Here is a 57,671-nt window from a genome sequence, read left to right as displayed (position 1 = left end):
GATCAGCGAGTTGGTCCAGAACGGCACAATCAGTAGAAACAGCATGACCGGACGGATGCGCGCCGGCAGCTTTGTCAGGCACCAGGCGAAAGGATAGCCGAGCAGCAAACAGCAAAACGTGGCGATCAGCGCCATATTCAGCGAATGCAGCAGCACCGCGCCATACAGCGGATCGAGCAGTCGGGTATAGTTATCGAAGGTCAGCGCCAGGCGGACAAACCTGGCGTCATCACGCGTCAGAAAGCTGGTCGCGATAATCATCAGGTTTGGCAAAAAGACAAACAGTACCAGCCAGCCGACAATCAGCGTGATAATCGTTTTCTGGAAACGGTTACGCATTATTTTCATCGGGCAGCACCACCTCCCAGCTTTCAACCCAGGTAATCGCCAACTTTTGATTCAGCGAGTGGTCAAAATCGGGATCGTCCTCGTTAAAGAACTCGCTGACGGTGACCAGCTTGCCGTTTTCCAACTCAACGGTGGATTCCAGCGTCATGCCTTTATAGTTGCGCTCGCGCACAAAGCCCACCAGGCCTTCCGCGCCTTCACCGTCGTTAATTTCTTCAACGCGCAGATCTTCCGGGCGCAGCAGCACATGCAGATGTTGACCAACGGTCACCGGAAAGGGCACCAGAATATCGCATTCGCGCCCTTCAACGCGGGCGCGGACGCGCTGATCTTCCAGCGGGGCGATAACCACCGCGTCGAACACATTGATCTCGCCGATAAAGCGCGCCACAAACAGGTTGGCCGGCTCTTCATAAATTTCGCGCGGCGAGCCGTCCTGCTCAATGCGTCCGTCGCGCAGCACCACGATGCGATCCGACATGCTGAGCGCCTCTTCCTGATCGTGCGTGACGAACACAAACGTGATCCCCAGCTTGCGTTGCAGCGCTTTTAGTTCGTTCTGCATCTGCTTGCGCAGCTTGTAATCCAGCGCCGACAGCGATTCATCCAACAGCAGGACTTTGGGGCGATTCACCACCGCGCGCGCAATGGCGACGCGCTGCTGCTGACCGCCGCTGAGCTGGTGCGGACGCCGATCGGCAAAACTGTCCAGCTGCACCATCGCCAGCGCGTCGTTAACGCGCGCGGTGATGTCGGCCGCCGGCGTTTTCTGCATGCGCAGGCCAAAAGCGACGTTTTCAAACACCGACATATGCGGAAACAGGGCATAGCTCTGGAAAACGGTATTAACGTGGCGGTGTTCGGCGGGCGTGGCGGTAATCGTTTCACCGTCGAGAACGATCTCGCCGCTGTCGGCTTCTTCAAGGCCTGCGATCAGGCGCAGGATAGTGGTTTTGCCGCAGCCAGAGGGACCCAGCAAAGTAATAAACTCGCCGTGCTGTATGGTCAGGTTAAAATCGGCAATAATTTCTTTGCTGTCAAAAGCTTTACTGATGCCAGAAAGCGTAACCAGCGCCGTTTGCGCGCGTGTTTGCGTCATTTTAGTCACTCAGCCCGAAGTTATCGGCAGTCAGGCTGCCTGTAGGTGTGTAGAGCCAGCCGCTACGGTCGACCAGCCAACAAAGTCAGGGGCGCGATGATACCTGAAAACCACGCTAATTCCATGCTCACAGGTCAATAACCGCTATTTCCCCGGATAAAAAAGCGATTTGTCTTTTTGCACACTACGCTTTAACACTATGACCTGACGCAATATGTTGGCAACGCAGGCTTCCCATAATAGCTCACTGCCATTGAGAGAGAAGAAAGATGACGACGCTACTCGACCGGTTTTTACACTATGTTTCGTTTGATACACAGTCGCGCGCGCATGCGCGTCAGGTTCCCAGCACGGAAGGGCAGTGGCAGCTGGCCAGGGAGTTACAGAAAGAATTAACTGCGCTGGGGCTGAAGGAGGTGACCCTCAGCGAACACTGCTGCGTAATGGCGACCCTACCGGCAAATGTGGATTATCCTACGCCGGTTATCGGCTTTATTTCTCACGTTGATACCTCTCCCGATTTCAGCGGCAAACATGTTAATCCACAAATTGTTGAGAACTATCGCGGCGGGGATATTGCGCTCGGCATCGGTGAAGAGGTGCTGTCGCCGGTGATGTTTCCGATACTGCATCAGCTGAGCGGCCATACGCTGATCACCACTGACGGTAAAACCCTGCTCGGTGCGGACGATAAGGCTGGCGTGGCGGAAATTATGACCGCGATGGCGCAGCTGGCGCAGGGCGATATTCCGCACGGAGAAATTCGCATCGCCTTTACGCCTGATGAGGAAGTCGGACGCGGCACCGAGCATTTTGATGTCGCCGCCTTTGGCGCGGACTGGGCCTACACCGTGGATGGCAGCGGACTGGGAGAGTTCCAGTTTGAAAACTTTAATGCCGCCTCGGTAACGGTAAAAATCGTCGGCAATAATGTTCATCCCGGCACGGCGAAGGGCGTCATGGTTAACGCGCTTGATTTGGCGATGCGCTTTCATGCCGAAGTGCCCGCGACCGAAAAACCACAGTTTACCAGCGGCTATGAGGGTTTTTATCATCTGCATGGCGTTAAAGGTTCGGTGGAGCGCGCGGAGCTAAGCTATATCGTGCGTGATTTCGATCGCGACAGTTTTGAAACGCGTAAGCAGAAGCTGATTGATATTGCCCGACGCGTGGGTAAAGGGCTGAATCCTGACTGCTATATCGATGTGACGGTAGAAGACAGCTATTACAATATGCGGGAAATCGTCGAGGCGCATCCGCACAGCATTGAGCTGGCGCTGCAGGCGATGCGCAACTGCGGCGTGGAGCCGGATGTGAAGCCGATTCGCGGCGGCACCGACGGCGCCTGGCTCTCTTTTAAAGGCTTGCCCTGTCCAAATATTTTTACCGGCGGCTATAACTATCACGGCAAACACGAGTTTGCCTCGTTAGATATTATGCAAAAAACGGTCGAGGTGATTATCGGTATTGCCCGGCTGGCGGCAGAGAAAAAATAATAAAAAGGCGGCTGGTATCACTCCAGCCGCCACAGGCGTTGCCCTCGCTCAGTCACCGGCTGTCACCGGCATCTGACTTCGTAAGGCCATCTTACCCTTCGTTGAAATACCAGTAGCCGCTGTTGACCAGCCCGGCCAGCTGCGCCAGAAACGCGGGATCGTCCAGCGCGTCGGCAAAATCATCCAGGCTCAGCGTTTGTTTAGCCGCCAAAGCGTTTAACGCCGCTGGCCAGGCTGATTCCAGCTGCTCACCGTTAATAAACACCGCGTCGCCGATTTTCAGCACCCGTAGCCCGCCAAGGCGCGTCAGCTTATCGCCCTGCTGCAGCGCATCATAAATTTCATCGGGCTGATAGGGCGGCTCCGGCGGCGCAATATCCAGCTCATGACGCGACTGCGAAATAAACTCGCCGAACCACTGACGGAACTGTTCCGGCTGATCGATAACCTCCAGCATCAGCTGGCGGATGCCGTCGATTTCCGGCGGCAGAATCTCTGCCGGGCAGTCGCGCGACTTAATCTCCGGATCGCTGTAGCGACGGCTGCCCAGCTCGCGCGCCAGCACAAAATCGGCGAAGCCGCTGATCAGCTCGCGCCCGCTTGGCGCACGGAAACCCACTGAATAGTTCAGCGCGTTCTCCAGCGAATAGCCCTCATGCGGGAAGCCCGGCGGAATATAGAGAATATCGCCCGGCTCCATCTCTTCATCGATAATGGCGATAAACGGCTCGACCTGCAGCAGATCGGGATGCGGGCAGTGCTGCTTAAGCGCCACCTTCTCGCCTACGCGCCAGCGACGGCGGCCGGTGCCCTGAATAATAAAGACGTCATACTGATCCAGATGCGGGCCAACGCCGCCGCCGGGCACCGAAAAGGAGATCATCAGATCGTCGATGCGCCAGTCTGGTAAAAAACGGAACGGACGCATCAGCGCGGCGCAGGGTTCATGCCAGTGATTAACCGCCTGGACCAGCAGCGACCAGTTATGTTCACCCAGATGATCGTAGCTTTCGAACGGGCCGTGGCTAACCTGCCATTTACCGTCCTGCTGGCTAACCAGTCGGCTGTCTACTTCGTTCTCCATCGCCAGTCCCGCCAGCTCATCCGGAGAGATAGGATCGAGGAAGTTTTTAAAGCCGCGTTTCAGGATGACCGGGCGTTTCTGCCAATAATTTTGTAAAAAGTCGGTCCAGTTAAGATCGAGCTGATAGTCCATAAGGTTTTCCAGTACAGGCGAGAAATTGCAGCAAGTATAACAGCGGCGGCGCGGTTCTACTCAAGGTTATGTTCGACTTCCTGCCGCTGGAAAATCACTTTCATATGCGCGCCGCCAAGCGGGCTGGTTCCGGCTTCAATATCGCCCGCGTACTGCTCCAGAATATCACGCGCCACCGCCAGCCCCAGCCCCTGACCTGGGCGCAGCGTATCCGCCCGCTGGCCGCGCAGAAAGATCATTTCACGTTTGCTTTCGGGAATGCCGGGTCCGTCATCTTCCACAATCAGCTGGAGGCTGGAATCGGTCTGTCGCGCGCTGATTTCTACAAACTCCAGACAATATTTACAGGCGTTGTCCAGCACGTTGCCCATCACCTCCATAAAATCGTTCTGATCGCCCACAAACGTAATCTCCGGGGAAATATCCAGCGACAGCGAGACGCCTTTGCGCTGATAGACCTTATTCAGCGCCGAACAGAGACCGTCCAGCAGGGCGGAAACCGGATGCAGTTCGCGTTTTAACGGATTGTGATCCGCCTGCATACTGGCGCGATGCAGATAGTAGCCGATCTGCTGCGAGATGCGGCTGATCTGCTCCAGCATGATCGGTTCCGCCTGTTCAACCGAAAGATTTTTACCGCCGCGCAGCGAGCGCAGCGTGCTTTGCAGCACCGCCAGCGGCGTTTTCAGGCTATGGGTCAAATCAGAAAGGGTGGTGCGGTAGCGCGTATAGCGCTGGCGTTCATTTTCCAGCAACAGATTCAGGTTGCGCACCAGGCTGCGCAGCTCCTGCGGCGGATTGGGATCCAGCGCTTCACGCTGACTGCTTTCCAGCTCGCGGATTTGGCTGGCCAGCGTGCCGATAGGACGCAGGCTCCAGTGCGCCGCCAGCCACAGCAGCGGGATCACCAGCAGCAGGTTAACCAGAAGCACATAGCTGAACCATGACCAGACCACATCGGAATGCTGTAGCTCCTGGGGAATAGAGTCAACCACCACAATAGTCAGCGCGGGCAGGCTGGTGGTGGCGTCATAGCGATTCACCGCCACCGAGTGGGTAAAGGTGCCGTTGCCGTTATCATCGTAGTCGTGCAGCTTGCTTTTGGCCGCCTGGTCATTACCCAGCGCTTCACGGCTGGTTTGATTACTGGTATCGATTTCGTAAAAGTCGGGCTTTTTCAGCCAGTCAGGATGGATTTTATGGCGAATTTCCGGCACGTCACGCTGTTGCCACAGCAGCCTGCCGCGTTCGTCATAAATAAAAACCAGCGTGGGCGAATTCAGCGTTAACTGCTTCGGCTGGGCAATGGTTAGCTGGTTGTTATTCCACTGGGCAAGGGTATAAAACAGGTTGCTTTCGCCGCGCATAATGCGATAGGTGTTTTTGTCAAAGCTGACGATATAGCCGACAACCGCAACCATGCCATAGGAGAGAGAAAGGATCAGCACCACGGCGGCCGTTGCTAACAGAAAACGGGCACGGAGCGAAAAAGGGCGTTTACCTTGCAGAATCTTCATCGGCGGTTAAATATCGAAGCGGTAGCCCTGACCGCGCACCGTAGTAATCACTTCTTGCGGATAAGCCGCCTGAATTTTTTTGCGCAGTCTGCCCATCAGCACATCAATAGTGTGGCTTTCGCGCAGCTCCGCGTCGGGATACAGCTGCAGCATCAGCGAATCTTTACTGACGACTTTGCCCACGTTACGAATTAGCGTTTCGATGATGGTGTATTCAAAGGCGGTCAGCTTGATCGACTGGTCGCTCACCGTCAGTTCACGGCGTGACAGATCGATATGAAAAGGGGCAAGGTTAATGATTTGCGAGGCCAGCCCGCTGTTGCGCCGCATCAGCGCCTGCATACGCGCCACCACTTCCTCAATATGAAAAGGCTTGGTGACATAATCATCCGCACCGGCCTCCAGCGCTTCCACTTTGGCCTGCCAGCCTTCGCGGGCGGTCAGCACCAGAATCGGCTGCTTAACCTCCTGACCGCGCCAGCGACGAATTAGCGTCATGCCATCTTCATCGGGCAGGCCCAAATCGACCAGCGTAATATCGGGAGAGTGCTCAGCCAGAAAATAATCCGCTTCTTTCGCATCTTCAGCCGCATCGACCTGATGCCCCATTTCACGTAGCTGTACAGACAAATGATGACGCAGCAAAGCGTTATCCTCTACAACCAAGACGCGCATATGACTTTCCTTTACCGATAATTTTGAGCTGAGTATAGGGGAGAGCGAATAAACCGGGGGTTAACGCAGGAATAATCCCGGACGCATGGCATCCGGGACAGAAAGTTACTTCAGATCGTTAACCATCTGCACAGCGCGGCCCAGGTAGTTAGCCGGAGTCATCTGCTTCAGGCGGGTTTTCTCTTCTTCCGGCAGCGCCAGGCTATCAATAAACGCCTGCATTCCGGCCGCGTCCACGCGTTTACCGCGCGTCAACTCTTTCAGTTTTTCATACGGCTTTTCAATGCCGTAACGACGCATAACGGTCTGAATCGGCTCCGCCAGCACTTCCCAGTTCTGATCCAGCTCCGCCAGCAGACGATCGCGGTTAACTTCCAGTTTAGAAATGCCCTTCAGCGTCGCCTGATAAGCGATAAGCGCATACCCAACGCCAACGCCCAGGTTGCGCAGCACGGTGGAATCGGTCAGATCGCGCTGCCAGCGCGAAACCGGCAGCTTGGCCGCCAGATGCTGCATAACCGCATTCGCCAGGCCGAGGTTGCCTTCCGAGTTTTCAAAATCGATCGGGTTCACCTTGTGCGGCATGGTGGAGGAGCCGATTTCGCCAGCGATGGTTTTTTGTTTGAAGTGATTCAGCGCGATATAGCCCCAAATATCACGATCGAAATCGATCAGGATGGTGTTGAAGCGCGCGATACAGTCAAACAGTTCGGCGATATAGTCGTGCGGCTCGATCTGCGTGGTGTAGGGGTTCCAGCTAATGCCCAGCGAAGTGACAAAAGATTCGCTCAGCTGATGCCAGTCAACTTCCGGATAGGCCGCCAGATGGGCATTATAGTTACCGACCGCGCCGTTAATTTTGCCCAGAATCTCTACCTGTTCCAGCTGACGCAGCTGACGCGCCATACGGTAAGCGACGTTGGCCATCTCTTTACCCAGAGTGGACGGCGTTGCAGGCTGGCCGTGGGTACGCGACAGCAGCGGAATATCGCGATACTGCTGCGCCAGATCTTTCACCGCCTCAATCAGCTGCGTCCAGTAGGGCAGGATCACCTCGCGACGAGCGGTTTCCAGCATCAGCGCGTGGGAAAGGTTATTAATATCTTCGGAGGTGCAGGCAAAGTGGATAAACTCTGAGACGGCATGCAGCGCCGGCACCTCGGCCACTTTTTCCTTCAGGAAATACTCAACCGCTTTTACGTCGTGGTTAGTGGTGCGTTCGATGGTTTTGATGCGCGCAGCGTCATTTTCACTGAAATTCGCCACAATCGCATCAAGGTAAGCGTTTGCGTCGGCGTCAAAAGCAGGAACTTCCTTGATCTCTGCGGTCGCGGCCAGTTTTTGTAACCAGCGAACTTCAACCTCAACGCGGAATTTCAGCAGGCCGTACTCGCTGAAAATGCCACGCAGTGGGCTGACTTTTTCGCCGTAACGACCATCGACAGGTGAGACGGCGGTCAGAGAGGATAATTCCATCAGAGCAACTCCTGGATCGTTAACTAAAGGTTTGGTGCATTCGGCCCGATCAGGCCGAGGGCATACCGGCTAAAATACGTTTTGCCTCATGGATCAGGCTATTTCGGTTAAACATTAGCTGCAGACGGCCACCGCCAGTCTGGCGCCAGAGCACGGCGGAACGGATACCCGCCAGCAGGGCGGCGCGCACTTTATTCTGCACCTGAGAATTTTGCAGCACCGCAGGCGACCCTGTTACCTGAATGCGCGGACCAAGCGGGCTAATAACATCCACATAAATCCCGGCCATAGCGGCGATAATCGTCTCGGATTCAATATCATAATGGCTTAGCTGACGATCGAGCTGAGCAATGCGCTGGGCCAGCGTATTAAGGGCGGATTTGTTGGCGCTTAGCTTACGTTCCAGCGCCATTATGCTTAGGGTATAGCGCGTCAGTTCCGCGCTCAGTCCCTGACGGGCTGGATTACTCAGCACCGCCAGCAGCGTTTCAAGACCAAAACGCAACCGGGCCTCATCGTTGCCGTAAACCGCCAGAGTGGAAGAGGGGTTAAGATCGAGCAGGCTGCTCAATGAGGTTTGCAACGCCTGCGCATCGCACTGGCCCTGATGGGCCAGCTGCTGTGCCAGGTGCGCGGACTGGCAGATCCCTGCCAGCGCCAGCGTGATGTCATAATAATTTTTAGCCACGGTTACTCCTGTATACACATCGCAAGCCGCACGCGATGTTATGCCGGCACCAGCGGTAAACGCTGCTCGATAATACCGCCGCCAAGGCAGATTTCGCCCAGGTAAAACACGGCGGACTGGCCTGGCGTTACGGCGGCGACCGGCTGTTCAAAACGCACTTCGATGCGATCATCATGCAGCGGGGTGATTACGCAGGGAATATCTTCCTGACGGTAGCGGGTTTTCACTACGCACTGTAGCGGCTCGCTCAGCGCCTGACGATCGACCCAGTGCAGCTGCTGCGCAATCAATCCTGTTGACATCAGACGCGGATGGTCGGCGCCCTGCGCGACGATCAGGCGATTACTGGCGACATCTTTGTCCACTACATACCAGGGATCGTCATTGCTCTCTTTCATCCCGCCGATACCCAGCCCTTTACGCTGCCCAAGCGTATGGTACATCAGGCCCTGATGTTCGCCCACCGTCTGGCCGTCAACGGTGACGATGGCGCCCGGCTGCGCAGGCAGATAGCGGCCGAGGAAGTCGCGGAATTTGCGCTCACCGATAAAGCAGATGCCGGTGGAATCTTTTTTCTTCGCGGTCACCAGCTCCAGCTGTTCGGCAATGCGGCGCACTTCCGGCTTCGACAGTTCACCGACCGGAAACAGGCTTTGCGCGATTTGCTGATGGCTGAGCGTATAGAGGAAGTAGCTTTGATCTTTATTGCCATCGAGGCCGCGCAGCAGTCGGCTTTTGCCGTTGCTGTCCTGGCGGCGCACGTAGTGGCCGGTAGCAATGTAGTCTGCGCCGAGATCTTCCGCTGCGAACTCCAGGAAAGCTTTAAATTTGATCTCTTTATTGCACAGAATATCGGGGTTTGGCGTACGGCCAGCCTTGTATTCTGCCAGGAAATGTTCGAAGACGTTATCCCAGTATTCGGCGGCAAAGTTAACCTTATGCAGCTTCATCCCAAGTTTGTCGCAAACGGCCTGGGCGTCGGCCAGATCATCCGCGGCGGTACAATATTCTTCGCCGTCGTCCTCTTCCCAGTTTTTCATAAATAACCCTTCCACCTGATAGCCCTGCTGCTGCAGTAACCAGGCGGAAACGGAAGAATCGACGCCGCCGGACATCCCGACGATCACTTTTTTCTGGCTGTTGTCAGACATGACACACTCACGACAAGGAACAAAAACAGGCGGCGTATTCTAGCACGCGTCCGCCACAGACGCATCCCCGGCGCGGACGTTGCCTGACCGGAAAGCCATTATCGATAAAACCGCACCAGCGACAGCGGATAACGTACGCCGCTCTGCCAGATGCGCACGCTTTCCGCCACCAGCGGCGAACGCAGATGCGTTGCCGCTAAAATCTGCGGCGGCGGCAGCCACCAGCAGCGGTCAATATCGCTGTCTTGCGGACGGGTTTCCAGGCGCTCCGGCAGATCCAGGGCGAACAAAAAGCGGATAAAAGGCGTGTTATCCGGCGCGGTCCACTGCTGTACGCCGAGGAAACTGGTCATCTCCGCCTGTATCCCGGTTTCCTCATACAGTTCGCGGCTGGCGGCCTGCAGCAGACTTTCATCCGCTTCCAGATGCCCGGCAGGCTGATTCCAGGTCGCTTTGCCGTTAATGGTTTCTTCCACCACCAGCAGTTCGCCTTCCGCCTGCACAATGCAGGCTACGGTAACGTGCGGTTTATACATAGGCTGCTCCGGTTAAAAACTAGCGGTAACGTCGCGCCATTCGCCCGGCGCAAGATTATCCAGCGTTAACGACGCCATACCATAGCGAATCAGACGCAAAACAGGAAAGCCAACGTGCGCGGTCATGCGCCGCACCTGGCGGTTACGTCCTTCATACAGGGTGATTTTAAGCCAGCTGACGGGAATCGATTTACGTTCGCGAATCGGCGGCTGACGCGGCCACAGCCAGGCGGGCTCATCGACTCTTTCCACTTCGGCGGGCAGGGTGGGGCCATCTTTCAGATTAATGCCACGCCGCAGCGCCAGCAGCGCACTGTCATCCGGCTCGCCTTCTACCTGAACATAGTAAATTTTTCCGGTACGCTTGCCAGGCTGGGTCAGCTTTGCCTGCAGCGCGCCATCGTTGGTCAGCACCATCAGACCTTCGCTGTCGCGGTCCAGACGGCCTGCCGCATAAACGCCGCCGATCGGAATAAAATCTTTCAGCGTGGAGCGTCCCGCCTCATCGGTAAACTGCGGCAGAACATCATAGGGTTTGTTAAAAACGATCACACGCCGCGGGCCTTTATGCTGCGGCTGCGAAGCGGAAGGGCGGTTGAATCGTTTAACACGGTGATTATTAACAACTGTTTTACGCATAAGCTTTGCACTTGACCTGAATGGGCGCATTATAACGCGAAATTGAGATGATTGGCGTGACGGCAATATTCAAGTAGTATTGACGCGCATCTTACAAATCATTAACAAAAAAGCGCTCGAAGGAGAGGTTAATGGAAAGCAAAGTAGTTGTTCCGGCGGAAGGTCAGAAAATCACTCTTGACGATCAGGGAAAGCTGGTTGTTCCCGCTAATCCGATCATCCCTTACATTGAGGGTGATGGCATTGGCGTAGACGTTTCTCCCGTCATGATCAAAGTGGTTGATGCCGCTGTGAAAAAAGCCTACAACGGCGAGCGAAAAATTTCCTGGATGGAAATTTACACCGGTGAGAAATCGACTCAGGTGTATGGTCAGGATGTCTGGCTGCCGCAGGAAACCCTTGACCTGATTAAGGATTACCGCGTTGCCATCAAAGGCCCGTTAACCACGCCGGTTGGCGGCGGTATCCGCTCTCTTAACGTTGCGCTGCGTCAGCAGCTGGACCTGTACATCTGTCTGCGTCCGGTTCGCTACTATCAGGGCACGCCAAGCCCGGTTAAGCGTCCGCAGGATACCGATATGGTGATCTTCCGTGAAAACAGCGAAGACATCTATGCCGGTATTGAGTGGAAAGCGGGTACGCCGGAAGCGGATAAAGTGATTAAGTTCCTGCAGGAAGAGATGGGCGTGACTAAAATTCGCTTCCCGCAGCAGTGCGGTATCGGCGTGAAGCCTTGCTCTGAAGAAGGCACCAAACGTCTGGTACGTGCGGCGATTGAATATGCCATTACCAACGATCGCGATTCCGTGACGCTGGTACATAAAGGCAACATCATGAAATTCACCGAAGGTGCCTTTAAAGATTGGGGCTACCAGCTGGCGCGTGAAGAGTTCGGCGGTGAGCTGATTGACGGCGGCCCGTGGGTGAAAATCAAGAACCCGAACAGCGGCAAAGAGATCGTGATTAAAGACGTGATCGCTGATGCCTTCCTGCAGCAGATCCTGCTGCGTCCGGCTGAATATGACGTTATCGCCTGTATGAACCTGAACGGTGACTACATTTCTGACGCCCTGGCGGCGCAGGTTGGCGGTATCGGTATTGCTCCGGGCGCGAACATCGGTGACGAGTGCGCGCTGTTCGAAGCGACCCACGGCACCGCGCCGAAATATGCCGGTCAGGACAAGGTGAACCCAGGTTCAGTGATCCTTTCCGCTGAGATGATGCTGCGTCATATGCAGTGGTTCGAAGCCGCAGACCTGATTGTTAAGGGCATGGAAGGCGCGATCGCCAACAAAACCGTGACCTATGACTTCGAACGTCTGATGGAAGGCGCTAAGCTGCTGAAATGTTCAGAGTTTGGCGACGCGATGATCAGCAATATGTAATCGCTGATTAGTCACATATAGCCAACATAATATGTTAAATTTATGTTGGCTTTTTTGTTCATGCTTCTTTCTTCAAAACGTACAGGCTAAACCGTTATTACCTTTCGCGTACATCTTTAATGTACGCAGACTGGAGGCATCATCTCCAAATTCATCTTTAGCCCAATCTTCTAAGCTCACCATTCTGGCCATTCGATACCACACATGAGCGGCTCGCATTTTAAAAGCAGAGCTGGCTTAAAACTGAACTATAATAATTATTTAAACTGATACGGTACTAAGGCCGCGGTGCGCATACGGCGCGCCAGTTTTGCAATTGCAATCATTCGCTTAATCCTTCAAAAATAAAAGCCAGTGTGTTTTGTCGCTTTTTAGGCTTTCTCATTTTCAGTTCCATCAGCACACCTGCAGCGTCTGCGTGCCGTCCTTATAAATGCGCGTCGGGAATGAGCTAGCCCTCTCTCTGAGCGCAGGCCACGTTAGCTGGCATTTTAATATCGAACTCGATCGCATTTTCCTGTTTGTACTCGGCCTGGTTATAGAAGCCCAGCCAGACATCAGCAGAGAAGCCAGGGAGGGACAGCGCTTTTTGATTGCGCCAATAAGTGATTTTTTCTGCGCTTCTCCGTCACAGGCCCGAAAGACTCATAATAAGTGCTGCCGTGATATAAACAAAAAAGTTTACCCTTCTTCTTGATGCTATAAACAAAAATGTTTATAGTTATCTCAGTTTAAACAGACAGGAGGAGGTAGTGAAGCAAAGCGAGTTCCAGCGTTGGCTGGCCGCTCAAGGGGCAGAATTTAAGAACGGTACGAACCACCTTAAAATCTACCTCAACGGCAAGCAAACGATAATGCCGAGGCATCCGGGAAAGGAAATCTCGGAACCGCTGAGGAAAGCAATCCTCAAGCAGTTAGGCATTAAATAAATACCAGCCCTTCGGGGCTGGTTACTCGCAGTGGTTCACTTATTCACTATGCGATATCCAATAACTTTCGAGCATGACGAAACCGGATGGGCAGTATTCTTCCCAGATATCCCTGAAGCAATGACGGGCGGGGAAACCAAAGAGGAAGCGCTGGCAATGGCACAAGATGCTTTGGTGACGGCGTTTGATTTTTACTTTGAAGATCGCCGCAAGGTTCCCCAGCCATCGCTGACCGGTGAGGATTTTGTGGAGGTTCCCGCAAGCGTGGCGGCTAAAGTGCTGCTGCTTAATGCTGTTGTGCAGCAGCAAGTAACTAACGCTGAGCTGGCGCGCCTTATCGGTACTCGCCCGCAGGAGATAACGCGCGTTCTCGACCTGCATCATTCGACAAAAATCGATACCATTCAAAAGGCGCTGGCAGCCTTGGGCAAACGGCTCGAACTGGCCTGCGCCTGACCGAGACGTCATAACTCAAAGGCTCGCTACGGCGGGCCTTTTTCACTCTTATCAGAATGCCACCTCCTATGGAGGTGGTCAGCAAGAAGTTGGCTCTGCCTTATTGTCTTTGGATTTAAATCTAACAGAACTGGCAGAGACTTCTTTTTAGGGCATTTAGTACGCCCCTCAGGGGCGCAATCAATGCCACCTGCTATGCAGGTGATTTTTTCATGCATCTTTCTTCAAAACGTACAGGTTAAACCGCTATTTCGCTTTTTCAAGCCACTTTGAGAAATCAGGAATGCCGCGTACATTTATCCGGCCATAGGCCATCAACCCATTTCCGCCTGGCACACGAACTTTCTTCCGGTTTAGTAGTGACCTTCTTAGTACCTGGAACTCAGAGGCCCTGTAAAAAGTTATGTAGCCCCATGAGACGCCAGAGCCGTCAGTATTTAGGGAGTGAAGCCTGAAACTACCACGCCGTATACCATTGACATGATCGCTCATGGTTTAGGGGTTGTAGAGACCAAACCATTCGGAATGATGGTTTTTTATAGAGGTGAGCCATAATAATTTAACTTCAGCGCAGCCTGGCTGCTGTGGTGCTATTCAGAGGATGTGAGCTATGCGCATTATCGAGAATACGATTGCAACAAAAGGCAGCGAATTTTGCATGAAGTTTTGCAAAACCGAACTAAATAGCATAATTTTTAGCTTAATTTGATATGTCGGCAAATTATATCAACTCGCCATTGAGCGGTTTTTTTCGTTTTCGCATACCCGCCTGGTCTATTAACGATGCCCAAATCGGTGGGTTTTTTACCATGGTTAATTGCGTTAGTATATGGCCGTAATTTTAGCTTTTAGGATGCACTCTGGGGATGCACTCATGGATGGAGCGAAAGAGTTAGCAAAAAGAATGGCCGACGCTATCAACGTAGACAGTAATTATCTGCGAGGCTTGTTTCAGGGTTTTATCAACCTGCCTGTAGATTTTTGCTATCTCGGCTATGATTTTCTGGATACAGAGCACAGAAGCGAAAATTTTGACGATCGCGCGCGGTTTATGTGCCTGGTTAAAACTGGCGCACTGAATCGACGCACAATGGAAAAAATTATCCATGTGTTTGTCGATCAGTTTGTTCAAAAGATTGATTTCGACGAGTTAAAAAAATAATCACCCATATTTGCTTTATTTTTTGGTTGAGGACAAAGTGCGCCCGTTTGAAGATGCGTGCAGTTTGTCGATGCGCGATAGAAATAAATTTAACCAAGTATGCAAATACTTTTTTGAGTCAGTATGAATATAAAAAAAACCTCATTAATTATAGCTTCACGTATCTTGCAGGGTTTGGGTATGGGAGTGAGCGTTTCATCGGCTGCGCTGGCGATCGGGCTACTGTATTTCATGAATGAAAGCATAAAGTATATATGGGCTGGATGCTGCATTTTAGGAATGGTTGGTGGTTACTATATTTATAAATTTGCTGTGCTAAAAATATATGATGATGCTTATAACAGAAATTAGCACCTGTATAATTCCACATTGTATTAGGTTCTAATACTGTCATCAAAAAGTCTGTTCGTTCTGCACCACAGGAAAATTCCCCCGTATGGGGGCTGGCTTAAATGCACCCGTTGTTTTCCCGTTGTGGAAAATCCGCAGCAAAGATGGCGGACCTTGCATATGAAATCCTCCAAAATAGACATAGCTGAGCGGGCAGCGGCTTTGCCTGGTTCCATACCATAAGGATTTTTTCGCCGGAGAAATAAAATGCGCGGCTGCACATGGGATAGAGTCGCCGGGAGGAAGGGCTTCGCGGCGGAGCAGCGTGCTAAGCCAGTCTGCTGCGTAAAATCGTAATGCGTCGGCTGCGAAAGTGAAAACAGCGCCTATAATAGGTGCGCAGATAACAAGATACTCAGGCGCATCAGAAGGGGAGCCATGAAAAAAGTATTAATGCTGGTGGTCTGTTTATATCTTACGGGTTGCTCATGGGGTGTGGCGTCACTGATCCCCGCCTCGGATATTTGTCCCAACGGGCGAGATGGTATAACCGGCCAGTGTCACTAGCAGGCAGAGGCAGCCCGGGGACTGGCCGCCATCGTTCTGTACGATGGCGGCCAGTCAGACTCCGCTATTTTACGCGTTTTCCCGTCGCATCAATGATGATTTCCCCATCCTCTTTACTGAACATTCCCTGCTGCGGATTTGGCAGAATATCCAGGACTTTTTCCGCAGGGCGACAGAGCCGGGTACCCAACGGCGTAACCACAATCGGGCGATTAATCAGCAACGGATAGCGCACCATAAACCCGATAAGCTGCTCATCGCTAAAACGATCTTCTTCCAGCCCCAGCGTGGCATAAGGCTCGACATTGTTCCGTAATAAATCGCGCACGCCGATGCCCATATTTTTAAGCAGCGTCGCCAGTTCTGCCGGCGAAGGGGGCGTTTCAAGATAATAAATAATGCGTGGTTCCTCGCCGCTGTTGCGAATCAGCGCCAGCGTGTTGCGTGAGGTCCCGCATTTCGGGTTGTGATAGATAGTAATAGTCATTAAAGCCTCTCAAAAGTCGCCACGGACAGATTATAACGACAGCCACAGCGCCAGCGCGATAAGCGTTATCAGTAAAACCGGCAGCGTCATGACTAAACCCACGCGGAAGTAGTAGCCCCAGCTGATACGAATATCCTTTTGCGCCAGTACGTGCAGCCACAACAGTGTTGCCAGGCTGCCGATCGGGGTAATTTTGGGGCCGAGATCGCAGCCGATAATATTGGTGTAAATCATCGCTTCTTTAACTACCCCCTGCGCATCACTGGCATCAATAGATAGCGCACCGATTAATACCGTTGGCAAATTGTTCATTACCGAAGAAAGCGCCGCGGTAAGCAAGCCCGTGCCAGACGTGGCTATTCAAATACCCTGTTCAGCCAGCTGATTGAGGAGGGCGGTCAGAAATCCGGTCAGGCCCGCGTTACGCAGGCCGTAAACTACCAGATACATGCCGAGGGAAAAAATCACAATTTGTCACGGCGCGCCGCGCAAGACTTTGCCGGTATCAATAATTTTTCCCTGACGGGCAACCAGCCAGAGGATTAACGCGGCCACCGCTGCGACCAGGCTTACCGGCACGCCGAGCGGCTCCAGCACAAAAAAGCCGATAAGCAGTATCGCCAGCACCATCCAGCCAGCTTTAAACGTGCGCCGATCGCGAATGGCCTCCTGAGGCGTCTTAAGCCGTTCGGTACTATAGACGGCGGGAATATCACGGCGGAAGAACAGATGCAGCATTGCCAGGCTGGCCGCAATGGCGACAAGATCGACCGTCACCATGACCCGTGCGTAATCATTAAAGCCCAGTTGGAAATAGTCCGCCGTCACGATGTTCACCAGGTTTGAAACCACCAGCGGCAGGCTGGCGGTATCGGCAATAAATCCGGCGGCCATCACGAAGGCCAGCGTTGAGGCCCGGCTAAAGCCTTATCCAGCAGCAGGCTAATAATCATGATGGCGATAAAGGTGGCCGTGGCGTTCCAGACTATCTGCCAGACGGTGGCAATATCGCTGACGCTGACCGCGCCGGTAAGCAGGGCCAGCACAGCACCCATAGAGGCGCTCCAGCCAATCTGCAGGCCGCGCGGCTGCCAGATAACCAAAACAAGAGTAAAAATAAAAATTGCACCGGCCAAAAACATGACGTCTACGCTGTAAAAATAAAATGTTAATAATAAATACAGCAGTTAACGACAAAAAACAGCCCCGTTTAAGTAAACCGCACCTTAATCAGCGTGAGAAGCGGAACAGAAACGGGGGGCCGGCCAGTCGATATGCCATGACGCGTAAAAGCTAATCGCGAGAGACAAAAATAATATGCGAGGGCGTTTCGTTAATCAGCAACATCTCTTCCGCCTCACCGCTGGCGGAAACGAAAGTTACGCTATCGCCCTGGGTTAGCTCTTCAAAGGCCTCGGCGGGCTGCGTCGCCTTTAAGATTTCAAAATGACTGCGTGGGGATGCATTTTCTCCTTCAGGCTGCTCTGTAAAATAATTACCGGTGAATGCATATTCCGGATGGTCTTTGATATGCAGTTGAACAGAGGGCATAACGCCTCCTGATTACCGTGGACAGAATTATCAGCCTAAACGCATATATTCAGTTTGCCATTTGCCGACCGTGAAAGGGATGATGATTAAGATTAATCCTAAGCGATTGCGGCGGCAACGTAACGCTAAGCCTGACGGGGCTGCTTTATCTGACAAGGCTAGCTAAAGCGATGCAATTTTAACCGATGTGGAAGCGGATTAAAGCGGCGGCCTCGCTATCCCTTTTTCTGATAAAATCCCCGGCGCAGACATATCTCTATCCTGGCTGGTTCCAGCTGCTGTTGCGGTGTTGCTTGCCTTCATCCAACGACGCCTTAATGAAGCGCTCAAACCAGAGACGCAGCGTCTGTAAATTTTATTCGGTTCGTGATTGTTTATTTTGTAGGTTTTTTATGAAACAGCAGGGTTGGAAGCTCCAGGATACTATCTGGACGTTAGGTTTGTATGGCACCACGGTTGGCGCGGGCACGCTTTTTTTGCCGATTGAGATTGGTACGCGTGGGCCGGTTATTTTTATTATTATGCTGCTGCTGGGATTACCGCTCTCATTACTACCGCACCTGGTGCTGTGCCGGGTTTATATGAGCGAAACGACCCCGCAGCGTTTGCCTGCGCTGAGTAGCTGGTTTGGACCGCGTGGCGACTGGCTGATGACGCTACTTTACTGCGTCGCTTTTTATCCGGTGATGCTGGTTTACGGTATTTCGCTGGTCAACGCGCTGGATAACTTCCTGGTAGGGCATCTCCATTTCGCCCGTATAAACAAAGGGATACTTACCCTGTTATGTATGGTTATCCTGTTCGGGATCCTGAGCAAAGGCCGTAGTAAGGTGGTCGGCACGTTAGGCACCCTGGCGTTGCCTTTTGCCGTTGCCATTATTGCGATTGCCGCCGTACAGATCCCGGAGTGGCGCTGGAGTAACGTTACCGATGCCCTGAACGCGCTGCCCGATGCTGCTGCCGGAACAACGTTTAAAAATATCTGGCTAACGCTGCCGCTGATTACTTTCTCTTTTTGCTGTGCGCCGATTATTTCCCCGCTGACGGCGCACTATCAGGGTTCGCCCGATAAACTGCGGGTATATCGGGTGATAAAAGTCGCCTATCTGGCGATATTTATCAGCATTATCTTTTTTGTTTTCAGCTGTATATTGAGTATTCCTCATGCGACATTTGTAGAGGCGAAAGAGAAAAATCTGAACGTGCTGTCGGTTATTTCTGCACCGGGTAGCGCTGGCGTTCTGTTTTATATCGCGCCGTTTATCGCCATTATCGGCATGACGAAATCCTTCCTCGGCGTTTCGCTATCGGTCACGGAAACCTTTAGTGATTTTACCGTCAGGCTGTTTAACTGCCGCAGTGATAAAAGCCGGAAAATCAGCCAGGCGGCGGCCATGCTGGTAATGTATGGCGTTACCTCGTTAATCGTTTACGCTAATCCAAACGTGATTACGTTGATTGAAGCGTTTTGCGGCCCGCTGATCGCGATTATTCTGTTCCTGATCCCCGCCTGGCTGATTTATAACCAGCCGTCTCTCGCTTTTCTGCGCGGCGGGAAAGCGCTGATGATTGTAACCGGCGGTATTGCCACGCTTTCGGCGCTGCTCTACTCAATGATGTAACCCGGCATCGCGGGACGTGGAGCAAAGCGTCCCGCAACGGCAGACGCCTTAACGGCGTGACGAATTATTGCCTCAGGCGGGCGGCTAACCCGCCTCGTTGACCACCGCCCGGTTGCGGCCGTTATGCTTAGCCTGATACAGCGCATGGTCGGCGCCTTCCTTAATCAGCTGCGCATCCTGTCCGGTATCGCTGCCCACCAGGACAAAACAGCCCGCGCTCAGCGTCACTACCTCATCTTTTAACGCTGTGCTTTTATGAGGAATAGCCGCTTCCCGCACCGCTTCTACCGCGCTTTGTGCAATGCGCAACGCCGCGTCAGGCGTGGCATCCGGCAGCACAATGGCAAATTCCTCACCGCCGTAGCGTGCAATCAAATCCGTTTGCCGAAGCGGCAGATTTTTCAACGCTTCTCCTACGCGCCGCAGGCAGTTATCGCCCGCCACGTGACCGTAGGTATCGTTGTAGCGTTTGAAAAAATCAACATCCATCATGATTAACCCTACCGGCCTGCCGCTGATTGCCGAGCGTTTCAGGTTTTGCGCCAGAAAAATATCAAACTGGCGGCGGTTCGCCAGGCCGGTCAGGCCATCCAGCAGCGCCAGCGCCTGCAGGCTTTGGTTGATGGTGGTTAGCTCATCGCGCAGCGTGGTCAGCTCTATCTGGTTTTCCACATTGGTGCGCACCTGCCGTAAAACCACGGTGCCTATCATAACAATGACGATCAGCAGCATACCGTTTAGCACCAGATCCGGCATGCTGTCATGTAGCCATTGTGACCAGAGCGCGGATTTATCGAAGCCGGCGGCCACTATCAGCGGATACTGGCCGGAACGCGCATAGCCAAAAATGCGGACTTTATTATCCAGCGCGGAATTCCAGGTGCCTGTCCCCCGATCCGCACGCACCAGCTGCGTGGTAAACAGCGGACTGGATGAAAGGCTACGATTGATAAAAGAATCCGGGAAAGGGCGCACGTACAGCGCCGTTCCGTCATCCAGCAGCAGCGCCAGCAGGTCACCATCGCCCATTTCAAAATAGCTGTAAAAGCGTCGAAAAGAGTCAATCCGCACCGTTGCCAGCGCCACGCCGACGAAGCCGCCGCCACTATCATTCAGGCGTATTGAGACCGGGATCACCAGCTCGCCGGTTGAACGGCTGCGGATCACATGACCGATATGGGAACCGCCGTGCCGATTTTTACGGTGATAAAGAAAGTATTCCCGATCGGCATTATTCATGCCGGTTGGTGTCTGAGCGGCGGTGGCAACCCAGTTTCCCTGAGCGTCATACACAAACAGGCCGTTCAGCTGCGGCAGGCCCCTTTTCATTTCCGCCAGCACCGCGCTCAGCGCCGCTTTATTCGCATACGTTGGACCGTTATTCGGAATATCGCGCTGGATAGCGCGCAGCGTGATTTCCGTTTGCAAAAAAGTATCTTCCGCCTGACGCGCCTGCGAAACAGAAAGGTTAACCGCGTTGCTCCTGATATCCTGAAGTTTATGCGCCCAGGAGCGATTAAGCGTCCATGCGCTGACCATCAGAACTGCCGTCAGCAACAGCAGCATAAATATCGTCATTGTTCTGCCGAGCGAAGAGTGCAGAACAAACATGCCGGAAAGTTTTTCGCTAATTTTCATGGTTCTTTTCTTCGCCGGGACATTCCGTTAAGTAAAGCACAGCTTATATTTTTGGAGCGGGAAAGGTATCAGCGCCAGATTGTAGCGCCGCGATGGCCCGTAAACAGCAGTGGACAAGTCGGTTTTTTAACCCAGTAAAAAAGCCCGCACGAAGCGGGCTGGACATTTCCGAAGGGCCGGTAGCGATACCGGCAAGCAGCTTACAAGATTGCGTCAGTGATGAGTCACCTTACGAGCAGTGCAGAACCTGAAGGCACGGCAATATCTCGTCAGGCTTGATGACTATCGGCGCGTCGGGGCGGAACTTTAGCGCACCGATAAAAACGTCACTATTCCTGGTCTGCCATTTGGGCGATCTGCTGGTCAATCAGGCTATCGGATACGTGAATCGCCGCGGTAAAGCCTGCGGCTATTGCCAGCAGCCACATCAATTTTTTCAGCGTCATGACTTTCTCCATAGCGTTATTAGTCTATTAATTGCTGCTATCGTGGCGCGTTGAAGGCTCCGGTTGGAACACGCAAAATATCCTACAGTTAAGGGCTTTTTTTGTACAGAATGTTAATAATTTCAACAGCGCGGGCGGCAACGGCTACCGCTTTGATGAGGGGAAAACCTCAACTACCGAAGCGTGTGCCTGGCGGTAGCCGGTAGATGCCGACATGGCGATGCCAGGCTGCTATTGATGCGCGTCTTTTTCGCCCAGGAAGTAAAACGCCAGCGGCAGAGAACAGATAAGGGTAATGACCGTGGTATAAACCACCACCATCGCACCCTGCAGGATATACATTTGCATTGTCCATTCGGACAGCGGCAGATTGTATTCTTCAATCACGCCGCCAATGGTGGCGCGTATAAGAATGGTCAGCGCAATTAAAAAAACGACGAGGACCGAAAGCAGAAATTTTTTACCTTCGGGTTTTTTTAATTTTTCAAGCAACATACAACGCCTCTCTTTCGTTAATAACAGCGGCCATGCTAACCGCTAAGCGAGTATACAACTTCAGGCGCTGCGGGGGGATAAAAAGGGGACGGCGATCGCCATCCCCTGCAGGATTATGGTTTAATCGGCGCGTTTGCTACTACGTTTACGCGCCCCAGCCCAGCTGCTGCTTGATGGCGCGACGGTAGGGCGTATCCAGCTGCAGTGGCATCTGAACAAAGTAATTGCGTGCGTGTTCACGCTTTTCACCCTCCAGGCTGCGAAGATAGGCGATCGCCTCGTCAATTGTCGGGATCTGTCCTTCATTATGTGCAATGCGCGGCGGAAGCGCCGTCCAGATCACCGCATCAATTTGACGCTGCTGCGCCCATTCCGCCAGCGGCCCAATGGGTAAACCCTGAGAGATCAGCACGCCTATACCATCCGTTCTTTCTGGCGGGATCTGTTCGCGTTGACGCAACGCTTCACAGGCCTGCTCCAGCGTATCGACGGCAAGCAATGCCCAAAAAACCTGAACAAGAGGGGCATTAAGACACACCGCGGTGGATAGCTCGCCGTTATCGCCAACGCGCGAGAATTCAATGGGATAAAATGGGCCATCAGCGTGCCAGTCGCCGCTGACGGGTAGCGGCCCCGTTTTCCACAGCAGCGAGCCCCAGCCCAGACATATAATTTTCATTGGCTATATTCCTGTCTTGTTTTAATTATTCGCTTCAAGCCATCCAGCGCTAAAAAGCCCCTTATTATCAGCATAGAATGAACCGCAAGGAGTACCAGTCCTGAACAGAGCGATGCGATAGTTTTTTAGCGGTTCCAGTATGCGACTTCAGGGCAGGTCGTTTATTAAACACCAGCATTCCTGCCGCAACGAAAAGAGGGACATCCTGTTACAAAGCACGTAAGGCCGGCCGCTTTAGCGGTGGATCCGGCAAGACAGCCGCCCGTTTATCGGTCAGTCGGTGAGTTGCTGACTGACGGCATAGTGGCGTTAATTCTGATGCCGCCTTATTGCCGGAGGCGACAGCGCAGCGTTAGCATCTGTCGCCACGCAGTAATAATTCCAGTGCCTGACGATAAAGCTGAAGCCTGGCGTTATCATTTTCTGTTTCAATCTTTTCTAACAAACCTGCAATGATGTTTTTTTCACTGCGCACCTGTTTTTTACTGGCGATATTATCCATCAGAGTTTGCAGAGCGACTTCATGACTTTTTTCCTTTACTCCCGACTGTTTAAAATAGTCGGCAATCTGTGTCTCAATACCTTGCTTATAGCTCACAGCTAATCTCCCGTGAAATCAATACATGTTAAAAGATAATGTGACATCAAAAGCTGATGGCTTTATTGCTCCTGTAGAGGAAAAGAAGCCGTTGATAACAGGGTGGTTTATTTTTTTACCGAGGCAGCATAACTTCCTGATGTGATTTTTGATTTATCATGGCTGCTGAAGTTATATCGGAAAATTAATATTTAGCCAGTTGTTTATTTATCTTTTTGTGTGGTATGACCACTTTACGAGATATTATCATGCATTGTTAATTATTTTCGTAATATTAATTAGTTTGCTAAATTTTAGTTTGGATACCATTTAAAATTGAATTAATTCGGGGGGGTTGTTTCTTATTATTAGTTATCTGTATGTTAAGTTTTTGGTGGTAACAGGTGAGGTTAATTTTAAATGTTAGGTATTTTTAAAAACAGAAAAGGTACAAATTTATTATATAAAGCGTGTTGGCTGGGTAACGTATTCGCTTGCCATCCTCCCTGGGCTATCCAAAGATGGCTGGATAGCTTTTTGTTTTTTAACGCCCGTTTAATTTAACTGAATAAGGAATGAGTGATAGCAAAGCTAATTAACTTTATTGATTTATTTTCAATGAGTTAACATGACTTGAAGTGAGGGGTGCCGTTGTGCAGGATGTTATCTGCTGCCTGAGGCTTCAGACGGGCAGATAGCGTAAATTATCGGGTGTAACGATTATCCGTCAGAAAAATAATTAAACCGTTAAAAAACGCCAGGGCAGAGCTGCGCGCGTCATACCCCGGAATTTAAAGCAGGTTAATGGGTGACGAAGGGGCACTTTTTTATTCGGCACTTGTGCTTGTAGGCGCAGTTCGCTTCAAATTGGTGACGATTGCCCGGGCAGTTTTTATTGTAGTCATGCAGTTTCTGCCAATAAACCGCGCGGAAGACGGCAACGTCAAGCATGGTAAAAGGCTGATTATGTCCATTGACAATCAGACCATTATCAGAAGTTTCCAGCCTGTCACCGGGAAATAAGTAACCGTCTGATCCATACCACAAGACAAACTTCAGATTATATGGCGAGCTAACAAGCGAAAAGGCTGTATCTGAATCGGGGCTGACAATAGAGTCAAGTACATACCAAACCATAACTGCTCCATCAAGCGACACAAAAAATCCTGATTTTTGGTTAATAGAGTCTCGACTCTACTAAAGAGATTATAGTCAGAATTTACTGTACTTCATGGAAATTAATTAATTTATTGCAACTTTTTTAGCATCTTGATTTAACTTATTGATTATTTTGCGAAATGAAATAAGTATTTGTTGCGGCGACGTAGCGCAGCGATAAAGAGCAGGCGAGAGGTGACAAAAAGTAAATCAGATATTTTTTGAAAAGCCGCAATACCTGTACTTTAAGTGAGTTGTTACATAAGCTATTTTAAACTAATGTGGGTGGCGTTGGTTGAGGGCAATTGTGAAGCCGTTAAGGCTGTCCGGCAACGACAAAGCCGACGGATACTGCTGTGCTGTTCGGTGCAAAAAAATCCATCAGGTTGCCACACCAGGGAAACCTTTCAGAAATTAGCGCTTCGCTTTTCTGAAGAAAAATATAAAAAAATAGATAACTATTAGGGCCGCCTTTGGGTGGCCTTTTTTACTTTCACCGCTTGTCCAGGCACCAGGCAGCAATGAGCCGCCCTTTATCGCGCTTCGGAGTGGTTGCCGAACGGAGTGGTTGCCGAACATAGCTTAGTGTTAAATACAGCCGGTAAAATAAAAATCAATAAACAGCAGACAGCGCCAGCGAAGGGTGCTAATCTGGCTAATCATTCAATAAATATTAAGGTTTTCTTATTTTAACTATTAAATATCGATGCTCACGCTGTCAGGGTCATCAATGCCGTATCTCTTTGTTCGACGTTTCAATTCGTAATCCCCATGGCGCCATCTGCATCTTCTGTAAATCCCCCATGCTTGTAAGCTACCTGACGCCTCAGGCTGCCTGAATCGTTTCGTTTGCTCTCTTTTCTCTGCAAGGCATAGCTTCTCTGCGTTTCGCTAACGCCTTTGCGATTTGAGGTGGGATGCCTGCAATCCTGTTTCATCTTAATCAGATCGGGAAAAAGATGGCTGGCGGCGGCTATTCGTTTAGCGACATAACACAAAAAATAACCATGCGTAGCTTCTGGCTGCCGCTATGCGGTTAGCCGCCATCAGGAACGTAGCGGTCACGCAGCTTATTTTCTCGGCGTCAGCAGATAATCAGGATGTTTTCCCGCCAGCAACAGCAGCAGCTCATATTCACCCTGACTAAGCCCTCCATTTTTGCTCGCATCCATCTCCGACTCTTTCTTTTGCCATACGCGTAAGCTGTAGTTAAAGCGTTCTGCCGCTTCCGCCTGCGTCAGGCCCGCTGCCTGACGGGTAGTTTTAATGGTGGCCCCGGTTGCGGGAATCATGGACAGTACTTTCAGAGGCATCGCAATCTCCACAACGATTTATAATAAGTTTTTTCCTAAGCATTAACACGGACCCTTCCGGTGTCAAGGCGAGCTAATTCGTTGTGGTTTTATAATTGCCTGATATTACAGTCTTTGCCTGATTTTTAACCTTTCGCAAAATTAAATTTTCAGCCAATGCTGAAAAATCAGACGATCGGTTGGGGCGGAAGGATACGCCGCTGGCTATCGCTGTGCTGATTTTTTGCGTTTACGCGCTGCGTCTGAAACTAACAGAAACGGGCTATCAGCTAATTTCTTTGGCTTAAGCTCATGCCGTCATTATTTAAGGTGATACCGGCGCCATATTCTTTCTTCAGCCGGCGTGCCTGGTAAAAAACGGACTGCCAGTAAGGATTGTCCAGCGAGGAACGAATCACGCCTTTGCTGGTGGAAGCATGCAGGAAATGTCTGTCGGTATCGTAAAAACCGACGTGCATCCCGCCATTAATGCGGAAGAAAACTAAATCGCCGGGGCGCAGCTGCGTTGGCGTAACGTGAGTGCCCATATGGATAAGGTCGCGCGTAGTCAGCCGCTCTACCGGTAAATTAAAGCGATCTTTTAACGTTCTCCAGACAAAACCTGAACAATCCACGCCTGACAATTTAGTCCCGCCCCATTCATAGGGCGTTCCGTGCCAGGTATGCATTTGATCGTGCAGGGCCGCAATTACCGGAATCAAATCAGCCTGCTCATCTTGCGCGCTGGCATCGGCTGGATCCTGCGCCGTTGCTGACTTTTTACCAGATGATGAAGAACAACCTACAAGGGTAATAAAAGAGACAAGCAATAACGTTTGGGCCAGTTTGCGATTCATTTTAGATTAGCGCGCTATAGGAAATGGAAAGTTGCTGAATACTCTGTTTTATAACTGAAAGAAGCGCTACCCAGAACCTTATCTTTTTCTCTTTACGTTAATTTACCGGAACGCGGCCAGGCAATGCCTGTTTTGCCGTCATGCTTGCATGGTTTGCAAGAGGCTGAGCAACAGCGCGTTAATCGATGCACCGAATACAACGCCAGCGCCTGTACAACGCCCTTGCCGAAGCGCCTGCGGCAGAGGTTTTTCCCGCGTTCTGACAGCACGATCTTTGATGGACTTCAAATAATCATCATTCCCTGGGACTGAATGTAATATTTTTGTTGCGCACCGTTATCGCTTCTTTCACGATGGTAGAACGTTCTAATAAAACGTTCTACTTACAATTACAGCGCGATGTCGGCGCAGGTAACGGCCTTAATCCGGGGAATAAAAATGAGTCTGATAACTGGGTTTATTAAGTCGCTGTCTAAGCTCTCTATGATTGGCCGCGCATTGATGCTGCCTATCTCATTATTGCCGGCCGCCGGGCTGTTGCTGGCTTTCGGAGATAAGTTTCATTTACCGTTAATGATGAACGCGGGTGGGGTCATCTTCGATAACCTGCCGCTGCTGTTTGCCATTGGCTCTGCCGTGGGGCTGGCCTCTGAATCGGGAATTGCCGCACTTTCCGCTGCCGTGTCGGTATTTATCACCAACATGACTATCGGCACCCTCTTGTCGATTACCCCGGAAATGGCCGCGCAGGGCGGGAAGTATGCCATGGTGGTTGGCATTCCTACGCTGCAAATGGGCGTATTTGGCGGCTTGCTGTGCGGTATCCTCGCCGCCTGGTGCTATAACCGCTTTCACGCTATACAGCTGCCTGAGTTTCTCGGCTTTTTCTCAGGCAAACGCTTTGTAGCTATCGCCACGGCGTTCCTCTCCTTCCTGCTTGGCCTGCTGCTGCCCTATATCTGGCAATACATTCAATCCGGTATTGATACGCTGTCGGTCGTGGTCAACGGCGATAACCAGGCGGCCTCTACTTTTATCTTCGGGCTGGTTGAACGGGCGCTGATCCCGCTTGGGCTGCACCACATCTGGTATCCCTCTTTCTGGTACTCGTTCGGCGATTACACCACGCAGGCCGGGCAGGTTATTCATGGCGACCAGACTATCTGGTTCAAAATGCTGGAAGAGGGCGTGAAATCTTTCAGCAGCGACAGTTACCAGAATGCCGGTAAATTCATGCAGGGCGAATTCCCGTTAATGCTGTTTGCGCTGCCGGCGGCCTGCCTGGCGATGTACCATGAGGCGCAGACGAAGAACAAAAAAATCGCTGCGGGGATTTTATTTTCCGCCGCGCTGACCTGCTTCCTGACAGGGATTACCGAACCGGTTGAATTCACCTTTATCTTTGTCGCGCCGATCCTGTATGTCTTTAATGCAATAATGGCCGGGCTGTCATATATGTGTATGTATCTGTTGCATGCGCATATCGCCAAATCTTTCTCTGCCGGGCTTATTGACTATATTTCGTTCGGCATTCTGCCTTCGTTCAACGGCTATCAGACCAACTTCCTCAATGCCATCATTATTGGGGTGCCTATGGGGCTGATTTACTATGTCACTTTCCGGTTTGTCATCCGCCGTTTTGATATTAAAACACCGGGCCGTGCTGATGTGACTGCCGATGCCAGTGATAAAACAGACGAAGAATTGGCCACAGAAATCATTGGTCTGCTGGGTGGCGCCCGAAATATTGATTCCGTAGGCGCCTGCATTACCCGTCTGCGTCTTGAAGTTACCCAGGGCGGGCAGGTGGATAAAGACGGTCTGAACGGTCTGGGCGCGCGCGGCGTGGTATTTGTCGGGGAAAGAGGGATTCAGGTGATCTTTGGCGCCAGGGCGCAATTTATTGCTCAGAAAATGTCCACAATGCTGGGCAAATAGCCGGGATGGATAGTAAAATAAACCTCCTGTTTTTATCCAGGAGGTTTTACTCTGACGGATAAGCACCGGTACTTTCAGGGAGAAGATGTGAAAAGAGTCAGCATCGTTGATGTCGCTAAACAGGCCGGGGTATCGGTTTCAACCGTATCGCTGGTGTTGCGCCGGAAAGGAAAAATTTCCGCCGCCACCATAGAGCGGGTGCATGCGGCGATGAACGCGCTGGGCTATGTGCATAATGTGGCCGCCGCCAACCTTCGCGCCAACACCTCTAATCTGATTGGCCTGATTGTGCGTGATTTCAGCGACAGCTTTGCTATCAAAGTGATGGCGAGTATCGTGCAGGAGCTGGAACGCCAGCAATATATGGTGTTCCTGGGACAGCCGCAGGATGAAGGCGACGCGCTTGAGCGCTGCCTGCTTTCCTTCAAACAGCAGGGCGTAGCGGGGGTGATCTATCTGGCATCGGATGTCACGGCCTCCTCGTTGCCAGAAAAGATCCGCCGCTGCCCGCTGCCTCTGGTGGTGGTTTCGCAATCGCTGCAGGAAGACGCCTGCGATTTGGTGATACGTGATAACCGGCAGGCGGCTAATCTGGCCACCCGCTATTTGATTGAACGCGGCCACCGCAACATCGCCTATATCGGCGGGGCGGAAAACGATCGGATTCGCCTGCAGCGTCTGCTGGGTTTTGGCAGCGCGCTGGCGCAGTATGGGATGGTTCTCCGTGAAGAGTTGACGCCCGCCTGCGCCGAAAGTACGCAGGCGGCCAGCCAGGTTACCCGTCAGCTGCTGGAGAACAACAACACCATTACGGCGCTGCTCTGCCATTCGCCAAATGCGGTGATTGGCGGCATTAGCGGTATTCATCAGGTCGGCCGTACGCTTGGCAAGGATGTATTTCTGACGCAGCAGGTGGCGCTGCTCGGCTTCGAGGATATGCTGCACGTTAACCTCACGTCGCCCTCCTTTACCTATGTATCTTCCGCCAGCGAAGAAACGGGCCGTCAGGCCGCTGGCTTAATTCTCCGTAAACTGAATGAGCCGGATCTTCCCCCGCAGCGTATCAGCCTCTCCGGGCACCTGGTTATACGCGAGTCGGCATAAATTCCGCTGTTTTTTGTTAGTTGCCGAAGCGGCAGAAAGATAAAAAAGCACCTGCAAAAAAACGCAGGTGCAAAGGAGCACAGAGAGCGGCGAGATTAATGGGGCATAAACTTCTGATAGTTCTCCGGCGTAACCAACTGGAACGGGATGAAGTTAATAGCCTGTACGCTTTCGCCTTTGGCGGCTTTGTCCGCCATATCCACCGCGCCGTAGGCCTGCGATTTCGCATCCTGGAATACGGTATCGGTCATCATGCCGGCTTTAATCGCCTGCAGGCCATTCGGGCCGCCGTCGGTGCCGCCAACTAAAATATCCTGGCCAATTTTCAGACCGTTGCTTTTGATAGCCATTGCGGCGCCAATCGCCATTTCATCGCCATTTGCAGACAGAATGTCAATTTTATCGCCGGCCAGAATCCAGTTATTCATTAAATTCATGCCATCTTCACGCATCCATTTTGCCGTATCTTCAACGATAATATGCATATTCGGATGTTTGGCGATAATTTCTTTCGCGCCCTGGGTTCTGAAGCGCGTTGCGTCGTTGCTTAATAAACCTTTCATGATCGCGACGTTAACGCTTTCCCGGTCTTTCACTTTATCCGCCAGATATTGCATCTGCAGGCGACCGGCTTCAATTTCATCACTGCCGATATAGCTTACGCCATCACCCATTTTAGAATCAGACGGCATACGGTTGAGATAGATTAACGGGATTTTAGCCGCGCGTGCCGCAGCGGACATATTTTTGGTGCCCTGCGTATCTACCGGAGTAACAATAATGACATCCACTTTACCATTAATAAAACTTTGAACCTGGCTCAGTTGTTTATCGACCGCGCCCTGCGCATCTTCAAACTGAATTTTCATGTCGGGATGGGTTTTGGCCTGCTCGATAATATAGCCACGCAGACGGGAAAGAAATACATCATCCATTTGCGCAATACTGACGCCAACTTGTACTGCAAAGGCTGCCGGACTGAGCGAGAGTAGAGTCAGAGCAATTAAGGCGAATCTTTTCATGATAACCTTCCATATAGGTTAATGGCTTTGGTGTTGTCATTTGAGGCAGATAGCTGATTATTATTCCCGTGGCGGAACAGTTTAACTATCCACTTTATCTGTCGAGCCGATAAGGCATTTCTCAAAAATTATCTCAGCGGACTCTTCAGGTCTGTGAATTGAAAGTCAAAAAACCAGCACCTGTAATCAATACAGGTGCGAGAGATCCCGTAACGCTTATTTTGTCATAAATTTCTGGTAGTTTTCCGGCGTAATCAACTGGAACGGGATGAAGTTAATAGCCTGTACGCTTTCGCCTTTGGCCGCTTTTACCGCCATATCCACCGCGCCGTAGGCCTGCGATTTCGCATCCTGGAATACGGTAGCGGTCATCAGGCCGGTTTTAATCGCCTGCAGGCCATTCGGGCCGCCGTCGGTGCCGCCAACTAAAACATCTTTCCCCACTTTCATCCCGTTACTTTTGATAGCCATCGCGGCGCCGATCGCCATTTCATCTGAGTTCGCAGACAGAATGTCAATTTTATCGCCGGCCAGAATCCAGTTATTCATTAAGTTCATGCCATCTTCACGCATCCATTTTGCCGTATCTTCAACGATGACATGCATATTCGGATGTTTGGCGATAATTTCTTTCGCGCCCTGGGTTCTGAAGCGCGTTGCATCGTTGCTTAATAAACCTTTCATGATCGCGACGTTAACGCTTTCCCGGTCTTTCACTTTATCCGCCAGATATTGCATCTGCAGGCGACCGGCTTCAATTTCATCACTGCCGATATAGCTGACGCCATCACCCATTTTAGAGTCAGACGGCATACGGTTGAGATAGATTAGCGGGATTTTAGCCGCGCGTGCCGCAGCGGTAATGTTTTTCGTTCCCTGGGTATCAACGGGTTGGACAATAATAACGTCCACTTTGCCGTTAATAAAGTTTTGTACCTGGCTTAGCTGTTTATCAGGCGCGCCCTGTGCATCTTCAAACTGAATCTTCATATCAGGATATTCTTTGGCGTGCTCAATAATATGGGCGCGCAGCAGCGAGTGAAATACCACATCCATTTGTGAGAAGCTAATACCAATCTGTAAAGCAAATGCTGAAGGACTGATGGAAATCAGAGCGAGGCAGAATAAAATAAGTTTTTTCATGATAGTCTTCCATAGTAATGATTGCAGTCAGAATGTATCTGACATCGCCGGTTTTATTATCGACATCACTTTCGTAGGGTTTATTGCTACAGCAGATATTATTCAGCGTTTCTTTTTGTTGCGATACATATCAATAGCGACGGCGCTCACGATAATAGCTCCTTTAATAATGTCCTGAATATAAGCATCGATACCAATAAAAGTGAAACCGCTCTTAATAAGGCCCAGGATACAGGCGCCGATCAGCGTCCCGGTAATGCGGCCAACGCCGCCCATCAGGCTGCTGCCACCAATGACCGCAGCAGCGATGGCGTCCAGTTCATAAGACATCCCCATGCTGGACTGTCCACTGCTGACGCGCGCGGCGAGCACGACACCCGCTAAACCAGCTAAACCGCCGGCAATGGTATAAACCATCACGAGATACTTCTTCACGTTAATTCCGGAAACCTGAGCGGAAACGATATTGCCGCCGATGGCATAGATATATTTTCCGTAACGTGTGGAACGCAGTGCAATATGGAATACGAAAGCGACCAGCAGGAAGATCACTACGGGCATCGCACCCTGACCAATAGCGGTAAAACTGTCAGAGAGGAAACTGACCGGATTACCCTGGGTGTAATATTGCGCCAGGCCGCGGGCGGACACCATCATCCCAAGCGTGGCGATAAAAGGCGGTATTCCCGTCCGGGTAATCAATATGCCATTAATAAACCCGCAGATTAATCCGACGCCAATGCCGGCACAAACCGGGATGACCGCCGGCAGATTCACCAGCGAGGGGAACATGGGTGACATGCTATCTGAAGTTTGCGCCAGGCTGGCGGCAATAACGGCCGATAAGGCAATGAGCGAACCCGATGATAAATCGATCCCTGAGGTAATAATGACCTGGGTCACGCCTACGGCAATAATGCCGATAATGGCAACCTGCAAGACAATCAGGATCAATCTGTTGGTGTTAAGTAGAAAAGACTGATCGCGTAAATACCATCCTGCACATTCAAATACGAGTGCGATTAATACCATTACGACAAATATGCCGGTATCTTTGGGCAGACTACGGGATAGCGACTGCCAGCTAAATGAAGATTTCCCTTCATTGATTTCAGTTGTATTACTGTCAGACATAACATTCTCCTCGTATTTCTTTTCATATGCAGAAACAAGAGTCTGGGCCTGGCTTCCTTGCCAGGCGTAACGCGTGATTTAGATTTTTATCCAGCTTCTTTCACGGGAAGAGGCGACGGCGGCATCGACCACTTTCTGTATTTCAAAGGCTTCTTTGAAATCCGGGCCGGCGGTGTTGCCCTTGGCGATTGCCTGAATAAATTCCAGCATTTCGATCGTTTTAAGATCGTTAAAGCCGAGCTGATGCCCCGGTGCCGGGCAGAACAGGCCGTAAGGATAATGTTCCGGGCCGGCGACCAGCGTGACAAAACCGTTTTTGCTTTCATCTTCGCTGAAGCGGAAATATTGCAGCTCGTTGAAACGCTCCTGGTTAAAAATCAGCGAGCCTTTCGAGCCGGTGATTTCAAAGCCCAACTGCATTTTATGCCCTGCAGCGACCCAGTTGGCTTCGATATGGCCGCTGCAGCCGCGGGCAAATTTCACCGTCAGGCGGGCGATGTCATCCACTTCCACCGCTTTGCTTGTTGTTGCGCCGGGGCTTTCCGGACGCGTTTTGATCACCGTTTCCAGGTCGGCAACCAGTTCCTCAATCGGGCCAAGCAGAAAACGCGCCATGCCAAGGATATGGCTACCCAAATCGGCTACCGCGCCCGCGCCGCCTGACGGATCGAGCCGCCATGACCAGGGAACGGTCGGGCTGGCCAGAAAATCTTCGGCGTGAATGCCGCGGAAGCCGATAATTTCTCCCAGATCGCCATCGGCGATCATTTTCTTCGCCATTTTCAGCAGCGGGTTTTTGACGTAGTTAAAACCGACCTGAGTGATCACGCCAGCCCGATCGGCGGCGCGATACATGCGTTCCGCGGTGGCGCTATCCGGGGCCAGCGGTTTCTCGCAGTGAACATGTTTACCGGCGGCAATCGCGGCGAGCGACTGCTCGGCGTGGAAGCGGTTGGGGGAGGTGATGGAAATCACATCAATCTCCGGATCGTCAATCAGATCCTGCCAGCGATTCGTCCAGCGCTGGAAGCCGAACTGCTGCTGCGCGCGCTGTGCCGCGTCGCTATCAATATCCGCCACGCTGACCAGCACCGGCTGTATATCGCCCGAAAACGACGCCGCCGCTTTCCATGCCATAGCGTGAGATTTTCCCATAAAGCCCGTACCGATCAGGCCAATACCTAACTTACGCATCGTTACTTCCCTCAATCCACATTAACAACCGTATGCGTATCCGCAGAAAGCTGCGCCGCATCCGCCAGTTTTAACGCCTGGCAACCGTCATGAATGGTCACCGGCACCGTGTCGTCATTGCTGACGGCAGAAATAAAGACATCCATTTCGCGGCGATAAGCCTCGGCGTAGCGCTGCATAAAGAAATTAAGCAGCGGACCGCGGACTTCCGTCTCCTGCGCACCGTAACGGCGTACGCCGGTATCGCGCTGGTTATCGCTGAGCATCATGCCGTTAGAGCCAAATACTTCCAGGCGCTGGTCATAGCCGTAGACCGCCTGGCGGCTGCAGTTGATCTGGCACTGTTTGCCGGAAGCCGTGCGCAGCTGTACCATCACGGTGTCGTAATCGCCCAGCGCTTCCAGCGCCGGTTCAAACAGGCGGCTGCCGGTCGCGAACACTTCCACCGGTTCCTCGCCGAGTATCCAGCGCGCCAGATCGAAGTCGTGAATCACCATGTCGCGGAAAATGCCGCCGGAGTGCTTCAGATAGTTCATCGGCGCCAGGCCCGGATCGCGGCTGGTGATGATCACCTGATGCAGATCGCCAATATCGCCGTTACGAATGCGCTGATGCATTTCGCTGTGTCCGGCATCAAAGCGGCGGTTGAAGCCCAACATTACGCGGGTGGTGTGCTCGCCGAGCGCCTGTTTCGCTTCAAGCGCTTTGCGAATATCAAGATCGACCGGTTTTTCGCACAGCACGGCTTTCCCGGCTCTGGCGGCCGCCAGCATCAATTCGACGTGAGTATCGGTCGGCGTACCGATAACCACCGCATCAATTTCTGGATGGTTGATGGCGTCCAGAGGATCTTTTACCGCGGTTCCGCCATACAGGGCGGTAAGCGCGCGGGCATTATCAATAAAGGGATCGGCAACCATCGCCAGTTGAGCATCGTTGTGGTGAGCGACGTTCGCTGCGTGAACCTGACCGATGCGGCCAGCGCCGAGAACAGCAATCTTGAGCATGATATTCTCCGTTAAGAGGATGTTATGGTGATCAGGGCAGTTGGCTCATCAGGTCGTTAAGCTGCAGAACCTGTTGATTGACTACCAGCTCGCTATCAAGTTGACCCGTAAAATAATTGACGATGTTGGTCGCCGCAGAGACCGACATACGTATTGCCGCTTCTTCGGTCAGGCCCGCCGTATGCGGGCTGAGGATTAAGCGATCGCTCTGGGCAAGCAGGGCGGCGTGAGGGGCGGGCGGCTCATCCCGCAACACATCCAGCCCCGCGCCGCCGAGGGCGTTATTTTGCAACGCGACGGCGAGCGCTTCTTCATCGACGATCCCGCCGCGGGCGGTGTTGATCAGCATGGCGCCACGCTTCATCAGCGCCAGTTCCGCCTCGCCGATAAGGGGTTTATCACCGCTTAACGGCAGATGCACGGTAACCGCGTCGGCCTGTTGCAACCCGCGCTTGATCTCGGTAATCCGTGTGACGCCGTGTTCAGCGAATACGCTGTCAGGCAGGAAAGGGTCATACGCGATGACCTGCATGTGAAAACATTTGGCCAGGCGCGCTACTTCTCTGCCGATGCGGCCGAAGCCGAGGATAAACAGCGTCCTGCCCGCGACTTCCACGGCGGAAAAGCCGTTGCGACGATTCCACTCTCCTTCGCGGATGCTGCGGTCGAAATAGCTGACGCGCTTGGCCACCGCCAGCAGCAGCGTCAGGGTGTGTTCGGCCACCGAAAGCGAGTTCACATCGCCAACGATGGTCAGCGGAATATTGCGCTTGGTCAGGGCATCGACATCCACCGAGTCGTAGCCGACACCGTGACGGGAAACAATGCGCAGCCCAGGCGCGGCGTTAATTTCACGCGCGGTTAACGGCTGGGTGCGGATCAGCAGCGCATCGGCGTCTTTAAGAAACGGCGCGTAGCTCTCCACGCTGACTTCGTTAACGAGCTGGACGTTAAACCCAGCGGTGCGTTGCAGAATATCAAGACCGGCCTGATGGATTTTGCCGGCGACCAGAATATTTGCCATCTCAGTATCCTCCCGGCTGGGCATATTGGCGGCTCTGCGACCCGACGCCGTTGAGTTCGCGGAACTGCTGTACGCTGGCCGCAGCGGCGGAGCGCAGCAGCTGTACATCGTTGGAGAGCGTGACCAGATCGAATCCCCACTCCGCGGCCTTCGCGGCGTAAGCCGCCGAACCGTTGTGCAGGCCAGCTTTTTTACCGGCGCGGTGCGCGGTGTGCAGGATGTGCTTGATGGCGTCGACAATTTCCGGTTCAGTACGGTCAAAACCGGTGCGATATTTACGTCCGGTTAATCCCAGCGTCAGATCGGCTGGACCGATATATACGCCGTCAAGGCCGGGGGTGGCGACGATCGCTTCAAGGTTTTCCAGCGCCTCGGCGGTTTCAATCATGGCGAAACAGACCACCTGCTCATCGGCGTGCTGGCCGTAATCCTGACCGGCGGAGAAGGACACGCGCGTGGGGCCGAAGCTGCGGCTTCCGCCAGGTGGATAGCGCACGCAGGATACCAGCGTACGGGCCTGCTCCGCGGTGTTGACCATTGGGCAAATAATGCCCCAGGCACCTGCGTCCAGCGCCTTCATGATGATGCCAGGCTCCAGCCACGGCACGCGTACCATCGGCGCAACGCCGCTGGCGCGCATCGCCTGGAGCATATGTGTAGCCTGCTCGTAGCCAACAAAACCGTGCTGCAAATCGATGGTCAGCGAGTCGTAACCCTGCTCCGCCATAATTTCCGCCGAGAAGGCGCTGGCGATGCTCAACCAGCCGTTGAGTACCGTACGTCCGTCATGCCAGCATGTTTTAAGGTTGTTCTGTTTCATCGCCTGCTCCTTACACCACAATTTGAGCCAGTTTGACGTTCATATAGTCATGAATGCCCTCGCTGCCGCCTTCACGTCCCATCCCGCTGGCTTTGATACCGCCAAAAGGCGCTTCGGCGGCGGCCAGCGCATAGCTGTTAATACCCACCATACCGGCTTCCAGCCGTGCGACCGTTTCGCGGATACGGGCAGGATCGCGAGTAAAGGCGTAGGCGGAGAGGGCAAACTCGGAGCTGTTTACCCGGCGCCACAGGTTTTCGCTGGAGCTGAATGAGGTGATAGCGGCAATGGGGCCGAAGTTTTCTTCGGCGATCGCCAGCGCGTCGTCCGGTACATCGGCAATCACCGTCGGCGCGTAGAAATAACCGCCGTTCAGGTCGATACGCTGGCCGCCGGTGACGATACGCGCGCCTTTATTGCGCGCATCCTCGACGATCGCTTCAATCGCCTTGAGGCGGCGCGGGTTGATCAGCGGCCCCATCTGCGTACCCTCTTCGAGTCCGTAACCCACTTTCAGCTTGCTGACGCGCTCGGCGAAACCGCGTACAAAATCGTCATAGCGGCTTTCATGGACATAAAAGCGATCGCAGGTGACGCAAACCTGGCCACAGTTGGCGAATTTGGTGGCCACGGAGAGATCCAGCGCTTTTTCCAGGTCCGCATCCTCATAAACGATGACCGGCGCGTTGCCGCCCAACTCCATGCTCAGACGTTTAATGGTGGCCGCCGAGTCGCGGATCATCTGCTGACCCAGCTGCGTAGAGCCCGTTAAGGAAACTTTTTTGACAATGGGGGAGGTAATCAGCGGTTCATAGGTGTCCGCCGTCGCTCCCACCACCAGATTAGCCACGCCGGCGGGCAGTCCCGCTTTACGCAGGCATTCAAAAATCAGCATTGCGGAGCCGGGAACTTCGCTGGACGGACGCAGCACCACCGTGCAGCCTGCGGCCAGGGCGGGGGCGAGTTTACGGGCCACTAACACTACCGGGAAGTTCCATGCGGTAAAGGCGGCGACGACGCCGACCGGCTCGTGCAGCACTTCGCAGCGCCCGCCAGGCACGCGGCTTTCAACTATGCGGCCATAGATGCGGCGCGCTTCTTCGGCATACCAGATAAATTGATCGATAGACAGTTCCCACTCGCGTTTGGCCTGCGCCAGCGGTTTGCCGCTCTCTTTCGAGATGAGCGGCGCTGCGTCGTTGATACAGGCCGTCATCTGACGCGCCACTTCCTGCAATAAATCGGCGCGCGTCCAGGCCGGGGTAGATTTCCAGACGCTGAAGGCATGTTCCGCGCTGGTAAGGGCTTCCTGGGTATCCGCAGCGGTCGCCGCCGGGATCTCGCCCAGCGGCTTACCGTTGCCCGGATCGATAACAATCACTGCTTCACTGCTACTGCCTTTACGCCACTGACCATTGATGAACTGTCCAAAGTCTTGATACATGATATTTCTAACCTCCGGCATATGTTTCAGGCTCATGGGATCCTGCCACTTGAAAACGGGTTAGCTGATGGGCCTCTCGTCTGAACCCAAAAACCTTGTAAGCATCAGTCCTTGCAATACTAGAGTAATTGCAATAAAAATTGCAATGAGGTTGTTAACGAAGAGTTGTTGGTTTGTTTTGTTTTTTTTATCTTTAAAAATCAATGGATAAGTTAATATCGGTTTTTGTTTCTGCCCAGAGGAGCCATGACGAAAAGTGAATTTTTAGAAGCGAATCACAAATATTGAGAAGAGTTTTTCCCTGCATGTTGCAAATACGTTAGAACTAATTGCATATATATCTTAATTGCAATTTTTATTGCGAAGAAAGGCCGGAAAGTTGAACGGTTGACCCGCAAAGGAATGATTGATGAGTAAAAGTGAGAAACGTGAAACTGTAGCTGATCCATTACCTCATGCGAACTATGAGCAGGTTGTGGATGAAATAACGAAGCGCTACCCGCAGCTGTCGGTACGCTATCAGCAGGCCGCACGTTATATCACCCAAAACCCGAATACCGTGGCGCTGGAGTCGATTAACGCCGTTGCCGCCAAATGTGGTATGCACCCTTCGGTACTGGTGCGCTTTGCGCAGGCGTTTGGCTATAGCGGCTTTAAGCAGATGCAGAGCGTGTTTCAGACGCGCCTGGCAACCGTGGCGCCGGGGTATAACGAGCGGATTACCGCGCTGGAAAACGATCTGCGTAAGAACGAGCAAAAGGGGAGCCATGGTTTCCTGCAAAGCCTGGTGATTCGCGATATTGCGACATTGCAGGAATTGCTGGACAGCGTGACGGAAGCCGATCTGGATAGTACGGCGGCGCTTCTGAAGGAAGCGGAAACCATCTATATCGCCGGTCAGCTGCGCTCCGAGCCGATCGCTTTGCTGCTGCGTTATCTGCTGACGATGCTTAACCGTCGGGTGATCCTGCTGGATTCCGCCGGCGGCCTGGCGCCGCAAATGGCAAATAATATGCGGAAGACTGATGTGCTGATTGCCATCGCCTTCCGTCATTATGCCAAAGAGGTGATAGCGATTGCCGATGATGCCAATAGCAGCCGCGTTCCGGTGGTGGCGATCACCGACAGCCCGCTATCGCCACTGGCGAAGAGCGCCAGGGTGCTGTTTACCATTCCAGAAGAGGAATACAGCTTCTCACGCTCGCTGGCGGCGCCGGTTTGTCTGGCGCAAAGCATTGCTATGGCGCTGGCGTCGGCCTTGCAGCCCACGGGTTCACCCCATATCGAAACGATTACCGAACGCGAAAAACGCACGGAAACCCTGCGTAAACGCAAGCATGATTAGTCCGTCTTAATAAGGCTTCCGTCTAAGGCAAGCGGGAGCCTTGTCGCCTGGAATTGCAGCTTTTGTTGCCATTATTAACTGGTAGCAATTTCTGTTGTTGAGTGAAACGCGATGCTGTCGTACGGCATCTAATAAGAGTGAGTGAGGATATGGCTACGATTCGTTGCACGACGGCTCAGGCGATAGTTCGCTATTTGAGCAATCAATTTACCGAAGTAGACGGCCAGCGCGTGCCGCTGTTCCCCGGCGTGTACGGGATTTTCGGTCACGGTAATGTGACCTGTCTGGGCGAAGCGCTGGAAGCGGCGCAGGAGACGCTGCCGACATGGCGTGGTCAGAACGAACAATCCATGGCCTTTGCGGCGGTGGGCTTCGCCAAAGCGATGGCGCGCCGACAGATTATGGTGGTGACGGCATCCATTGGCCCCGGCACCACCAACCTGTTGACCGCCGCGGGCGTCGCGCATACCAGCCGCTTGCCGGTGCTGATGATTTGCGGCGATAGCTTCGCCCGCCGCCATCCCGATCCGGTTATGCAGCAGGTCGAGCACTTCAACGATCCGACGCAAACCGTCAACGACGCCTTTAAGGCCGTTTCGCGCTACTGGGATCGTATTACTTATCCGGAACAAATTCTCTCTTCGCTACCGCAGGCGGTGGCAACCATGCTGGACCCTGGCGACTGCGGCCCGGCCTTTATCGGCGTTTGCCAGGATGTACAGGAGATGGCCTGGGACTATCCGGAAGAGTTCTTCACGCCGCGTCTGCATCAGATGCCGCGTCCGCGTCCCGATCGTTTACTGCTCGCCCGTGCGGTAGAGTGCCTGAAACAGGCTGAGCGGCCGCTGATTATTTCCGGCGGCGGCGTACGTTATTCACAGGCCGAGGTCGAGCTGGAACAGTTTGCCGTCGCCCACGGTATTCCGGTGGTGGAAACTATCGCCGGGAAGGGCGCCTTCAGCCACGACAATCCCGTGCATATGGGGCCAGTCGGCATTCTTGGCTCCACCTCGGCCAACGCCCTGGCGGCGACGGCGGATGTGGTGATCGCGGTGGGAACGCGGCTGATGGATTTCGTGACCGGTTCGTGGACCGTCTTCGATCATAAAGCCCAGTTTATCTCGCTGAATGCGGCCCGTTTCGACGCCCATAAGCATTTTGCCATCCCGCTGGTATGCGATGCGCGTGAAGGCATTGCCGAACTGGATGCGGCGCTGGGGAACTGGAAAGCCGCCGATAGCTGGCTGGAGAAGGGACGGCGGGAGTTCGCTAAATGGAATGAGCTGATCGCTCAGCGGCAGGAGCGCACGGTCAGCGAAGGCGATCCTACTTACGCTCAGGTGATTGGCGTGGTGAACGCGGCGGCGGCGCCGGAAGATTACATTATCAGCGCGGCAGGGGGGCTTCCCGGTGAGTTGGTGAAAGGCTGGCGGGTAAAAAATCCCGGCACCTTTGATTGCGAATTCGGCTTCTCCTGCATGGGTTATGAACTTTCTGCCGGCTGGGGAGCGGCCATGACAGAACAGGATCGGGATGTCTTCGTGATGATTGGCGATGGCACCTACATGATGATGAATTCCGACATCTATTCCAGCGTGCTGTCCGGCCATAAATTCATTTTGCTGGTGTGTGATAACGGCGGCTTTGCGGTGATTAACCGTTTGCAGAATGCGAAAGGCGGCGCCTCGTTCAACAACCTGCTGAAAGATTGCCGCGTGAAAGAGCCATTCCACGTCGATTTCGTCGCTAATGCGCAATCCATGGGCGCACTGGCGCGTAAGGTCACCTCACTGGATGAACTGGAAGAAGCCATCCGCTGGGCGAAAGGTAACGATCGCACGACGGTGATTTCCATTGCCACCCATCCGTTCGACTGGACGCCGGGCGATGCGTGGTGGGATGTCGGCGTACCAGAAGTCAGCGCCCGCGAAAGCGTTAACCAGGCTTATGCGGAACACCTTGAAGGTCGTCAAAAACAACGTATTGGCATTTAATCAGGGGAAATAAGATGACGCTTAAAGCAAAACTGGGTATCGCACCTATTGCCTGGTCTAACGACGATCTCCCGCAGTTGGGCGGCGATACGCCGCTGACGACCTGTCTGGCGGAAAGCCGTCAGGCCGGTTTCCAGGGGGTTGAAACCGGCGGGAAATTCCCGAAGACGACGACGGAGCTGCGGGCCGTATTAAGCGAATATCAGCTGGATTTAGTCTCCGGCTGGTACTCCGGTACGCTACTGGACAGTACCGTTGAGGAAGAGATTAAAAAAGCGCTGCCGCAATTGCAGTTATTCCGCGACTGTGGCGCGGTGTGTCTGGTGTACGGCGAGACGGCCGGGACTATCCAAAATCGGCAGGACATCCCGCTGGCCAATCGCCGTCGCCTTAACGAAGAGCAGATGCAGGCGTATGCGGAAAAACTATCGCAATTTGCCGCCTTCTGCCGCGATTTCGGCGTCCCGCTGGCGTTTCATCACCATATGGGAACCGCGATCGAAGACGAGCATGATATCGACCGTTTAATGGCGGCGACCTCAGCGGACGTAGGGCTGCTCTTTGATGCCGGACACCTGGTATTTGCCGGCGTCGATCCTATGTCCATTCTGGCAAAACATGGCGCGCGGATTAATCACGTGCATACCAAAGATGTGCGCGCGGAGGTGCTGCGGGCGCTTGACTGGCAGCGCGACTCTTTCCTCGACGCCGTGCTGCAAGGCGTTTATACCGTGCCCGGCGACGGCATGATCGATTTCACCGCCATTATCAACAAGCTGGCGCACATTGGCTATGAAGGCTGGTTCGTGGTGGAAGCCGAACAGGACCCGGCGAAAGCGCCGCCGCTGCAGTATGCGCAGATTGGTTATAAAACATTGAGTTCGGCGTTAGATCAGGCGGGCTATACCCTTATTAAAGGAGCATTCTGATGGGTCAGTTGCAAGGTAAAGTTGCGGTCGTTACCGGCGGTACACAGGGCGTTGGCGCCGCCATTGCGCGCCAGTTTACGCAGCAGGGCGCTGCCGCGGTGATTATTTGTGGGCGTAATCAGGATAAAGGCGAAAAGATGGCGGCGCGCCTGAGTAGCGAAAGCGCAGGCAAGGTCACTTTCGTCCGTGCGGATTTATCCTCGGTAGAGGATTGTCGCCAGGTTATTGCTACGGCGGATGAGCTGTACGGTAGGGTCGATATTTTGGTGAATGCCGGCGCTATGACCGATCGCGGCTCCATTCTGGATACTTCCCCTGAGCTGTTTGATCAAATATTCGCCACCAACGTGCGCGGTCCTTTTTTCCTGATGCAGGAGACGGTTAAGATCATGCGACGGGAAAATATTACCGGCAGCATTGTGAATATCTGTTCGATGTCTTCACTCGCCGGTCAGCCCTTTATTGCCGCCTACTGTTCTTCGAAAGGCGCGCTGGCGACGCTGACGCGCAACACGGCCTATGCGCTGCTGCGTAATCGTATTCGCGTGAACGCGCTGAATATTGGCTGGATGGCGTCGGAAGGCGAAGACCGCATTATGAAGCAATACCATAATGCGGAAGATAACTGGCTGGAGAAAGCGGCGGCGGCGCAGCCGTTTGGGCGGTTGATTCAGCCGGAAGAGGTGGCGCGCGCCGTGGCGTTCCTGGCGAGCGATGAATCTGGCCTGATGACGGGTTCGGTCGTGGAATTCGATCAGTCGGTCTGGGGCGGATATGACCAGACGCCGGCGCCTGCCAACCCACTCTAAGCGTGATGGTATCAGCCTGCATTGCAGGCTGATTTATTATGTTATTCCATTAAAAATCACCCTGTAATATTGCGATGCTTGTTATTTTTATACGGGCGATAAAAAGAATAGTTTAAACATAAATGTTCAGAAGAGCGTTTTTGTTCTCGCTATTTTTATTTATTTATCGTCAAAGAATATTGGTTCCGGCTCATTAACCACAATCAAAATTAATTATTACTCATTCAGTCGTGCGGAGGTTGATGTATGAACGTTTTTGCACTTGAAGCGGAAGGGATCAGTAAATTTTTTCCCGGCGTAAAAGCGCTCGATAATGTGTCATTACGCGTGCGACCGGGAACGGTACATGCGCTGATGGGAGAAAATGGCGCAGGTAAATCGACGTTAATGAAATGCCTGATAGGGATCTATCGCCCCGATACCGGATCCATCCGCGTCAAAGGGGAGTCGGTGCAGTTTCAGGATACGATGGATGCGCTGCGTTCGGGGATCTCGATGATCCATCAGGAATTAAACCTGGTCGCCCATATGACGGTGGCGGAGAATATCTGGCTTGGGCGTGAGCCCATGAAGTATGGCTTCGTGGATCATCGTAAACTCAATCAGCAGACGCGGGAACTGCTGAACAGGCTGAATATCCGTTTATCGCCGGAAAAAATGGTGGGCGAACTGAGTATCGCCGCTCAGCAAATGGTGGAAATTGCTAAAGCGGTATCGTGGGATGCGGATGTCGTTATTATGGATGAGCCCACGTCGGCATTAACGGAAGGAGAAGTGGTTCATCTGTTTAATATTATTCGTGACCTACGCGAGCAGGGAAAAGCCATCATCTATATCAGCCATAAAATGGATGAAATTTTCACTATTACCGATGAAGTCAGCGTCTTCCGCGATGGCGCCTGGGTGAGTAGTAAACAAACATCAGAATTTACGCGCCAGTCGCTGATTACCCAAATGGTTGGCCGCGAATTAACCCAGTTATTCCCAAAATTTAATAGCACCATCGGGGAAGAGGTGCTGACGGTGCGCAACTTGACGCGTAAAGGGCATTTTCAGGGTATCAACTTTAGCGTTCGCCGTGGGGAAATCCTCGGCGTCGCTGGCCTGGTCGGGGCCGGGCGTACCGAGGTGATGGAAAGTTTGTTTGGTATGGAGAGCTTTGATAGCGGTGAAGTGCTGATCGATGGCGTTCCCGTTAATATCGATTCCCCGGCGGCGGCAATTGACAAAGGTATGGCGTTGCTGACGGAGGATCGCAAAAAGTCCGGCTTATTCCTGGTTCTGTCGGTATTAGAGAATATGAGCATTGTTAATATGCCGGAATATATTGGTAAAAGCGGATTTGTTAAACATGTAAAAATGGCTGAGGACTGTATGGCGCAAATCCATCGTCTGAATATAAAAACCCCGACGATGGATCAGATCATTAATAACCTGAGCGGTGGTAATCAGCAGAAGGTTTTAATTTCACGTTGGCTATTAGCACAGCCGAAAATCCTGATTCTGGATGAACCGACCCGTGGCATTGATGTGGGAGCAAAAGCGGAAATTTATCATCTGATCAGTGAACTGGCGAACCGTGGAGTCGCCGTCATTATGGTTTCTTCTGAGCTGCCTGAGATCCTTGGAATGAGCGATCGCGTGATGGTCATGCATGAAGGACGTATCACCGGCATCCTCGACAGGGAAGTGGCCGATCAGGAATCCATTTTGTCGTTGGCATCTAATTGAGGCGTAGAAAATGAGCAATATGAAATTAACCGCGGCTCCGGTCAGCGCACGGCCATCCTTCTTTGGCCAGTTACGCCATAAATTACCCAAAGACACCGGCATATTTGTTGTCATGATCGCCATGGCTTTAATTTTTGAAGCTGCAGGCTGGTATGTGCGCGATCAATCCTTTTTATTAAATTCCAATCGTCTGATACTGATTGTATTGCAGGTCGCCATTATCGGTATTATTGCCGTAGGCGTTACGCAGGTCATTATTACCACCGGGATCGATCTCTCCTCCGGTTCGGTGATTGCGCTGGCGGCGGTGGTTGCGGCAAGCCTGGCGCAAACGTCGGATAGCCTGTCGCCCATGTTTCCCGCGCTGGTGAACCTGTCGGCGGTCATCCCTGTTGGCGCCGGGATTGGCGTCGGATTAATCTGCGGGTTCATTAATGGCGCGCTGGTTACCCGTACCGGGATACCGCCTTTTATCGCCACGCTCGGGATGATGGTATCCGCCCGCGGCCTGGCGCAATATTATACTCAGGGTAATCCGATTAGCTTCCTCTCTGACAGCTTTACCGCTATCGGGCAGGGAGCCATGCCGGTCATTATCTTTTTCGTGATTGCAGCGCTATTCCATACCGCGCTGAAACATACCCGCTACGGTAAATATATTTATGCTATTGGCAGTAATATCACTTCGGCAAAGGTTTCCGGTATTAATGTTAATAAATACCTGATTATCGTCTATACCATTGCCGGGGCGTTGGCCGGTCTGGCTGGTGTGGTACTTGCCGCGCGCGTCAGCAGTGGGCAGTCCAGCATGGGAATGTCCTATGAACTGGATGCCATTACCGCCGCTGTGATTGGCGGCAGCAGTCTGATGGGCGGCGTTGGACGTATTACGGGAACGCTGATTGGCGCGGTGATCCTCGGCCTGATCAAAAGCGGTTTTACCTTTATCGGCGTAGATGCCTACGTGCAGGATATTATCAAGGGAATAATTATTGTCTCTGCGGTTGCCATTGATATGCGGCGTAATCGTAAAAAAAGATGATAAACCAAACCAGAGAGAGCGGTGTCGGGAACAACACCGCTTTATTCTTCCTGCCATTTATTTAAGCCTGCCTGGATGCCCGGACTTTCATCTCCATAAATGAATGCTTATCAGGATGGGGAAATATCATCGTAAATAGACATGATATTGTCTAACGGAATATTATGCTTAGCCAGCTCAACGAAAGCATTCAGGTAGGGAAGCATGGTTGAAAACATCATCTTATATCCCTGGCAAAAATAAGAGATTTTGGCTCCTGTCCCTTTGTTGATCCGGTGTTTAGGACATCCACCACCGCAAAGCGGCTTATAGATACACTGCTGGCACTCCTGCGCCAGAATCTGTTTCTGCGCGGTCAGGCGAGTGCTTTCAAGTGAAGCCAGCGAATCTGCGAAGATATTACCTATTTTATATTCCGGCCAGACAAAGTGATCGCATTCATACACATCGCCATTTGACTCCACAACGAAGTTATTACGGCATGATTCCTGAAAAATGCAGCTGGTATGCCCATTGCCGAGCACCCGACTGATGGTGCTCTCAAACTGGCGAATAAAAATGCTACCCACATCCGACCTCACCCAGACTTTGAAAATTTCCGCCATAAACCGGCCATAGTCAGCTGACGGTACGGAGAAATCAATCAGCCGGAATGTGTCGGGTGAATGCGCGAAATGAATATTGGGTTCACTGGTTTCCAGAAGTTCAATAAATTGCATATGGCGGCTGCCAATGCTTTTCAGAAACGCATAAACTTTTAGCGGGTGACGCACATTATCGTTGTTAATAACCGTTAGCGTATTGAATTCAACCTGATGTTTTTTCATCAGATTAATGGCAGCCATCACTTTCTCAAAGGTTCCCCTCCCTGAGCGTGTCAGTCGATAACGATCGTGCAATTCCTTCGGGCCATCAATGGAAATCCCCACCAGGAAATGGTGTTCTTTCAGGAAACGACACCATTCATCGTTCAGCAGGATACCGTTGGTCTGCAGGGCATTGTGAATTTTTTTATGTCCTGCAAACTGTTGTTGCCAGCCCACCGCCTTACGGAAAAAATCCAGGCCGGCCAGCGTGGGTTCTCCGCCTTGCCAGGTGAAATATACCGCCTCTTCGGAAGCGTCGATATAGTTTCTGATGAAGGTTTTCAGCGTACGATCGTCCATTTGAGGCGGGTAGGTAAATTGCGCTTCTTTATCAAGATAGAAGCAGTAATCGCACTGGAGATTGCACTGATAGCTGGTTGGCTTAGCGGTTATATGCATAATTTTCTCTGGAAATAAGATGGCGGGAGACGCCCGCCATCCGATGCTGGTTTACAGGTTATTGCTCTTCATTAATCGCATTTTTAATGTTGGTGAATTTCTCCTGGTTAATCTTACTCAACGGCGGTTTGCTACCCAGGAGAAAATCTTTCGCCTGTGCGGCCATCGTTTTCACCATCTCCGGGTGTTTGGCGGCCAGATTATTCGCCTGCTGCAAATCGTCGAGCTTATACAACCCAAGCTGCTTGTCTTCCAGCGTGTAAACAAGCGAGTAGTCGTTACTCCGTACGGTGTATGAGAACTGGCTCAGATCTTCTGTATTAGGATTGTGGGGATAATCATTGGACTCTTTACGCACATACTTGTGATACCCGTCCCAGAATGGAATGTTCTTCTCATCAAACCAGTGCGAATAAGAAGTGACCCAGGTCAGGTATTTGTGCGGTTCCCCCTGTTTCTGCTGCTTCAGATAAGGCAAAAGGGAAGTACCATCCAGCTTCAGGTTTGCGGGCGTCGTAATCTGCGCAGCATCCAGTGCCGTTGGATAGAAATCCATTGCTGAAATCAGCTTGTCGTAGTTTCCCGGCTGCAGCTTTCCGTGCCACCACATAAACATCGGTGTATGAGTGCCGCCAGGATAGGTCTGGCTCTTGTAACCTTTTTGCGCACCGTTCAGCGGCAGCGGGCCGTCAATAACCGCGCCATTATCGGAGGTAAACAGAATGATAGTGTTATCATACTGCCCCGTTTCTTTTAATTTCTCCAGAACGCGTTTTACCCCCTGATCTACCGAATAAACGGCCGCATAGAAGTTATCTGTAGTGGGGCTACCGGTATTAAACATTTTCTGGTACTGCTCAGGTGCCGGATTATCGTTTGGCAGATGCGGGGCGTTATAGGCTAAATAAAGCATAAAGGGCTGATCCAGCATTTTTGCCCTGTCGATCGCCGCGATCGCCTCATCCGTCAGCTGATCGCTGATATAGCCTTTTGCCGGAATATGTTCACGATTACGGAAAAGAGACGGCGAGTTATAATAAGCGGTGCCCGCCGCGTGGAAACCCATAAAATAATCAAAACCACGGTTCTGAGGCTGCCATTCTTCCGCTGAATAAGTGGTGAAATTATCGTGATAATCACGGGTCTGCTGCTCTTCCGGCACCGGAACATTACTTATTTTAGACAGATGCCATTTACCAATAGCAGCAGTATAGTAACCATGATTCTGGAATAATTCTGGCAGGAACGTTTCATCTAACGGAATACCGTCCTGGGCGTCGGTATTGGAATAGACGCCAAAGCGGGCAGGGGAACGCGCCGTCATAATAGCGGCTCTGGACGGGCCGGAAACACCATGCGCCACGTAGCCATTCGTAAAGCGAACGCCTTCATCCATTAATGATAATAAAGTAGGAGTGGATTTTTTCGCGGCCTCAATCGCTTTATCTATTCCTGTTTTATAGGTATCCACCACCTCGCGGTTGGCCATCGATTGCGGATCGAAAGAGCGTTGATCAAAGGGTAATTGCCCATAACCTAAGTCATCCATCGTCAGAACGATAATGTTTGGTTTACCCTTTGTACTATACTCGGTAGGGGTAAAATCAGAAAACGCGACGTTGGTTTTCGTCGCTTTAAGCTTAACATTTTCGGCCTGGGCGGCAGGAGCCAATAAACCAGATGCCAGTATAGTCGCTACCGAAGCTGCGATTGTTCCTTTACGTAATTTTAACGTCATGAGTAATACCCATTGTTGTGATTATTGGGAATGCTTATTTTGCGATAAAAAATAAGAAAATTCTAAGATATATATCAAGGATCTATAAGGGAAAAAGTTTGACAGGTTCCTGCAGGAGCTATTGAAATTCGCCGTGCTGATAAAGAGGTTTCCGGGAACGGAATAAATAAATTACCTTCGGCGGCAGGTTTCGTTTTGCAAATATCAGGGCCACGACGCTTATTTTATTCAACGCGTAATATTCTCGCCCGCTATCCGGGCGAGAATATTACGGGGCGTTGGCTAAATAAAATCAGCCGCCCGGAATTTTTCCAGCGCAACGCTCTTCTGCTCTGGCGTCATCGGACGCAGCGGACGACGCGGATCGCCAACATCAATGCCATGCAGCTGCATCGCCAGCTTCCCTGCGGCAACGCCGCCGTACTGCACCAGTACCCGAATAATGGCGATCACTTTATCCATACAGGCAGCGACATCCTGATGGTTGCCCTGGTTAAAACTGTCGATCAGACGATGATAAAGCGGTGCCGCATAGTTATAGGTGCTGCCCACTGCGCCAGTTGCGCCACAGGCTAACCCCGCCGGTAAAAACTCATCCACGCCAAACGGAAGATCGAACTGCCCGTTATTCACCCGCAGGCAACGCTGGTATTCATACATATCACCGGAGTTAAACTTCATTCCGGACAAGTTCGGGATCTTATCCGCCGCCTCAATCAGGAACTGCTCCATATCCAGGCTCAGCCCTGACATCCCTGAATGATAGTAATAAAAGCCCTTTGACGGCGCAGCGGCGGCGTTGAGCCGGCAGTATTCGACCAGGTCTTCAACGGTTGAGGGTTTAAAAAAGCAGGGGCCAATCACGGAGGTGGCGAAAATATCTAATGTGTCAGCATGGCGGCTCAGCGCCAGGGAGTCCGCAATGCTCAGCGCGCCCGTATGTAGCGTAATGCTTAATTTCCCGTGACTTGCGGCAACCCAACGTTCGGCAATCTTTTTACGCTCATCAACGGAGCAGTGGATACCTTCTCCGGTCGTACCACAGACGTAAACGCCTTTCACCCCCTGGCCGATAAGATGCTCGGCCAGCCTGTCGATAACGGGATAATTAACCTCTCCATTGGCGTCAAAAGGGGTATGCGGTGCGGCGATAAGACCTGTTAGCTTTTCCATGTAAACCTCAATTGGTGTTTTGCTTCTTAATAATAAATTAAATGAAGTATGGCTCCAATTTAGGTTTTAATGATGCCTGTTGCAACAGGATCTGGTCAGGTGCAAAAACGGGAGTAACAGATTGTGATCGACAGCACTAATTTCCGCTTAGCGCGGCATCGTCAGGGCATCCATGGTCCGCAGCTTATTGGCTTTTGCTTGCTCAGGATCTTTCTGGACCAGCAGGGCATAGATGAGATCCAGAACAAATAGCTGTGCGGTTTTGGTGCCGATGGAGTCGCCCTGCAAGCGTCCCTGCCGGTTGCCATTAATCAAAGTAAAATCAGCGGCTTTGCTTAATGGCGAGCCCAGGTTATGCGTTAAGGCGACGGTCACTGCACCAGCCTCCCTGGCCAGATTAAGCGCATGCGTTGTTTCCGGGGAATTTCCCGAATGGCTTATCCCGACGGCGACATCGCCGGCTTTGAGCAGCGAGGCCTGCATATACATAAAGTGGTTGTTGGTTAAGGCATCTACGCGTAAACCGATTCGCATCAGCTTATGTTTCATATCTTCAGCGGTGATACCCGACGCGCCGACGCCAAAAATGTAGGCGCTATTGCAGGTATGTAGCGCATCCACCACCTGCGCAACCTGTTTCATATCCAGTAAATTAAGCGTTTCTGAAAGCACGTTGGCGATGGCCCCCTGTAGTTTCAGGCCAATGATATGGGCATCATCGGTTTCAGCCACTTCAGCATCAAGCAACGCGCTGCTGTCATCGGAATCTACCATCGCCAGCTCAATGGCCAGCTCCATCTTAAAATTCTGGAAGCCTTTATAGCCTAAGAGTCGGCAGAAGCGGATAACCGAAGCTTCACCAGCGTTTATTTCCTGCGATAAATCCGCGATCGAAAGCTGGGTCACCCGGTGGGGCGAGGTAATAATATAATGCGCAATACGTTGCCCTACACGCGTCAGGCTGTTTTGCATCGCCCCCAGAGTATCAAGTATTTTTCCGGCCTTAACCGGTGAGTTTGGATTCTCCATCTCTTCCTGCATTCACGCTGACTGTATAGTGCCCATGATGGGGCAGCGCCTGCGGTCAGGCAAGATAAAGGGATAAAAAACAGCGTAATCAGCGCCGTTTTTTCGCTGCTGAAACGGATAGCGGCTCAGCTGTTGTGAGTTGGATCGACTTTTTAAACCTTCCCACGCTTATCGCTATGACATTGTTCACACATTTCATTACGTACTCTTGTGGTGCTTAGCTTCCAAAAAATAAAGTAAATGGAGTTTTACTTCATATGGATGTGAAACACCCTCCATTATTGGCCCTAAGGCGCAGGAATTTGCTCATCACAGGAGAGCAACATGAGTGGAACCACAAAAACCATTCCATGGTACAAACACCTTAATAAATCCCAGTGGCGGGCTTTTTCTGCCGCATGGCTTGGCTATTTGCTTGATGGTTTTGATTTCGTCTTAATCGCCCTGGTATTAACGGAAGTACAGAATGAGTTTCAGCTCACTACCGTTCAGGCGGCGAGTATTATCTCTGCGGCGTTTATCTCCCGCTGGTTTGGCGGGCTGCTGCTGGGGGCGATGGGCGATCGTTATGGCCGTCGTCTGGCTATGGTCACCAGTATTATTTTGTTCTCTGTCGGGACGCTGGCCTGCGGCCTGGCGCCGGGCTATACCTCAATGTTTATCGCCCGTATGGTTATCGGCATGGGGATGGCCGGGGAGTATGGTTCAAGCGCGACCTACGTCATTGAAAGCTGGCCAAAACATTTACGTAATAAAGCCAGCGGTTTTCTGATTTCCGGTTTTTCCGTGGGGGCCGTTATTGCCGCCCAGGTCTATAGCTTTATCGTGCCCGTCTGGGGCTGGCGTGCGCTATTTCTTATCGGCATCCTGCCCATTATCTTCGCGCTTTGGCTGCGCAAAAATATTCCTGAGACTGAGGACTGGAAAGAGCGCAAGGCAAGCCAGACTCCCGTGCGCACCATGGTAGATATTCTGTACCGTGGGAAACGTCGGCTACTGAATATTGTTATGACCGGCATGGCCGCCGCTGCATTGTGGTTCTGTTTCGCCGGAAACCTGCATAACCCGCTGGTAATCCTGCTTTTATCGCTGGTATGCGCCGTTATTTTTGTCAGCTTTATGGTGCAGAGCAGCGGCAAAAGATGGCCAACGGGCGTTATGCTGATGGTGATAGTTCTTTTTGCCTTCCTCTACTCCTGGCCCATTCAGGCGCTGCTGCCTACCTATCTGAAAAGTGAACTGGCTTATGACCCGGCGACCGTCGCCCAGATCCTCTTTTTCAGCGGCTTCGGCGCTGCGGTGGGCTGTGTGGTTGGCGGCTTTCTGGGCGACTGGCTGGGCACGCGTAAAGCCTACGTCTACAGCCTGCTGGCGTCACAGCTCCTGATTATTCCCGTCTTTGCCATCGGCGGCTCAAGCATCTGGGGGCTGGGGATCCTGCTCTTTTTCCAGCAGATGCTGGGGCAGGGGATCGCCGGGATTTTGCCGAAGCTGATTGGCGGCTATTTCGATACCGACCAACGCGCGGCGGGCCTTGGCTTTACCTACAACGTGGGGGCGTTAGGCGGCGCAGCGGCGCCGGTGATCGGTGCGCTAGTGGCGCAACACCTCGACCTCGGCACGGCGCTGGGCTCGCTCTCCTTCGGCTTAACCTTTGTGGTGATTCTGTTGATTGGTCTGGATATGCCGTCCCGGGTGCAGCGCTGGATCAGACCCGAAGCGCTCCGTACGCATGATGCGATCGACGGCAAACCGTTTAGCGGCGCAGTGACGCGTAACGCTGAAAATCCGGTCTCCTTGTGCGGTAAGCAATAATTAAAGTGCCCGGAAGCGCCGGGCGTGAATTGAAGTTAAGGATGTATTTATGTCGTTGTTAGAGAATCTGGATGCAAGCATTAAACAACTCAGCGGGCTAATCGTCTCTTGCCAGCCGGTGCCCGGCAGCCCGTTAGATAAGCCCGATATTGTCGCTGCTATGGCGCTGGCGGCGGTGCAGGCGGGCGCGGTGGCGGTGCGAATTGAGGGAATAAACAACCTGAAAGCCACGCGACCACTGCTTTCGGTACCGATTATTGGGATCGTAAAGCGCGATTTGGTGGATTCTCCGGTGCGTATTACTCCCTTCCTTGAAGATATTGATGCGCTGGCGCAGGCCGGTGCGGACATCATCGCCTTTGACGGCACAGCGCGCCCCCGTCCGGTGGGCATTGAAGCCATTATTGCGCGGATTCATCACCATCACGTTGTTGCCATGGCTGACTGCTCCTCCCTTGAAGATGGTATCCATTGTCACCGCCTCGGCGCCGATATTATCGGGACGACGCTCTCAGGCTACACCACAGAGATTGTCCCGGAAGCGCCCGATTTGCCTTTAATCCAGGCGCTGAGCGCGCAAGGCTATCGGGTCATCGCCGAGGGCCGCTTCAATACACCTGCGCTGGCCGTTCAGGCCATGCAGCACGGCGCCTGGGCTGTGACCGTAGGATCGGCCATTACCCGCCTTGAACATGTCTGCCAGTGGTATCGCGATGCCCTGACCAGGGAAACCGTATGATAACGCTGGCGATTGATATTGGCGGGACAAAACTGGCAGCTGCCCTGACAGACGCGCAGCAGCAGATTATTGAGCGGCGTACGCTTCCTACTCCCGCCAGCAAAACGCCCGCGGCGCTGCGGGAGGGACTTAACACGCTGATCGCCCCGTTTATCGGGCGAATGCAGCGCGTGGCGGTTGCCTCAACCGGCATTATTCGTCACGGCGTACTAACGGCATTAAATCCGGATAACCTGGGCGGGCTGGCGCAATTTCCCCTTACGGAAACCATTACGCAGTTAACGGGGCTGCCTTGCCTGGCGGTGAATGATGCGCAGGCTGCGGCGTGGGCCGAGTATAAAGCGTTGCCGGGCGGCATTCGTGATATGGCCTTTATCACGGTATCAACGGGCGTGGGCGGCGGCATTATCTGCAACGGAAAGCTGGTGTCGGGCACGCAAGGGCTGGCGGGACATATTGGACATACCCTTGCCGACCCGCATGGCCCTCTGTGCGGCTGCGGGCGTACCGGCTGTGTTGAAGCGATAGCCTCCGGCAGGGGGATCGCCGCACTGGCAACCGACGATCTGAGCGGCATGAATGCGCAAGAGATTTATGCCTTATCCCTGAATGGCCATGCGCAGGCGACGCGATTAATCCAGCAATCCGCCAGAACCATCGCCCGCTTAATTGCGGATCTTAAAGCAAGCTATGACTGTCAGTACGTGGTGCTTGGCGGCAGCGTCGGGCTGGCGTCAGGCTATCTCCCGCTGGTGACGTCATTCCTGTCGCAGGAACCTGCGGCCTTTCACACCACGATTATTGCCGCCCATTACCAGCACGATGCCGGTCTGCTTGGGGCGGCGCTGTTATCCGAGGGTTATTGATTATGATTATTGGCGATATTAGTCATCCGGAATGCGCGGGTCTTTCTCCGGTATTGCTGGCGGCTTTAAGAAAAGCCTTAATGGCAGAGCCGCAGCATGGCGAGCCGGGGCGTTATGATTTGCAGGGAGATGACATCTATATGAATGTCATGCACTTTGCCACTCAGCCAGCAGACACGAAACGCGCTGAGCTGCATCAAGAGTTTATAGATATTCAGATCCTGCTGGAAGGTGAAGAAATGATTCATTACGGCCTCGTTAACAGCGCCAGGCAATGCGACGAATGGCATCGGGAAGAGGATTATCAGCTGTGTGACGTCATTCAGAACCCGCAATATGTGACGCTACGGGCAGGGATGTTTGCGGTTTTCTTTCCGGGCGAGCCCCATAAACCAGGCTTACAGGTAAATCAGAGCTGCGCTATTAAGAAAGCGGTGATTAAAGTTAAGGCGCTTAACGATCCCTCCCTCCCTTAAGGCCGGATGCCTGGTTTTGCCGCATCGCTGTCAGCATCGTGAGCGGACTACGCACCTATCCGGCTGGCGGGCCTTATGGTGATATTCATCAGGCAGGTAAGCCCGTCAAAAGCGCTAAGGTGGTGATGATGATTAACCTGCGCGGCAAGGCAAATGGGGTTCGCCGGGCAGGGCATTGAAAAAAACGGGCGATGAAGCGGGAAAGGCTATCGCCCGCCTGGGCCACGCGCTACACCGTTTGTCGGTGGTGAAATGGCAGCAGCGGAATTAATCAGCGCGCCAGATTACGCTTTTTCCTGCTGGCATTGCAGGAAATGTTTTATCGCGCCCAGCATGCCGGAGTCATTGCCGTAGGTGGCGGTATCCACCCTGATGTCAAGCTCAAACCAGGCCAGATGATAATTGATCTCTTCCAGGAAGGTTTTCCTTTCGGTAATGCCGCCGCCGAGGAAAATACATTGCGGATTAAAGACGTGTGCGAGGTTATATATGCCGCTGCAGAGATCGTGATAAAAATTAGTGACCAGTCGGCTGCAGATCGGATCGTTATTATCGTAGCGGGAAAATATCTCTTCGCCGGTAATTTCTTCCTGCTTTTTTCCGGTATGCATACTGTAGTTTTGCGTAAGGACGCGCATAGTACAGGTGGTATTCATCGTATAGTGACGCACATTCTCGCTGCCCGGACGCGTACTCAATAGGGAACCAAATTCGCCGGCGCGGCACTGTTTACCGCGCACCAGCGCATTGTTGCAAAAAATAGCGCCGCCAATCCCGGTGCCGATGGTCATCATTAAAAAGTCAGACATTTCCTGCGCTTTTCCCAGCCAGCGCTCGGCCAACAGCGCGCAGTTGGCATCATTTTCTACGCTGACGGGCAGCGAGGTTTTCTCCCGCAGCCACTGACCAATATGAAAATTATCAAAATCCCTGATGGCGCCGCCCATAGCGATATAACCGCTGCGTGGATCGACATAGCCAGGAATACTAACGGCCACGCCTTCACATTCATGCTGCTCCAGCCAGGTCAGCACGCCGTCAAGGATCGCCTTACCGGAGTGGTTCATAATATCCTGTTTATCCTGCGATAATATTTCGCCATTATCGGTGACTACGCCCATTTTTAAGGAGGTGCCGCCAATATCAAACGCTGCTATTTTCACTTGATTCGCCCCTTAACTTTTAAAGTTAAAAATAAGTATAGCGTAACGCGGGAAAAGCCCGGCGGGCGGTGAAGTTAAACGATTGACGAAAAAATAACAGCTGTTAAAAAAGCGCCGACACGCTTAATAAGCTATCGATTTTTATCAGCGTATTAAATAACACGCCTCCTGGCGCTTATTAGTGGAAAATAAAATCAATCTGGCGGTAAATAATCATCAACGACAGGCTACGGCAATTTGCAACAGCAGTAGCGCAGGGCGAAAAGGGTCACGATCCGGCGCTAAAGCATGGCCGGGAGCTTGGTGATGATCAAAGGTGTACGCGGCGGCAGTTTCTTTTAAGATAGCCCGCTATCGGTTTTCACTGGAGAATTTCTATGAGCGCATTCGAAACGCTGTTTAAACGGGGAAAAAATACCGCAGAGTTTATCGCTACCGGCACGCCGGAACAGATCGCCGATCTGCAGCGCTGGCAGGCGATGCTGGAAAGTCAGACTGAGGCGGTAGAAAAGGCGCTGGCGCCTGCGCAGCGGGTGGCGGGACGTTTCCGGCTGCTGGTGGCCGCTGAGATGTGGTGTCCGGACTGCCATCGCAACATTCCTCCGATGGCGCTGCTGTGTCAGCGCCTGGCTAATATCGACATGGCCATTATTACCCGTGACGAGGCGCAGCCTTTTATCGACCTGCCGGGCGTTGATCGGGTGAAAATCCCCATGGCCGTGGTGCTTGATGAGGCCTTTACGCCGCTGGGCACCTTTATCGAGCGGCCAGCCTCGGTTGTCAATGGCGGCGCGGAGCAGCTTGAAGCTTATCGCCGCGGCGAGCTGTTAGCGGAAACCATTAGCGATATTAGCGCTATTATCGCGGCGGCCCGCTAACTATCCGCACCAGCCAAACGGCAAGATGCCAGTTTGTTCCGGGCCTTGCTACACTCTTCGCTGGTTCCTTAACGCAATCTGAGGTGGATTAGTGAAAATTAAAAGCTATGCAGCGATGGAAGCCGGTCAGGCTTTGAAACTCTATGAATATGAAGCAGCATCGCTGAGCGCCGAAGATGTTGAAGTCGAAGTAGAGTACTGCGGCGTTTGCCATTCTGATTTATCGATGATCGATAATGAATGGGGCATTTCGCAATATCCGCTGATCGCCGGCCATGAAGTGATTGGTCGCGTTTCCGCGCTGGGCGAGGCGGCAAAAAACAAAGGCCTTTCTGTTGGCCAGCGCGTGGGCATCGGCTGGACGGCGAAAAGCTGCG

The 57,671-nt window shown here is 52.5% G+C and carries 55 protein-coding genes and 1 pseudogene (2 of these 56 running past the window's edge); 22 read left to right on the top strand and 34 right to left on the bottom strand.

Translation table 11 applies throughout. The features are described 5' to 3' along the window. Positions 1-348 carry the 5' portion of a spermidine/putrescine ABC transporter permease PotB gene (gene potB / locus COO59_RS00570; RefSeq protein WP_103057900.1) on the bottom strand. It extends 513 nt beyond the left edge of the window, so 348 of the gene's 861 nt are visible here — the first part of the coding sequence; it begins with the start codon at positions 346-348; the stop codon falls past the left edge of the window. Next, on the bottom strand, positions 332-1,447 hold the full coding sequence (gene potA, locus COO59_RS00565; RefSeq protein WP_103058247.1) for a spermidine/putrescine ABC transporter ATP-binding protein PotA: 1,116 nt from the start codon (positions 1,445-1,447) through the stop codon (positions 332-334). The genes potB and potA overlap by 17 nt, the downstream gene beginning before the upstream one ends. Positions 1,448-1,716: 269 nt before the next feature. Between potA and pepT the strand changes: the two genes are divergently transcribed. After that, the gene (pepT, locus tag COO59_RS00560) at positions 1,717-2,943 is read left to right on the top strand and encodes a peptidase T (protein ID WP_103057899.1); all 1,227 of its coding nucleotides are present in this window, start codon (positions 1,717-1,719) and stop codon (positions 2,941-2,943) included. A gap of 91 nt (positions 2,944-3,034) precedes the next feature. Here the strand turns inward: pepT and COO59_RS00555 are convergent, their stop codons facing one another. The 8 genes from COO59_RS00555 to rluE form a co-directional block, all read right to left on the bottom strand. Continuing rightward, entirely contained in the window at positions 3,035-4,159 is a 1,125-nt protein-coding gene (locus COO59_RS00555; protein ID WP_103057898.1) for a ribosomal protein uL16 3-hydroxylase, read from the bottom strand. 56 nt (positions 4,160-4,215) lie between these two features. After that, on the bottom strand, positions 4,216-5,676 hold the full coding sequence (gene phoQ / locus COO59_RS00550; protein ID WP_103057897.1) for a two-component system sensor histidine kinase PhoQ: 1,461 nt from the start codon (positions 5,674-5,676) through the stop codon (positions 4,216-4,218). Between the two features lie 6 nt (positions 5,677-5,682). Next, positions 5,683-6,351: a two-component system response regulator PhoP gene (phoP, locus tag COO59_RS00545; protein WP_103057896.1), complete on the bottom strand. Its 669-nt coding sequence runs from the start codon at positions 6,349-6,351 to the stop codon at positions 5,683-5,685. A gap of 105 nt (positions 6,352-6,456) precedes the next feature. Next, complete coding sequence (purB, locus tag COO59_RS00540; RefSeq protein WP_103057895.1) at positions 6,457-7,827, bottom strand: adenylosuccinate lyase; 1,371 nt, start codon at positions 7,825-7,827, stop codon at positions 6,457-6,459. Positions 7,828-7,876: 49 nt separating this feature from the next. Beyond that, positions 7,877-8,515 (bottom strand): high frequency lysogenization protein HflD, encoded by a 639-nt coding sequence (hflD, locus tag COO59_RS00535; protein ID WP_103057894.1) that lies wholly within the window; start codon positions 8,513-8,515, stop codon positions 7,877-7,879. A 38-nt stretch (positions 8,516-8,553) separates the two neighbouring features. Further along, entirely contained in the window at positions 8,554-9,666 is a 1,113-nt protein-coding gene (mnmA, locus tag COO59_RS00530) for a tRNA 2-thiouridine(34) synthase MnmA (protein WP_103057893.1), read from the bottom strand. 98 nt (positions 9,667-9,764) lie between these two features. Beyond that, entirely contained in the window at positions 9,765-10,202 is a 438-nt protein-coding gene (locus COO59_RS00525) for an NUDIX domain-containing protein (protein ID WP_103057892.1), read from the bottom strand. A gap of 12 nt (positions 10,203-10,214) precedes the next feature. Continuing rightward, a complete protein-coding gene (gene rluE / locus COO59_RS00520) occupies positions 10,215-10,871 on the bottom strand; it encodes a 23S rRNA pseudouridine(2457) synthase RluE (protein ID WP_103057891.1) in 657 nt (218 codons plus the stop codon). Positions 10,872-10,972: 101 nt separating this feature from the next. Here rluE and icd point away from each other — a divergent pair, with 101 nt between their 5' ends. The 3 genes from icd (at position 10,973) to COO59_RS00500 (ending at position 13,611) form a co-directional block, all read left to right on the top strand. Then, positions 10,973-12,226: an NADP-dependent isocitrate dehydrogenase gene (gene icd, locus COO59_RS00515; RefSeq protein WP_103057890.1), complete on the top strand. Its 1,254-nt coding sequence runs from the start codon at positions 10,973-10,975 to the stop codon at positions 12,224-12,226. Positions 12,227-12,978: 752 nt separating this feature from the next. Then, the gene (locus tag COO59_RS00505) at positions 12,979-13,155 is read left to right on the top strand and encodes a type II toxin-antitoxin system HicA family toxin (protein WP_103057889.1); all 177 of its coding nucleotides are present in this window, start codon (positions 12,979-12,981) and stop codon (positions 13,153-13,155) included. Positions 13,156-13,203: 48 nt separating this feature from the next. Beyond that, a complete protein-coding gene (locus COO59_RS00500) occupies positions 13,204-13,611 on the top strand; it encodes a type II toxin-antitoxin system HicB family antitoxin (protein ID WP_103057888.1) in 408 nt (135 codons plus the stop codon). A gap of 246 nt (positions 13,612-13,857) precedes the next feature. Here the strand turns inward: COO59_RS00500 and COO59_RS00495 are convergent, their stop codons facing one another. Next, on the bottom strand, positions 13,858-14,103 hold the full coding sequence (locus COO59_RS00495) for a tlde1 domain-containing protein (protein ID WP_165786467.1): 246 nt from the start codon (positions 14,101-14,103) through the stop codon (positions 13,858-13,860). A 382-nt stretch (positions 14,104-14,485) separates the two neighbouring features. Here COO59_RS00495 and COO59_RS00490 point away from each other — a divergent pair, with 382 nt between their 5' ends. Continuing rightward, the gene (locus COO59_RS00490) at positions 14,486-14,773 is read left to right on the top strand and encodes a hypothetical protein (RefSeq protein WP_240614059.1); all 288 of its coding nucleotides are present in this window, start codon (positions 14,486-14,488) and stop codon (positions 14,771-14,773) included. A gap of 123 nt (positions 14,774-14,896) precedes the next feature. Further along, positions 14,897-15,124, top strand: coding sequence for a hypothetical protein (locus COO59_RS00485; RefSeq protein WP_103057887.1), 228 nt, complete (start codon positions 14,897-14,899; stop codon positions 15,122-15,124). Positions 15,125-15,734: 610 nt separating this feature from the next. Here the strand turns inward: COO59_RS00485 and arsC are convergent. From arsC to COO59_RS00470, 3 genes and pseudogenes are all read right to left on the bottom strand, one after another. Further along, entirely contained in the window at positions 15,735-16,157 is a 423-nt protein-coding gene (gene arsC / locus COO59_RS00480) for an arsenate reductase (glutaredoxin) (protein WP_103057886.1), read from the bottom strand. Positions 16,158-16,187: 30 nt separating this feature from the next. Next, positions 16,188-17,299: pseudogene (locus tag COO59_RS00475) on the bottom strand (arsenic transporter). 151 nt (positions 17,300-17,450) lie between these two features. Beyond that, positions 17,451-17,708, bottom strand: a complete 258-nt coding sequence (locus COO59_RS00470) for a hypothetical protein (RefSeq protein ID WP_103057885.1) — start codon at positions 17,706-17,708, stop codon at positions 17,451-17,453. A 392-nt stretch (positions 17,709-18,100) separates the two neighbouring features. Between COO59_RS00470 and COO59_RS00465 the strand changes: the two genes are divergently transcribed. Beyond that, the gene (locus tag COO59_RS00465; RefSeq protein WP_103058246.1) at positions 18,101-19,330 is read left to right on the top strand and encodes an amino acid permease; all 1,230 of its coding nucleotides are present in this window, start codon (positions 18,101-18,103) and stop codon (positions 19,328-19,330) included. Between the two features lie 84 nt (positions 19,331-19,414). Here COO59_RS00465 and COO59_RS00460 read toward each other — a convergent pair whose 3' ends face one another. The 5 genes from COO59_RS00460 to COO59_RS20750 all read right to left on the bottom strand — a co-directional run bounded on the left by COO59_RS00460 (position 19,415) and on the right by COO59_RS20750 (position 24,323). Further along, positions 19,415-20,968 carry a sensor domain-containing diguanylate cyclase gene (locus COO59_RS00460; protein WP_103057884.1) on the bottom strand — a complete coding sequence of 518 codons (1,554 nt, stop codon included), beginning with the start codon at positions 20,966-20,968 and terminating at the stop codon, positions 19,415-19,417. Between the two features lie 677 nt (positions 20,969-21,645). Next, on the bottom strand, positions 21,646-21,909 hold the full coding sequence (locus COO59_RS00455; protein WP_103057883.1) for a DUF2534 family protein: 264 nt from the start codon (positions 21,907-21,909) through the stop codon (positions 21,646-21,648). A gap of 145 nt (positions 21,910-22,054) precedes the next feature. After that, the gene (locus COO59_RS00450) at positions 22,055-22,588 is read right to left on the bottom strand and encodes a hypothetical protein (RefSeq protein ID WP_103057882.1); all 534 of its coding nucleotides are present in this window, start codon (positions 22,586-22,588) and stop codon (positions 22,055-22,057) included. 352 nt (positions 22,589-22,940) lie between these two features. Then, the gene (locus COO59_RS00445) at positions 22,941-23,186 is read right to left on the bottom strand and encodes a biofilm development regulator YmgB/AriR family protein (RefSeq protein ID WP_103057881.1); all 246 of its coding nucleotides are present in this window, start codon (positions 23,184-23,186) and stop codon (positions 22,941-22,943) included. A gap of 780 nt (positions 23,187-23,966) precedes the next feature. Next, positions 23,967-24,323, bottom strand: coding sequence for a hypothetical protein (locus COO59_RS20750; protein ID WP_133158577.1), 357 nt, complete (start codon positions 24,321-24,323; stop codon positions 23,967-23,969). Positions 24,324-25,009: 686 nt separating this feature from the next. On the opposite strand from COO59_RS20750, the gene ymcF reads away from it, so the two are divergent. Then, on the top strand, positions 25,010-25,162 hold the full coding sequence (ymcF, locus tag COO59_RS21575) for a cold shock small protein YmcF (RefSeq protein WP_420845704.1): 153 nt from the start codon (positions 25,010-25,012) through the stop codon (positions 25,160-25,162). Positions 25,163-25,393: 231 nt separating this feature from the next. Here the strand turns inward: ymcF and COO59_RS00435 are convergent, their stop codons facing one another. Next, complete coding sequence (locus COO59_RS00435) at positions 25,394-25,636, bottom strand: helix-turn-helix domain-containing protein (RefSeq protein WP_103057879.1); 243 nt, start codon at positions 25,634-25,636, stop codon at positions 25,394-25,396. Between the two features lie 269 nt (positions 25,637-25,905). Continuing rightward, positions 25,906-26,472 carry a C40 family peptidase gene (locus COO59_RS00430; RefSeq protein ID WP_103057878.1) on the bottom strand — a complete coding sequence of 189 codons (567 nt, stop codon included), beginning with the start codon at positions 26,470-26,472 and terminating at the stop codon, positions 25,906-25,908. A 438-nt stretch (positions 26,473-26,910) separates the two neighbouring features. Between COO59_RS00430 and COO59_RS00425 the strand changes: the two genes are divergently transcribed. Together COO59_RS00425 and malI are read left to right on the top strand one after the other, a co-directional pair. Then, complete coding sequence (locus COO59_RS00425; protein WP_103057877.1) at positions 26,911-28,410, top strand: PTS transporter subunit EIIC; 1,500 nt, start codon at positions 26,911-26,913, stop codon at positions 28,408-28,410. 87 nt (positions 28,411-28,497) lie between these two features. Continuing rightward, entirely contained in the window at positions 28,498-29,514 is a 1,017-nt protein-coding gene (gene malI / locus COO59_RS00420; protein ID WP_103057876.1) for a Mal regulon transcriptional regulator MalI, read from the top strand. Between the two features lie 95 nt (positions 29,515-29,609). Here the strand turns inward: malI and COO59_RS00415 are convergent, their stop codons facing one another. The 8 genes from COO59_RS00415 to COO59_RS00380 all read right to left on the bottom strand — a co-directional run bounded on the left by COO59_RS00415 (position 29,610) and on the right by COO59_RS00380 (position 38,338). Further along, positions 29,610-30,536 (bottom strand): substrate-binding domain-containing protein, encoded by a 927-nt coding sequence (locus tag COO59_RS00415; protein WP_103057875.1) that lies wholly within the window; start codon positions 30,534-30,536, stop codon positions 29,610-29,612. Between the two features lie 216 nt (positions 30,537-30,752). Then, positions 30,753-31,679, bottom strand: coding sequence for a substrate-binding domain-containing protein (locus tag COO59_RS00410; RefSeq protein ID WP_103057874.1), 927 nt, complete (start codon positions 31,677-31,679; stop codon positions 30,753-30,755). Positions 31,680-31,781: 102 nt separating this feature from the next. Further along, entirely contained in the window at positions 31,782-32,813 is a 1,032-nt protein-coding gene (locus COO59_RS00405) for an ABC transporter permease (RefSeq protein ID WP_103057873.1), read from the bottom strand. A gap of 78 nt (positions 32,814-32,891) precedes the next feature. After that, entirely contained in the window at positions 32,892-34,007 is a 1,116-nt protein-coding gene (locus COO59_RS00400) for a Gfo/Idh/MocA family protein (protein ID WP_103057872.1), read from the bottom strand. Positions 34,008-34,018: 11 nt separating this feature from the next. Then, positions 34,019-35,014 carry an inositol 2-dehydrogenase gene (gene iolG, locus COO59_RS00395; protein ID WP_103057871.1) on the bottom strand — a complete coding sequence of 332 codons (996 nt, stop codon included), beginning with the start codon at positions 35,012-35,014 and terminating at the stop codon, positions 34,019-34,021. A 31-nt stretch (positions 35,015-35,045) separates the two neighbouring features. Then, a complete protein-coding gene (locus tag COO59_RS00390; protein ID WP_103057870.1) occupies positions 35,046-36,038 on the bottom strand; it encodes a hydroxyacid dehydrogenase in 993 nt (330 codons plus the stop codon). Between the two features lies 1 nt (position 36,039). Beyond that, positions 36,040-36,858: an HpcH/HpaI aldolase family protein gene (locus COO59_RS00385; protein ID WP_103057869.1), complete on the bottom strand. Its 819-nt coding sequence runs from the start codon at positions 36,856-36,858 to the stop codon at positions 36,040-36,042. A gap of 10 nt (positions 36,859-36,868) precedes the next feature. Next, positions 36,869-38,338, bottom strand: coding sequence for an NAD-dependent succinate-semialdehyde dehydrogenase (locus tag COO59_RS00380; RefSeq protein WP_240614058.1), 1,470 nt, complete (start codon positions 38,336-38,338; stop codon positions 36,869-36,871). Between the two features lie 373 nt (positions 38,339-38,711). On the opposite strand from COO59_RS00380, the gene COO59_RS00375 reads away from it, so the two are divergent. The 6 genes from COO59_RS00375 to COO59_RS00350 all read left to right on the top strand — a co-directional run bounded on the left by COO59_RS00375 (position 38,712) and on the right by COO59_RS00350 (position 46,152). Beyond that, a complete protein-coding gene (locus COO59_RS00375; RefSeq protein ID WP_103057868.1) occupies positions 38,712-39,647 on the top strand; it encodes a MurR/RpiR family transcriptional regulator in 936 nt (311 codons plus the stop codon). A 149-nt stretch (positions 39,648-39,796) separates the two neighbouring features. Then, entirely contained in the window at positions 39,797-41,641 is a 1,845-nt protein-coding gene (gene iolD / locus COO59_RS00370; RefSeq protein WP_103057867.1) for a 3D-(3,5/4)-trihydroxycyclohexane-1,2-dione acylhydrolase (decyclizing), read from the top strand. A gap of 14 nt (positions 41,642-41,655) precedes the next feature. After that, entirely contained in the window at positions 41,656-42,570 is a 915-nt protein-coding gene (gene iolE / locus COO59_RS00365) for a myo-inosose-2 dehydratase (RefSeq protein ID WP_103057866.1), read from the top strand. Further along, entirely contained in the window at positions 42,570-43,379 is an 810-nt protein-coding gene (locus COO59_RS00360) for an SDR family oxidoreductase (RefSeq protein ID WP_103057865.1), read from the top strand. The genes iolE and COO59_RS00360 overlap by 1 nt, the downstream gene beginning before the upstream one ends. A gap of 246 nt (positions 43,380-43,625) precedes the next feature. Further along, positions 43,626-45,110, top strand: coding sequence for a sugar ABC transporter ATP-binding protein (locus COO59_RS00355; protein ID WP_103057864.1), 1,485 nt, complete (start codon positions 43,626-43,628; stop codon positions 45,108-45,110). Positions 45,111-45,129: 19 nt separating this feature from the next. Beyond that, positions 45,130-46,152, top strand: coding sequence for an ABC transporter permease (locus tag COO59_RS00350; RefSeq protein ID WP_205960840.1), 1,023 nt, complete (start codon positions 45,130-45,132; stop codon positions 46,150-46,152). A gap of 110 nt (positions 46,153-46,262) precedes the next feature. Here COO59_RS00350 and COO59_RS00345 read toward each other — a convergent pair whose 3' ends face one another. The 4 genes from COO59_RS00345 to COO59_RS00330 form a co-directional block, all read right to left on the bottom strand. Continuing rightward, positions 46,263-47,417: an anaerobic sulfatase maturase gene (locus tag COO59_RS00345; protein WP_103057862.1), complete on the bottom strand. Its 1,155-nt coding sequence runs from the start codon at positions 47,415-47,417 to the stop codon at positions 46,263-46,265. Between the two features lie 58 nt (positions 47,418-47,475). Next, entirely contained in the window at positions 47,476-49,155 is a 1,680-nt protein-coding gene (locus COO59_RS00340; protein ID WP_103057861.1) for a sulfatase-like hydrolase/transferase, read from the bottom strand. A 282-nt stretch (positions 49,156-49,437) separates the two neighbouring features. Further along, positions 49,438-50,328, bottom strand: a complete 891-nt coding sequence (locus tag COO59_RS00335) for a dihydrodipicolinate synthase family protein (RefSeq protein WP_103057860.1) — start codon at positions 50,326-50,328, stop codon at positions 49,438-49,440. A 147-nt stretch (positions 50,329-50,475) separates the two neighbouring features. Beyond that, positions 50,476-51,357 carry a MurR/RpiR family transcriptional regulator gene (locus COO59_RS00330; protein ID WP_103058244.1) on the bottom strand — a complete coding sequence of 294 codons (882 nt, stop codon included), beginning with the start codon at positions 51,355-51,357 and terminating at the stop codon, positions 50,476-50,478. A 324-nt stretch (positions 51,358-51,681) separates the two neighbouring features. Between COO59_RS00330 and COO59_RS00325 the strand changes: the two genes are divergently transcribed. The 4 genes from COO59_RS00325 to nanQ are packed head-to-tail and all read left to right on the top strand — an operon-like array spanning position 51,682 to position 55,253. Then, positions 51,682-53,172, top strand: a complete 1,491-nt coding sequence (locus COO59_RS00325; protein ID WP_103057859.1) for an MFS transporter — start codon at positions 51,682-51,684, stop codon at positions 53,170-53,172. Positions 53,173-53,221: 49 nt separating this feature from the next. Continuing rightward, complete coding sequence (locus COO59_RS00320) at positions 53,222-53,911, top strand: N-acetylmannosamine-6-phosphate 2-epimerase (RefSeq protein ID WP_103057858.1); 690 nt, start codon at positions 53,222-53,224, stop codon at positions 53,909-53,911. Next, a complete protein-coding gene (gene nanK, locus COO59_RS00315) occupies positions 53,908-54,777 on the top strand; it encodes an N-acetylmannosamine kinase (RefSeq protein WP_103057857.1) in 870 nt (289 codons plus the stop codon). The genes COO59_RS00320 and nanK overlap by 4 nt, the downstream gene beginning before the upstream one ends. Before the next feature lie 2 nt (positions 54,778-54,779). Beyond that, on the top strand, positions 54,780-55,253 hold the full coding sequence (gene nanQ / locus COO59_RS00310) for an N-acetylneuraminate anomerase (RefSeq protein WP_103057856.1): 474 nt from the start codon (positions 54,780-54,782) through the stop codon (positions 55,251-55,253). A 284-nt stretch (positions 55,254-55,537) separates the two neighbouring features. Here nanQ and COO59_RS00305 read toward each other — a convergent pair whose 3' ends face one another. Beyond that, entirely contained in the window at positions 55,538-56,416 is an 879-nt protein-coding gene (locus COO59_RS00305; RefSeq protein ID WP_103057855.1) for an ROK family protein, read from the bottom strand. Positions 56,417-56,793: 377 nt separating this feature from the next. Between COO59_RS00305 and COO59_RS00300 the strand changes: the two genes are divergently transcribed. Both COO59_RS00300 and ahr read left to right on the top strand, forming a co-directional pair. Next, positions 56,794-57,294 (top strand): thioredoxin family protein, encoded by a 501-nt coding sequence (locus COO59_RS00300; RefSeq protein ID WP_103057854.1) that lies wholly within the window; start codon positions 56,794-56,796, stop codon positions 57,292-57,294. Positions 57,295-57,385: 91 nt separating this feature from the next. Next, positions 57,386-57,671, top strand: the 5' end (the start) of a protein-coding gene (gene ahr / locus COO59_RS00295) for an NADPH-dependent aldehyde reductase Ahr (RefSeq protein WP_103057853.1). 731 nt of this gene lie beyond the right edge of the window; 286 of the gene's 1,017 nt are visible here — the first part of the coding sequence; the start codon lies at positions 57,386-57,388; the stop codon falls past the right edge of the window.

The organism is Mixta theicola (assembly GCF_002895925.1).
Taxonomy (GTDB): Bacteria; Pseudomonadota; Gammaproteobacteria; order Enterobacterales; family Enterobacteriaceae; genus Mixta; species Mixta theicola.
This window is presented reverse-complemented; position numbering and strand designations above follow the sequence as displayed.

Bases quoted from the DNA above. Each gene is read 5' to 3' on its own strand.
- COO59_RS00325 (WP_103057859.1), top strand. From the start codon at position 51,682: ATGAGTGGAACCACAAAAACCATTCCATGGTACAAACACCTTAATAAA.
- COO59_RS00430 (WP_103057878.1), bottom strand. From the start codon at position 26,472: ATGAATCGCAAACTGGCCCAAACGTTATTGCTTGTCTCTTTTATTACC.
- potA (WP_103058247.1), bottom strand. From the start codon at position 1,447: ATGACGCAAACACGCGCGCAAACGGCGCTGGTTACGCTTTCTGGCATC.
- COO59_RS00425 (WP_103057877.1), top strand. From the start codon at position 26,911: ATGAGTCTGATAACTGGGTTTATTAAGTCGCTGTCTAAGCTCTCTATG.
- COO59_RS00460 (WP_103057884.1), bottom strand. From the start codon at position 20,968: ATGAAAATTAGCGAAAAACTTTCCGGCATGTTTGTTCTGCACTCTTCG.
- COO59_RS00405 (WP_103057873.1), bottom strand. From the start codon at position 32,813: ATGTCTGACAGTAATACAACTGAAATCAATGAAGGGAAATCTTCATTT.
- icd (WP_103057890.1), top strand. From the start codon at position 10,973: ATGGAAAGCAAAGTAGTTGTTCCGGCGGAAGGTCAGAAAATCACTCTT.
- iolD (WP_103057867.1), top strand. From the start codon at position 39,797: ATGGCTACGATTCGTTGCACGACGGCTCAGGCGATAGTTCGCTATTTG.
- COO59_RS00450 (WP_103057882.1), bottom strand. From the start codon at position 22,588: ATGAAAATTATATGTCTGGGCTGGGGCTCGCTGCTGTGGAAAACGGGG.
- arsC (WP_103057886.1), bottom strand. From the start codon at position 16,157: ATGACTATTACTATCTATCACAACCCGAAATGCGGGACCTCACGCAAC.
- COO59_RS00335 (WP_103057860.1), bottom strand. From the start codon at position 50,328: ATGGAAAAGCTAACAGGTCTTATCGCCGCACCGCATACCCCTTTTGAC.
- COO59_RS00490 (WP_240614059.1), top strand. From the start codon at position 14,486: ATGGATGGAGCGAAAGAGTTAGCAAAAAGAATGGCCGACGCTATCAAC.
- mnmA (WP_103057893.1), bottom strand. From the start codon at position 9,666: ATGTCTGACAACAGCCAGAAAAAAGTGATCGTCGGGATGTCCGGCGGC.
- COO59_RS00385 (WP_103057869.1), bottom strand. From the start codon at position 36,858: ATGAAACAGAACAACCTTAAAACATGCTGGCATGACGGACGTACGGTA.
- COO59_RS00300 (WP_103057854.1), top strand. From the start codon at position 56,794: ATGAGCGCATTCGAAACGCTGTTTAAACGGGGAAAAAATACCGCAGAG.
- COO59_RS00360 (WP_103057865.1), top strand. From the start codon at position 42,570: ATGGGTCAGTTGCAAGGTAAAGTTGCGGTCGTTACCGGCGGTACACAG.
- COO59_RS00555 (WP_103057898.1), bottom strand. From the start codon at position 4,159: ATGGACTATCAGCTCGATCTTAACTGGACCGACTTTTTACAAAATTAT.
- rluE (WP_103057891.1), bottom strand. From the start codon at position 10,871: ATGCGCCCATTCAGGTCAAGTGCAAAGCTTATGCGTAAAACAGTTGTT.
- COO59_RS00470 (WP_103057885.1), bottom strand. From the start codon at position 17,708: ATGCCCTCTGTTCAACTGCATATCAAAGACCATCCGGAATATGCATTC.
- COO59_RS00380 (WP_240614058.1), bottom strand. From the start codon at position 38,338: ATGAGCCTGAAACATATGCCGGAGGTTAGAAATATCATGTATCAAGAC.
- COO59_RS00500 (WP_103057888.1), top strand. From the start codon at position 13,204: ATGCGATATCCAATAACTTTCGAGCATGACGAAACCGGATGGGCAGTA.
- iolE (WP_103057866.1), top strand. From the start codon at position 41,656: ATGACGCTTAAAGCAAAACTGGGTATCGCACCTATTGCCTGGTCTAAC.
- COO59_RS00455 (WP_103057883.1), bottom strand. From the start codon at position 21,909: ATGTTGCTTGAAAAATTAAAAAAACCCGAAGGTAAAAAATTTCTGCTT.
- COO59_RS00390 (WP_103057870.1), bottom strand. From the start codon at position 36,038: ATGGCAAATATTCTGGTCGCCGGCAAAATCCATCAGGCCGGTCTTGAT.
- purB (WP_103057895.1), bottom strand. From the start codon at position 7,827: ATGGAATTATCCTCTCTGACCGCCGTCTCACCTGTCGATGGTCGTTAC.
- COO59_RS00400 (WP_103057872.1), bottom strand. From the start codon at position 34,007: ATGCGTAAGTTAGGTATTGGCCTGATCGGTACGGGCTTTATGGGAAAA.
- pepT (WP_103057899.1), top strand. From the start codon at position 1,717: ATGACGACGCTACTCGACCGGTTTTTACACTATGTTTCGTTTGATACA.
- COO59_RS00410 (WP_103057874.1), bottom strand. From the start codon at position 31,679: ATGAAAAAACTTATTTTATTCTGCCTCGCTCTGATTTCCATCAGTCCT.
- COO59_RS00320 (WP_103057858.1), top strand. From the start codon at position 53,222: ATGTCGTTGTTAGAGAATCTGGATGCAAGCATTAAACAACTCAGCGGG.
- nanQ (WP_103057856.1), top strand. From the start codon at position 54,780: ATGATTATTGGCGATATTAGTCATCCGGAATGCGCGGGTCTTTCTCCG.
- COO59_RS00330 (WP_103058244.1), bottom strand. From the start codon at position 51,357: ATGGAGAATCCAAACTCACCGGTTAAGGCCGGAAAAATACTTGATACT.
- COO59_RS00375 (WP_103057868.1), top strand. From the start codon at position 38,712: ATGAGTAAAAGTGAGAAACGTGAAACTGTAGCTGATCCATTACCTCAT.
- COO59_RS00415 (WP_103057875.1), bottom strand. From the start codon at position 30,536: ATGAAAAGATTCGCCTTAATTGCTCTGACTCTACTCTCGCTCAGTCCG.
- COO59_RS00525 (WP_103057892.1), bottom strand. From the start codon at position 10,202: ATGTATAAACCGCACGTTACCGTAGCCTGCATTGTGCAGGCGGAAGGC.
- nanK (WP_103057857.1), top strand. From the start codon at position 53,908: ATGATAACGCTGGCGATTGATATTGGCGGGACAAAACTGGCAGCTGCC.
- COO59_RS00435 (WP_103057879.1), bottom strand. From the start codon at position 25,636: ATGCCTCTGAAAGTACTGTCCATGATTCCCGCAACCGGGGCCACCATT.
- COO59_RS00485 (WP_103057887.1), top strand. From the start codon at position 14,897: ATGAATATAAAAAAAACCTCATTAATTATAGCTTCACGTATCTTGCAG.
- COO59_RS00355 (WP_103057864.1), top strand. From the start codon at position 43,626: ATGAACGTTTTTGCACTTGAAGCGGAAGGGATCAGTAAATTTTTTCCC.
- COO59_RS00495 (WP_165786467.1), bottom strand. From the start codon at position 14,103: ATGAGCGATCATGTCAATGGTATACGGCGTGGTAGTTTCAGGCTTCAC.
- iolG (WP_103057871.1), bottom strand. From the start codon at position 35,014: ATGCTCAAGATTGCTGTTCTCGGCGCTGGCCGCATCGGTCAGGTTCAC.
- COO59_RS00345 (WP_103057862.1), bottom strand. From the start codon at position 47,417: ATGCATATAACCGCTAAGCCAACCAGCTATCAGTGCAATCTCCAGTGC.
- phoQ (WP_103057897.1), bottom strand. From the start codon at position 5,676: ATGAAGATTCTGCAAGGTAAACGCCCTTTTTCGCTCCGTGCCCGTTTT.
- COO59_RS00465 (WP_103058246.1), top strand. From the start codon at position 18,101: ATGAAACAGCAGGGTTGGAAGCTCCAGGATACTATCTGGACGTTAGGT.
- phoP (WP_103057896.1), bottom strand. From the start codon at position 6,351: ATGCGCGTCTTGGTTGTAGAGGATAACGCTTTGCTGCGTCATCATTTG.
- COO59_RS00340 (WP_103057861.1), bottom strand. From the start codon at position 49,155: ATGACGTTAAAATTACGTAAAGGAACAATCGCAGCTTCGGTAGCGACT.
- COO59_RS00350 (WP_205960840.1), top strand. From the start codon at position 45,130: ATGAAATTAACCGCGGCTCCGGTCAGCGCACGGCCATCCTTCTTTGGC.